The sequence below is a fragment of the Photorhabdus antumapuensis genome, assembly GCF_020387775.1.
Lineage (GTDB): Bacteria > Pseudomonadota > Gammaproteobacteria > Enterobacterales > Enterobacteriaceae > Photorhabdus > Photorhabdus antumapuensis.
In genome coordinates this window covers 1-57671 of sequence record NZ_JAHZMK010000023.1, presented here as the reverse complement: position 1 = coordinate 57671, position 57671 = coordinate 1, and the positions used below count along the sequence as shown (strand labels likewise).

General features: G+C 41.6%; 63 protein-coding genes and 1 pseudogene (1 of these 64 running past the window's edge). 31 read left to right on the top strand and 33 right to left on the bottom strand.

Annotated elements, in window-relative coordinates; all coding sequences use genetic code 11:
* The 10 genes in view from KZ793_RS09615 to KZ793_RS09570 are tightly spaced (at most 48 nt apart) and all read right to left on the bottom strand, a layout consistent with a single transcriptional unit that may run on beyond the window.
* Positions 1–516: the 5' portion of an LOG family protein gene (locus KZ793_RS09615; protein ID WP_225815131.1), read on the bottom strand. 45 nt of this gene lie to the left of the window's left edge; 516 of the gene's 561 nt are visible here — the first part of the coding sequence; its start codon is at positions 514–516; its stop codon lies beyond the left edge, outside the window.
* A 48-nt stretch (positions 517–564) separates the two neighbouring features.
* Complete coding sequence (locus tag KZ793_RS09610) at positions 565–1017, bottom strand: DMT family transporter (protein ID WP_225815130.1); 453 nt, start codon at positions 1015–1017, stop codon at positions 565–567.
* A 31-nt stretch (positions 1018–1048) separates the two neighbouring features.
* Positions 1049–1474 (bottom strand): ParB N-terminal domain-containing protein, encoded by a 426-nt coding sequence (locus KZ793_RS09605; protein WP_225815129.1) that lies wholly within the window; start codon positions 1472–1474, stop codon positions 1049–1051.
* Complete coding sequence (gene pyrE / locus KZ793_RS09600) at positions 1471–2127, bottom strand: orotate phosphoribosyltransferase (protein WP_225815128.1); 657 nt, start codon at positions 2125–2127, stop codon at positions 1471–1473. The genes KZ793_RS09605 and pyrE overlap by 4 nt, the downstream gene beginning before the upstream one ends.
* Entirely contained in the window at positions 2117–3163 is a 1047-nt protein-coding gene (locus tag KZ793_RS09595; RefSeq protein WP_225815127.1) for a quinone-dependent dihydroorotate dehydrogenase, read from the bottom strand. Before KZ793_RS09595 ends, pyrE begins: the two co-directional genes overlap by 11 nt.
* 2 nt (positions 3164–3165) lie before the next feature.
* Positions 3166–4176, bottom strand: coding sequence for a cysteine synthase family protein (locus tag KZ793_RS09590; RefSeq protein ID WP_225815126.1), 1011 nt, complete (start codon positions 4174–4176; stop codon positions 3166–3168).
* Between the two features lie 8 nt (positions 4177–4184).
* Entirely contained in the window at positions 4185–5390 is a 1206-nt protein-coding gene (locus tag KZ793_RS09585; RefSeq protein ID WP_225815125.1) for a M24 family metallopeptidase, read from the bottom strand.
* Entirely contained in the window at positions 5380–5757 is a 378-nt protein-coding gene (locus tag KZ793_RS09580; RefSeq protein WP_225815124.1) for an NUDIX hydrolase, read from the bottom strand. Before KZ793_RS09580 ends, KZ793_RS09585 begins: the two co-directional genes overlap by 11 nt.
* A complete protein-coding gene (locus tag KZ793_RS09575; protein WP_225815123.1) occupies positions 5720–7177 on the bottom strand; it encodes a 4-hydroxyphenylacetate 3-hydroxylase family protein in 1458 nt (485 codons plus the stop codon). Before KZ793_RS09575 ends, KZ793_RS09580 begins: the two co-directional genes overlap by 38 nt.
* 22 nt (positions 7178–7199) lie before the next feature.
* The gene (locus tag KZ793_RS09570) at positions 7200–7910 is read right to left on the bottom strand and encodes a ferredoxin reductase domain-containing protein (protein ID WP_225815122.1); all 711 of its coding nucleotides are present in this window, start codon (positions 7908–7910) and stop codon (positions 7200–7202) included.
* Positions 7911–7996: 86 nt separating this feature from the next.
* On the opposite strand from KZ793_RS09570, the pseudogene KZ793_RS09565 reads away from it, so the two are divergent.
* From KZ793_RS09565 to KZ793_RS09555, 3 genes and pseudogenes are all read left to right on the top strand, one after another.
* Positions 7997–8147: pseudogene (locus tag KZ793_RS09565) on the top strand (Y-family DNA polymerase); the annotation flags it as partial.
* Positions 8148–8362: 215 nt separating this feature from the next.
* Positions 8363–8833: a UvrD-helicase domain-containing protein gene (locus KZ793_RS09560; RefSeq protein ID WP_225815121.1), complete on the top strand. Its 471-nt coding sequence runs from the start codon at positions 8363–8365 to the stop codon at positions 8831–8833.
* Between the two features lie 247 nt (positions 8834–9080).
* Positions 9081–10472: an amidohydrolase family protein gene (locus KZ793_RS09555; RefSeq protein ID WP_225815120.1), complete on the top strand. Its 1392-nt coding sequence runs from the start codon at positions 9081–9083 to the stop codon at positions 10470–10472.
* On the opposite strand, the gene mobB is transcribed toward KZ793_RS09555, so the two are convergent.
* Entirely contained in the window at positions 10462–10992 is a 531-nt protein-coding gene (gene mobB / locus KZ793_RS09550; protein ID WP_225815119.1) for a molybdopterin-guanine dinucleotide biosynthesis protein MobB, read from the bottom strand. The genes KZ793_RS09555 and mobB overlap by 11 nt on opposite strands.
* Positions 10989–11579 carry a molybdenum cofactor guanylyltransferase MobA gene (gene mobA, locus KZ793_RS09545; protein WP_225815155.1) on the bottom strand — a complete coding sequence of 197 codons (591 nt, stop codon included), beginning with the start codon at positions 11577–11579 and terminating at the stop codon, positions 10989–10991. The genes mobB and mobA overlap by 4 nt, the downstream gene beginning before the upstream one ends.
* A gap of 450 nt (positions 11580–12029) precedes the next feature.
* On the opposite strand from mobA, the gene KZ793_RS09540 reads away from it, so the two are divergent.
* From KZ793_RS09540 to polA, 3 genes are all read left to right on the top strand, one after another.
* On the top strand, positions 12030–13022 hold the full coding sequence (locus tag KZ793_RS09540; RefSeq protein ID WP_225815118.1) for a serine/threonine protein kinase: 993 nt from the start codon (positions 12030–12032) through the stop codon (positions 13020–13022).
* 20 nt (positions 13023–13042) lie between these two features.
* Positions 13043–13666 (top strand): thiol:disulfide interchange protein DsbA, encoded by a 624-nt coding sequence (gene dsbA, locus KZ793_RS09535; RefSeq protein WP_225815117.1) that lies wholly within the window; start codon positions 13043–13045, stop codon positions 13664–13666.
* A gap of 406 nt (positions 13667–14072) precedes the next feature.
* Positions 14073–16862, top strand: coding sequence for a DNA polymerase I (polA, locus tag KZ793_RS09530; protein WP_225815116.1), 2790 nt, complete (start codon positions 14073–14075; stop codon positions 16860–16862).
* Between the two features lie 90 nt (positions 16863–16952).
* On the opposite strand, the gene KZ793_RS09525 is transcribed toward polA, so the two are convergent.
* Positions 16953–17558, bottom strand: coding sequence for an RCC1 domain-containing protein (locus KZ793_RS09525; RefSeq protein WP_225815115.1), 606 nt, complete (start codon positions 17556–17558; stop codon positions 16953–16955).
* Positions 17559–17718: 160 nt separating this feature from the next.
* Positions 17719–19014 carry an RCC1 domain-containing protein gene (locus KZ793_RS09520; protein WP_225815114.1) on the bottom strand — a complete coding sequence of 432 codons (1296 nt, stop codon included), beginning with the start codon at positions 19012–19014 and terminating at the stop codon, positions 17719–17721.
* A gap of 906 nt (positions 19015–19920) precedes the next feature.
* On the opposite strand from KZ793_RS09520, the gene KZ793_RS23065 reads away from it, so the two are divergent.
* The gene (locus KZ793_RS23065; RefSeq protein ID WP_445375908.1) at positions 19921–19977 is read left to right on the top strand and encodes a hypothetical protein; all 57 of its coding nucleotides are present in this window, start codon (positions 19921–19923) and stop codon (positions 19975–19977) included.
* A 70-nt stretch (positions 19978–20047) separates the two neighbouring features.
* Here KZ793_RS23065 and yihA read toward each other — a convergent pair whose 3' ends face one another.
* Complete coding sequence (gene yihA, locus KZ793_RS09515; RefSeq protein WP_225815113.1) at positions 20048–20680, bottom strand: ribosome biogenesis GTP-binding protein YihA/YsxC; 633 nt, start codon at positions 20678–20680, stop codon at positions 20048–20050.
* 307 nt (positions 20681–20987) lie between these two features.
* Between yihA and ppiA the strand changes: the two genes are divergently transcribed.
* Positions 20988–21557: a peptidylprolyl isomerase A gene (gene ppiA / locus KZ793_RS09510; protein WP_118985277.1), complete on the top strand. Its 570-nt coding sequence runs from the start codon at positions 20988–20990 to the stop codon at positions 21555–21557.
* Positions 21558–21656: 99 nt separating this feature from the next.
* Here ppiA and KZ793_RS09505 read toward each other — a convergent pair whose 3' ends face one another.
* On the bottom strand, positions 21657–22007 hold the full coding sequence (locus KZ793_RS09505; RefSeq protein WP_225815112.1) for a YcgJ family protein: 351 nt from the start codon (positions 22005–22007) through the stop codon (positions 21657–21659).
* A 243-nt stretch (positions 22008–22250) separates the two neighbouring features.
* Between KZ793_RS09505 and KZ793_RS09500 the strand changes: the two genes are divergently transcribed.
* Together KZ793_RS09500 and argD are read left to right on the top strand one after the other, a co-directional pair.
* Entirely contained in the window at positions 22251–22826 is a 576-nt protein-coding gene (locus KZ793_RS09500; RefSeq protein ID WP_225815111.1) for an aminodeoxychorismate synthase component II, read from the top strand.
* A gap of 122 nt (positions 22827–22948) precedes the next feature.
* On the top strand, positions 22949–24160 hold the full coding sequence (gene argD, locus KZ793_RS09495) for a bifunctional acetylornithine/succinyldiaminopimelate transaminase (RefSeq protein ID WP_225815110.1): 1212 nt from the start codon (positions 22949–22951) through the stop codon (positions 24158–24160).
* Positions 24161–24209: 49 nt separating this feature from the next.
* On the opposite strand, the gene crp is transcribed toward argD, so the two are convergent.
* Complete coding sequence (gene crp / locus KZ793_RS09490; protein ID WP_010848517.1) at positions 24210–24842, bottom strand: cAMP-activated global transcriptional regulator CRP; 633 nt, start codon at positions 24840–24842, stop codon at positions 24210–24212.
* Positions 24843–25163: 321 nt separating this feature from the next.
* Here crp and KZ793_RS09485 point away from each other — a divergent pair, with 321 nt between their 5' ends.
* Positions 25164–25571, top strand: a complete 408-nt coding sequence (locus KZ793_RS09485) for an OsmC family protein (protein WP_225815109.1) — start codon at positions 25164–25166, stop codon at positions 25569–25571.
* Between the two features lie 124 nt (positions 25572–25695).
* On the opposite strand, the gene KZ793_RS09480 is transcribed toward KZ793_RS09485, so the two are convergent.
* The 3 genes from KZ793_RS09480 to KZ793_RS09470 are packed head-to-tail and all read right to left on the bottom strand — an operon-like array spanning position 25696 to position 27779.
* Positions 25696–26565 (bottom strand): phosphoribulokinase, encoded by an 870-nt coding sequence (locus KZ793_RS09480; protein ID WP_225815108.1) that lies wholly within the window; start codon positions 26563–26565, stop codon positions 25696–25698.
* Positions 26566–26583: 18 nt separating this feature from the next.
* On the bottom strand, positions 26584–26802 hold the full coding sequence (locus KZ793_RS09475) for a YheU family protein (RefSeq protein WP_225815107.1): 219 nt from the start codon (positions 26800–26802) through the stop codon (positions 26584–26586).
* Positions 26799–27779: a hydrolase gene (locus KZ793_RS09470; protein ID WP_225815106.1), complete on the bottom strand. Its 981-nt coding sequence runs from the start codon at positions 27777–27779 to the stop codon at positions 26799–26801. Before KZ793_RS09470 ends, KZ793_RS09475 begins: the two co-directional genes overlap by 4 nt.
* A 104-nt stretch (positions 27780–27883) precedes the next feature.
* Here KZ793_RS09470 and KZ793_RS09465 point away from each other — a divergent pair, with 104 nt between their 5' ends.
* On the top strand, positions 27884–28492 hold the full coding sequence (locus KZ793_RS09465) for a LysE family translocator (RefSeq protein ID WP_225815105.1): 609 nt from the start codon (positions 27884–27886) through the stop codon (positions 28490–28492).
* Between the two features lie 68 nt (positions 28493–28560).
* On the opposite strand, the gene murP is transcribed toward KZ793_RS09465, so the two are convergent.
* Positions 28561–30012, bottom strand: coding sequence for a PTS N-acetylmuramic acid transporter subunit IIBC (murP, locus tag KZ793_RS09460; protein WP_225815104.1), 1452 nt, complete (start codon positions 30010–30012; stop codon positions 28561–28563).
* A gap of 30 nt (positions 30013–30042) precedes the next feature.
* Positions 30043–30948: an N-acetylmuramic acid 6-phosphate etherase gene (gene murQ, locus KZ793_RS09455; protein ID WP_225815103.1), complete on the bottom strand. Its 906-nt coding sequence runs from the start codon at positions 30946–30948 to the stop codon at positions 30043–30045.
* 201 nt (positions 30949–31149) lie between these two features.
* Here murQ and KZ793_RS09450 point away from each other — a divergent pair, with 201 nt between their 5' ends.
* Positions 31150–31365 carry a hypothetical protein gene (locus tag KZ793_RS09450; RefSeq protein WP_225815102.1) on the top strand — a complete coding sequence of 72 codons (216 nt, stop codon included), beginning with the start codon at positions 31150–31152 and terminating at the stop codon, positions 31363–31365.
* Positions 31366–31401: 36 nt separating this feature from the next.
* Here KZ793_RS09450 and KZ793_RS09445 read toward each other — a convergent pair whose 3' ends face one another.
* A complete protein-coding gene (locus tag KZ793_RS09445; RefSeq protein WP_225815101.1) occupies positions 31402–31881 on the bottom strand; it encodes an Hcp family type VI secretion system effector in 480 nt (159 codons plus the stop codon).
* Between the two features lie 249 nt (positions 31882–32130).
* Here KZ793_RS09445 and KZ793_RS09440 point away from each other — a divergent pair, with 249 nt between their 5' ends.
* From KZ793_RS09440 to KZ793_RS09425, 4 genes are all read left to right on the top strand, one after another.
* Entirely contained in the window at positions 32131–32337 is a 207-nt protein-coding gene (locus KZ793_RS09440) for a hypothetical protein (protein ID WP_225815100.1), read from the top strand.
* A gap of 31 nt (positions 32338–32368) precedes the next feature.
* Positions 32369–33238: a hypothetical protein gene (locus KZ793_RS09435; protein ID WP_225815099.1), complete on the top strand. Its 870-nt coding sequence runs from the start codon at positions 32369–32371 to the stop codon at positions 33236–33238.
* Positions 33228–33629 (top strand): DUF1240 domain-containing protein, encoded by a 402-nt coding sequence (locus KZ793_RS09430; RefSeq protein ID WP_225815098.1) that lies wholly within the window; start codon positions 33228–33230, stop codon positions 33627–33629. Before KZ793_RS09435 ends, KZ793_RS09430 begins: the two co-directional genes overlap by 11 nt.
* 430 nt (positions 33630–34059) lie before the next feature.
* Entirely contained in the window at positions 34060–34950 is an 891-nt protein-coding gene (locus tag KZ793_RS09425; RefSeq protein ID WP_225815097.1) for a LysR family transcriptional regulator, read from the top strand.
* 673 nt (positions 34951–35623) lie between these two features.
* Here the strand turns inward: KZ793_RS09425 and KZ793_RS09420 are convergent.
* From KZ793_RS09420 to KZ793_RS09385, 8 genes are all read right to left on the bottom strand, one after another.
* A complete protein-coding gene (locus KZ793_RS09420) occupies positions 35624–37015 on the bottom strand; it encodes an FKBP-type peptidyl-prolyl cis-trans isomerase N-terminal domain-containing protein (protein ID WP_225815096.1) in 1392 nt (463 codons plus the stop codon).
* The gene (locus KZ793_RS09415; protein ID WP_225815095.1) at positions 37012–37551 is read right to left on the bottom strand and encodes a hypothetical protein; all 540 of its coding nucleotides are present in this window, start codon (positions 37549–37551) and stop codon (positions 37012–37014) included. The genes KZ793_RS09420 and KZ793_RS09415 overlap by 4 nt, the downstream gene beginning before the upstream one ends.
* Positions 37552–37583: 32 nt before the next feature.
* The gene (locus tag KZ793_RS09410; protein ID WP_225815094.1) at positions 37584–38423 is read right to left on the bottom strand and encodes an MrpH family fimbial adhesin; all 840 of its coding nucleotides are present in this window, start codon (positions 38421–38423) and stop codon (positions 37584–37586) included.
* Positions 38424–38435: 12 nt separating this feature from the next.
* A complete protein-coding gene (locus KZ793_RS09405) occupies positions 38436–39020 on the bottom strand; it encodes a fimbrial protein (protein WP_225815093.1) in 585 nt (194 codons plus the stop codon).
* A gap of 42 nt (positions 39021–39062) precedes the next feature.
* On the bottom strand, positions 39063–39809 hold the full coding sequence (locus tag KZ793_RS09400; RefSeq protein ID WP_225815154.1) for a fimbria/pilus periplasmic chaperone: 747 nt from the start codon (positions 39807–39809) through the stop codon (positions 39063–39065).
* Between the two features lie 98 nt (positions 39810–39907).
* Complete coding sequence (locus KZ793_RS09395; protein WP_225815092.1) at positions 39908–42514, bottom strand: outer membrane usher protein; 2607 nt, start codon at positions 42512–42514, stop codon at positions 39908–39910.
* Positions 42514–43080 (bottom strand): fimbrial protein, encoded by a 567-nt coding sequence (locus KZ793_RS09390; protein WP_225815091.1) that lies wholly within the window; start codon positions 43078–43080, stop codon positions 42514–42516. The genes KZ793_RS09395 and KZ793_RS09390 overlap by 1 nt, the downstream gene beginning before the upstream one ends.
* A gap of 139 nt (positions 43081–43219) precedes the next feature.
* Positions 43220–43789, bottom strand: coding sequence for a fimbrial protein (locus KZ793_RS09385; protein ID WP_225815090.1), 570 nt, complete (start codon positions 43787–43789; stop codon positions 43220–43222).
* Between the two features lie 692 nt (positions 43790–44481).
* Here KZ793_RS09385 and KZ793_RS09380 point away from each other — a divergent pair.
* Both KZ793_RS09380 and KZ793_RS22855 read left to right on the top strand, forming a co-directional pair.
* Positions 44482–45054, top strand: coding sequence for a tyrosine-type DNA invertase (locus tag KZ793_RS09380; protein WP_118987702.1), 573 nt, complete (start codon positions 44482–44484; stop codon positions 45052–45054).
* A complete protein-coding gene (locus KZ793_RS22855) occupies positions 45024–45155 on the top strand; it encodes a hypothetical protein (protein ID WP_397443593.1) in 132 nt (43 codons plus the stop codon). Before KZ793_RS09380 ends, KZ793_RS22855 begins: the two co-directional genes overlap by 31 nt.
* Positions 45156–45515: 360 nt before the next feature.
* On the opposite strand, the gene KZ793_RS09375 is transcribed toward KZ793_RS22855, so the two are convergent.
* Complete coding sequence (locus KZ793_RS09375) at positions 45516–47441, bottom strand: ABC transporter ATP-binding protein (RefSeq protein ID WP_225815089.1); 1926 nt, start codon at positions 47439–47441, stop codon at positions 45516–45518.
* 121 nt (positions 47442–47562) lie between these two features.
* Between KZ793_RS09375 and kefG the strand changes: the two genes are divergently transcribed.
* From kefG to slyD, 4 genes are all read left to right on the top strand, one after another.
* The gene (kefG, locus tag KZ793_RS09370; RefSeq protein WP_225815088.1) at positions 47563–48114 is read left to right on the top strand and encodes a glutathione-regulated potassium-efflux system ancillary protein KefG; all 552 of its coding nucleotides are present in this window, start codon (positions 47563–47565) and stop codon (positions 48112–48114) included.
* Positions 48115–48117: 3 nt separating this feature from the next.
* On the top strand, positions 48118–49962 hold the full coding sequence (gene kefB / locus KZ793_RS09365; RefSeq protein WP_225815087.1) for a glutathione-regulated potassium-efflux system protein KefB: 1845 nt from the start codon (positions 48118–48120) through the stop codon (positions 49960–49962).
* Positions 49946–50149, top strand: coding sequence for a YheV family putative zinc ribbon protein (locus KZ793_RS09360; RefSeq protein ID WP_036813523.1), 204 nt, complete (start codon positions 49946–49948; stop codon positions 50147–50149). The genes kefB and KZ793_RS09360 overlap by 17 nt, the downstream gene beginning before the upstream one ends.
* An 88-nt stretch (positions 50150–50237) precedes the next feature.
* Positions 50238–50813: a peptidylprolyl isomerase gene (gene slyD / locus KZ793_RS09355; protein ID WP_225815086.1), complete on the top strand. Its 576-nt coding sequence runs from the start codon at positions 50238–50240 to the stop codon at positions 50811–50813.
* A 104-nt stretch (positions 50814–50917) separates the two neighbouring features.
* On the opposite strand, the gene KZ793_RS09350 is transcribed toward slyD, so the two are convergent.
* Positions 50918–51136: a protein SlyX gene (locus KZ793_RS09350; protein ID WP_225815085.1), complete on the bottom strand. Its 219-nt coding sequence runs from the start codon at positions 51134–51136 to the stop codon at positions 50918–50920.
* A gap of 313 nt (positions 51137–51449) precedes the next feature.
* Between KZ793_RS09350 and fkpA the strand changes: the two genes are divergently transcribed.
* The 8 genes from fkpA to fusA all read left to right on the top strand — a co-directional run bounded on the left by fkpA (position 51450) and on the right by fusA (position 57561).
* Positions 51450–52214: an FKBP-type peptidyl-prolyl cis-trans isomerase gene (gene fkpA / locus KZ793_RS09345; RefSeq protein ID WP_118987709.1), complete on the top strand. Its 765-nt coding sequence runs from the start codon at positions 51450–51452 to the stop codon at positions 52212–52214.
* A 285-nt stretch (positions 52215–52499) separates the two neighbouring features.
* Entirely contained in the window at positions 52500–53222 is a 723-nt protein-coding gene (locus KZ793_RS09340) for a helix-turn-helix transcriptional regulator (protein WP_036779966.1), read from the top strand.
* Entirely contained in the window at positions 53222–53617 is a 396-nt protein-coding gene (tusD, locus tag KZ793_RS09335) for a sulfurtransferase complex subunit TusD (RefSeq protein WP_225815084.1), read from the top strand. The genes KZ793_RS09340 and tusD overlap by 1 nt, the downstream gene beginning before the upstream one ends.
* A 9-nt stretch (positions 53618–53626) precedes the next feature.
* The gene (gene tusC / locus KZ793_RS09330) at positions 53627–53986 is read left to right on the top strand and encodes a sulfurtransferase complex subunit TusC (protein ID WP_225815083.1); all 360 of its coding nucleotides are present in this window, start codon (positions 53627–53629) and stop codon (positions 53984–53986) included.
* 20 nt (positions 53987–54006) lie between these two features.
* Positions 54007–54294 (top strand): sulfurtransferase complex subunit TusB, encoded by a 288-nt coding sequence (gene tusB, locus KZ793_RS09325; RefSeq protein ID WP_118987713.1) that lies wholly within the window; start codon positions 54007–54009, stop codon positions 54292–54294.
* A gap of 135 nt (positions 54295–54429) precedes the next feature.
* Positions 54430–54804 carry a 30S ribosomal protein S12 gene (gene rpsL / locus KZ793_RS09320; protein WP_118987714.1) on the top strand — a complete coding sequence of 125 codons (375 nt, stop codon included), beginning with the start codon at positions 54430–54432 and terminating at the stop codon, positions 54802–54804.
* 97 nt (positions 54805–54901) lie between these two features.
* Positions 54902–55372, top strand: a complete 471-nt coding sequence (gene rpsG / locus KZ793_RS09315; RefSeq protein ID WP_011144816.1) for a 30S ribosomal protein S7 — start codon at positions 54902–54904, stop codon at positions 55370–55372.
* Positions 55373–55452: 80 nt separating this feature from the next.
* A complete protein-coding gene (fusA, locus tag KZ793_RS09310; RefSeq protein ID WP_225815082.1) occupies positions 55453–57561 on the top strand; it encodes an elongation factor G in 2109 nt (702 codons plus the stop codon).
* The last annotated feature ends 110 nt before the right edge of the window (positions 57562–57671 follow it).

Below are 57671 nucleotides of genomic sequence, written 5' to 3'. Positions count from 1 at the left end.
TAAGAGAACATTAGGATCTTCAGATACAACAAGCATATCTAAATATTCCTTTTTCATGAAATTTTTTTCAACCATTTCCCTAAAAAAGGCAATCAGAGAGTCGTAATACCCATTTACATTTAAGATTGCACAAGGCTTATCATGAAAACCTAACTGCCCCCAAGTCCATACTTCAAATATTTCCTCTAGAGTCCCAGTTCCACCTGGCAGTGCTATAAAAAAATCAGCGTAATCTGAAATGATCTTTTTCCTTTCATGCATATCACTCACAATTTTTATTTCGCTTAAACCAGTATGAGCCAACTCATGCTCAACTAATTTTTTTGGCATCACACCAATAATATTCATTCCTTTATTTATCGAGGCATCTGCTATTGTACCCATTATACCAACATGCCCCCCACCATAAACGATATCAATATTTTTACGATACAATACCTCAACTAGCTCTTTAGCATAGTTTGTATAAATTTCATCATTACCATTAGATGAACCACAAAAAATCCCAACACGCATACAAACCTCTACAAAAAACAGTAAAATTGAGGGGATTATGATGCATGATTAATTACCACCAAAACTAACCATGACTACCCCTATCAGTACGAACACCACACCAAAGACACGTAAGGTTAAAATTTCACGAATAGGCATACCTAACAGTCCAAACTTATCCAGAATCATGGCCATAGTTACCTGGCCTAATATAACTAAAGATATCATGGCTGTTACTCCTAGTCTTGGAGCTAAAAAGGTAGTTCCAAACACAAACAAGGCACCAAGAAATCCACCGAGTAAAAAAAGTGGATTAACATTACGAATTTGATAGAGAAGAGATAATTTCTCACCACTAAACAAACAAATAAAAAAGAGGAAGAATGAGCCTAAAACAAAAGATACTAGTGAGGCCAGTAGTGCCCCTCCACCTAAAAATGATTTCAATTGATTATTTATAGCAGACTGAGTTGCTATTGCCACACCAATAAAGATTGCTAAAATATAAAGTAAAAAGCTCATTCCATCCCTTTTTCAATTATTAAATTTACATTCAATCCCATAACATATCCAGTGGTATGCTAATCTCAGGTAATGCAGGATAAAAAATATGTTTGGTTGTTTTATAGGGTAGCACCCTGCCTTCTTTAATACATTTTCCAATTGATTTCAAACAAAAGGATTCACCGCTTTTCCAATTTAAAACACTTACTCTAGTATCAGTATAACATAGTTTAGCTACTGGTAAATATTTTAGACCTAGGTTTTTTGCAACATTATACCTATGATTCCCATCCATAATCCAACCTGAATTGTATTCAGTAGGAATTACTGTATTCCATATACCGTTTTCAACAATACCATCAGATAAATACTTAACGGCAGCACTGTCCACTTCTTCAGATTGTCTTAAAGAAGATACTTTTTCAAAGGATACTTCATACTCCTTTCCTGAATCCCCTAATTTAAATATCTTCATAGATCAATCGCCCCATATTTACTTAAGTAATCTTCGACTTTGTTAATATTACCTTTATATTTTGATGAAGAAGACATACAGTCAATGATATTTCTTATTGTAGTTATAGGCAATATATTAACACCAGTTCGCTCCGCAGCATCCCGTAACGCAGAACCATTACCGACCAATCCTTTTTCTTCACGATCGAGTGCGACAATATAAGACATGATGTTTCCATTTAAATTGGAAACCAAATTAACACTATCATCAATAGTCATACCAGAAGTAATAACATCATCAACAATAATAATATTACCACCGTCTAAATTTGCACCTACTATGATTCCTCCATCACCATATTTCTTTACTTCCTTTCTGTTGAATGAGTAATCTACCTCTATATCGAAATCCCTCTGCAAGGATAATGATATTGCTACGCATAATGGTATGCCTTTATATGCAGGACCAAAAATAACACTAGGAGAAATGTTATTTTCAACGATATGCTTCGCATAAAACCATGCTGTTTTGTTCAATAACTTAGAGTTACACAACTTGCCAAAATTAAAAAAATATGGACTAATTCGACCAGATTTCAATTCAAAATTACCGAATTGAACAACATCACTTTCTATTAAAAACTGTGCAAAATCATTTTGATTACTTAGCATAATAAGAACCTCTAGCTTCTTCTAAGGTAGAAAACCCGTCTTTAATCATAAAAGATTCAATTTCTTGGTTGAATTTATCTATTATTGAAGGACCTTCATATATTAAAGCGCTGTAAATCTGGCACAAACTCGCCCCCATACATATTCGCAAATATGCTTCATATCCACTATCAATCCCACCTGAAGATACTATCACCTTTTTCTTACCGACTATTTCGTAGGTTCTTTTAAGCATCTCTCTAGATTTTAATTTTAATGGTTCACCTGATAAGCCTCCATTTATCAAATGCTCAGGAACTTTATCTAACATAGTTCTATCTGTAGTTGTATTGCTTACTATCAATCCATCCACCTGAGATGTAGAAAGGTATCTAAGCAATTTACATTCTTGAACAATATCCATATCAGGTGATAACTTAATAAGAATCTTGCATTTTTTATTTCTTATGCTTCTTATAACATCAATTTCCTTTATAAATGGTTCTAAAACGTCTATATTTTGAAGGTCTCTTAACCCAGGTGTATTTGGCGATGATAAGTTTATAGTTATGTAATCAGCATAATCAATTAACTTTTCAACTCCTATAATGAAGTCCTGCATATCATTAGTAGTATTTTTATTCTTACCTAAATTTACGCCAATAAAATCATCACGACTCCTACCTACCAACCTTTTTTTAACATATCCAATACCTTTAGAATTGAAACCATATCTATTTACGATAGCGCGGTTTTCTTTTAATCTAAACAACCTAGGTTTACTATTACCTGGTTGAGGTACCGGTGTAACTGAACCTATTTCAACAAAACTGAACCCCAATTTAGACAAACTACTGTAGGCTTGTGCATCTTTATCAAATCCAGCCGCAAGCCCAAGAGGATGTGGGAAATAACGATCAAAAACCCTTAATCTCAGAGATTTTATCTTTGCTTTCTTTTTTCTAATTGGTACAAACCTAAGTAAAAATATTGATAGGTGATGCGCCTTTTCAGGCGCAATATTCAAAAGTAGCTTATGTACTATTCTTTCAATCATAATTACTCGTTTACTTTTCTTATGGATAAAACACTTTTGTTTACTTCTTGTTTCAGTTCATCAAGTGTCAGCAACTGAACTTCTTTTTCTAATAACCACTCAGCATCGTAAAACTGATCAAGATAGTTAACTCCTGTATCAGGTGCTATAGCTACTACTGAATTAATATTCTGAAGCTGTAAGGCTACTAAGGCACTGAAAATAACTACACCAGAAGAACCACCTAATAACAAGCCTAGGTCTTTAGCTATCATATGGCATATTGAAATAGCATTTTGATCACTAACATTAAGTAGATAGTCAAAAGCATCAATATGAGTGTTATCAGAACGCCAGCTAAGGCCCAAACCGTTCAATAGATAAGGATGAAATTGAGAACCAAATATTGCGGAACCTGCAACATCACAAGCCAAGCTTTTCATATTGCTATTAACTTTTTTTATACCTTTACTTATTCCGGTAAAGTGTCCCCCTGTGCTTACTGTACCCACGATCATATCAGCAGGTATATCAAGGAACTCATTGGCGGTAACTGACTCATGATAGTGAGGGTTATCTGGATTATCGTATTGATTCGTCCAAAACGCATCAGGGTTATCTTTAAGTAATTCCTTAACTCTTGCTATCCTAGCTGTTTGAAAGCCGCCAGATGCGTCTGGAGTTGTTACCGTTTCAACATCAACACCAAAAGCTTTAAACCAATTCAAAGAATTCTTACTTACTTTTGGATCGACCACTACAATTAGCTTAAATTTTAAACTCGCGCTGAGCATTGCTAGCGATTTACCCAAGTTTCCTGAAGTTGACTCAATTACTGTTCCACCTGGTTTTAATTTACCACTTTCAAGAGCCTTTTCTATTAAGCCTAGTGCTGTACGATCTTTGATACTAAAATTCGGATTGAATTGTTCAAGTTTGAGATATAGTTTTTTATTATCCGGAATAAGTGGGTGTGATAAGGAAAAAACTGGAGTATCACCAATCAATTGACTAACTTTTTCTACTAGTTTCATAAATGACTCTACAGTATTTTTAATTCAGGGACGGGGAAAGCTGTTAAAAATTCGTTTCCATTTTCACCAACAATTAGGGGGTCTTCAATGTGCAGCGCGCCAAAACCAAACTCGTAATATGGTGTTTCTACAGATAAGACCATGCCTTCTTCAATAATAGTGTTGTCATGTGGTGATAAGATTGGATGTTCATAAGGTTCTAATCCTATACCATGTCCAACATGATGACGCCTGTATTCTCTAAATCCAGATTTGTGAACCGTTTCCATAACATGTTCAAAAACTTGTTTCCCTGTTACTCCTGGCCTAATAAAAGAGTACGCAGCTAACATGCCATTCCTGAGTGCTTCATAACGACGAAGTATTTCTGGGCTTACCTTCTCAATAGCATATACGCGAGCGATATCCGACCAATACCCTTCGTACACTGCATCTGAATCGAACCATAATATATCACCAGACCTTAAAGTAAGATTTTCCTTTTGTTTTCGTTGACCTCCTACTGCATGTCTTCCGGCCTTTATCATGGTTAGAGATGGTAGTGCCTCTTGACTTACTAGTGATTGATTAAACCATTTTGCTACGTCAAGTTCTGAAGTTCCATCGGTTACATTACTTACTGCATGATGTATTGCAGATTCATTTATCCGTGCTGATAGAGACAAGAGTTCAATTTCATTTTTTGTTTTAAAATGCCTAACTTTACGAAAGCCCGATGAAATTTTTTCCCAAAATACTCCTGGAAATTCACTCTTAATATTTACAAAAATATCACTTTGCAATCCATCTTCGTCGTAGCCAATTTTATTTATATTTTTTCCATTAGCTAATTTCTTGATTAAAATAGCTAACGCTTCCGTTGCTGATATGATGGTTTTAGGAACAGTGCTATACTCCATCAAAACTATCTCATCTTGAGTCAGGCCACTTTTACCATCATACTCCCTATAGAAAAGCCCATACGGTTGCACATGCCCAATATTTGAAAAAGAATCAAGCACCTGGTCAATCTCACCAATTGAATGTACGATATTAACTTTTTCGGGTTCGTCTTTATGTAAAACTACATATGATTGTCCAAAATATGGATTCAACGTCTTTACCACCGGAGTAAAACCTCCGAAGTAACGGCAATTTTCTTTAGTAGAACCAATTATCATGTCCAAATCATTATTCTTAAATAATGAACTTAACTTTTCATAATTAAATGACATTTTTTATAATCCTTAAAGATTCAATGACCGCAGGGGCCATATATTCAGTTTCATCAAAACCAAACCATTTCACATCATTCACTTCATTACTAGGATGGACGAATCCTAGTTTGTCAGTTGTAAAGATAAGAAGGCTAACAATATCTTTATAATCATGACTAGGTCCGACTAATTCAGAGACAAATTTAATTTCTTGATAATTCAAATCCACCATTAACTCTTCTTTTATTTCTCTAATTAAAGCAGTTTCTGGCGATTCACCTTCATCAATCTTTCCTCCGGGAAAATACCAAGTTTCATTCTCTCTAACTCTGACTAGTAATATTTTATTATCTTGAGCGTAAGCTAGGCATGCACAACGAATCATTATATATCCCTTTTATTTTATTAAGATGCATGAATATATTTTCTTTCGGATAATTCAAATAGTGCATAGCAGCAATACGAATAGGATCACCGGCGTGATATTTTTCATAAACCATTTGCCGTTGTCCGAAACCGTCACCACTAACGTCCCATGCAAGATTTAGTAGAAAACATCTTTCACTAGCCTCCATAGATTTAGTTTTTAACGATTCACTGATGATATTTGCATTTTCATTACTAAAATCACCATGATGAGGAACTGCTAACATAGAACCCGCTGAAAGTGATTGGATGATATTCACCATACTTTGATACCATTTAGGAAAATGATATCTTACGGCCTGAATAGCATGGATACTTGGATTAGCAATATCATCTTCAATGCTAGAATCGTGTTCTGCTAAAAGTATCCCCCCACGCACTAACTCTAAACAGGAAGTCATTTCTCCTAACTGTTCACGTACATTCAAGAATCCAGTCAGTCCCATTTTCTCAGCTAATTCAATAGCTATACCAGTTAGCATTTCTGCCTTAGATAAGCCTCTAACAATACCTTGATGACCGTTGTGGTTACGAATTTTAGTTTTATCATAGAAGCTATTGGATTTATCTACATCTCGATACACGAACACTTCATTCCAAGGAATGAAAACATTCTCAAAAATCATATAAGCATCAGATTCATCGAATAGATTTGATATGGGATGATCAAAAGTATTATAATCTTTATGTTGTAGCGGCTTCCGACATATAAGCTTAACCCCAGGCGCGCTGACGGGTACTGCAAAAGCTAACGCGAAATCTTCATCCCCTTTTACCAGCCCTGGCATGTTAAAGATCAATAACTCGTCAGCGATAGGTGCTAAAGTCACAATCATTTTCGCACCTGAAACAATGATTCCTTGGTCATTCTCTTTTATTACTTTTACACCACAGAAATTATTGTTTTGTAATCCTAATTGTATTCCACGATCCATCTGTGGATTAATAGCTCCATGACCAATAAAAAGATTATTATTGCGACACTTATCATAATAATTAATAGCATTATCTGAAAAATTCGTATGTGGGCAAGAACCCAATACTGCAGCGTTTTTAGCCATAGCAGCTAATGCACAGTTCATAAAATCCGGCGTCCTTCCTAACATACCGAAAGATAGATCAGCTACACGTTTATAGCTAATTCTTTTTTTTATAAGATCATTGACATCTTTAGGTATTAAAGTACTTATATGGTATTTTTTATCATCTTCTGAATATGTAAAAACATCAGGTTCTTTTTCTTGAAGATCGTAATATTCAGAAATGCTATCTATAGCACCTTTAAATGTAGGTTCTTCGAGAATATCTGTAACCAACTTAGAATCAATGTAAACCTGTCTTTTATTTTTCAAACGACTTAAATAGTTTTCTTTAATCATAAAACGCCTCTATCTATTAATATTATAAACAATTAATTTTATTATCTGAAAAAATCCTGCTTTCGCCAACCCCATTTGATAAAAGAATATTATTAAATTCAGTAAAAAAAGACTTCCCACTTCCTATATAGAAATTAGAATTCATCAAATATTCTTCTCCAATAACATCAATAATAGATTTAAGAAATAAATCATCCCTTTCGTTATATATTAAATTAAATTTTAATAGATTTATATTATTTGGTAATGAAGATAAAAAATCATTCGAAAAAGTGTCATCATCCTTTTCAGTTATTATTATTAGTAAATGATTTTTAGAATAAGTGTTTTTTTTAAGTCCATTAACAATCCCATTTATATAAGCAACCCCATAATCGCATGAAATTAATACACTTCCAAATTCAGAATCACGAAAATATGCATCACCAAAAGGACCGGAAAGGAAAATTTCTTTCTTCGCCTTTAGTTTTTCTATTATTTTATATGATGGGGATTGTTTTTCGGTAAAGCTAATTAGAATTGATAATTCAGAGGAATCGTCTTCTTTTGGGGAGTGAGATACTACAGAAAAGAACCTTTCTGGACCATCTTTACAAGACAGTGATATGTATTGTCCAGGGATATGATTTAACGTATTTACAGATATTTTAGCAATACAACAATAAGGGCTAATATCTGTAATTACGGCGTTTGATATTTTATGTTTAACATTACTTATTTTAATAAAGCACATTTCTTAACACCTTAAAAAAATCATGGTAACATTCTCGTTTAAATTGATTTACAAGTCAACAGCATAGAAATTTTTGGTGATGCATCCAAATACGGAAATTGATATTTGAAGAGCTAAAATTAACCGCTTCTGCAGGAATAGCCCCTGTTAAATTCCTGGCCAAGATCGCATCAGACATCAATAAACCTACCTGACGGGCAATTTGTAATTGTCCCTGAGCAAGTTGAACAATTTATTTTAAGTAATCAAGAAAAACTAATTGCATATTTATCACCATAACCGCCCAGTAATGTATTAAGTTCTTCTTCTATCGTCTCTTGAGTCCAGGTCATAAATCGTCGCCAGTGATATTTTGATGTGGTTTAATGATTTTGGACATCGTTATAGAGGCGATATTCTCACTTCGACAATTCAACAGGTGACATAATGAAAAGAAGTTTCAGCAATTCAAAATGAAATTTAATTTCAATGGGTTTGATGTTGCACGATTGCTAAATATCACTTCAATTCAATTGCAATTTCTCATAATCGAAACACTCAATAATTACTACAGATCAGCAGACTACACATTACAGATTCAGCATGTTCCAACTGAGAATGCGAGTAGCGGTAAAAAACACTCTGAAAATCTGAGAAAAGGTGCCTTAGAAAAAGCGAGGCTGATTTTTGAGTTACAGGCAGATCCCAAAAGCCAGTTCCCTGTCCCACCGGATTTCTATATAAAGTATTTTCAGTTGGTAGCACCGCCACTTGATACATGGTTCGATATCATTCTTTTTGATGAAGCACAGGATGCTAACCTTGTGACTAAAGCGTTGCTGGATAAGTGCCAGCGCAAACGGATTTTTGTTGGTGACACCCATCAGATGATAAACCGTTGGCGTGGTGCTAATGACGCTCTGGATGCGTCTGTATCGGCGTAATAGATGTTTAAAGATTTGTCAGAGATTTACCTTGATGGATATTGGAGAGGCTCTATCAACTCTTTAGTAAAAACTGACGAAAGATCACAATATGCTTGCTTTCCACACAACGATTCTGTGGGAGTAGGCTATGATAATACAGTGATGTTGTTGAAAATCTGCTTATATATAGTTTTAAATTCTGGAAAATATCTTTCAGAGAGTCAGATTTAGTGAGTTTTTTTGAGGATTCAAATAGGACTTAAATGTGGACAAACCTCAACAGCAAAGCCGAAGAGCCTTTCTCAGCCAAACAGGTAAATTCACTACCGCCTGTGCGGCGATTTCCTTGACCGGAGGGATCGTACAGGCTGTACCATCAACCGCCGCAGCTAATACATCATTGATGCAGACCACCCTTATTGATAGCCATTACTACCTGAAAGATGTGCTATTGGAGGAGGGATTTGAATATGATGGCTGTACCGTGATTGGCACACGTACCGCATTATATACATTGGAAATCAAAGATGGTCGGATCGCTGCTATCCATGCTGCTGGTGTGCTACTTAATACGCATTTGCCATGCTATCAAGCGCAGGAACAGTTGTTGTTGCCCGCTTTCCGTGATATGCACATCCATCTAGATAAGACTTTCTACGGTGGTCCGTGGCAGGCACCGTTACCCCGTCAGGGTAAAACTATTATGGATATGATCGCACAGGAACAAACATTGATCCCCAAATTGCTGCCTACCTCGCAGCAACGAGCAGAGGGTTTGATCGCTTTGCTGCAATCCAAAGGAAGCACGGTAGCGCGTAGCCACTGTAATATTGATCCAGTTAGTGGTTTGAAAAGTCTGGAGCATTTGCAGTATGCGTTAGAGAATTACCGTGATGATTTCAGTTGCGAAATCGTTGCTTTTCCTCAGCACGGTTTGCTGCACTCCAAAGTGGAGGGGCTAATGCGTGAAGCGATGCAAATGGGAGTGCAGTACGTTGGTGGGTTGGACCCTACTAGCGTGGATGCTGCGATGGAAAAATCACTGGATACTATGTTCCAGATTGCACTCGATAATAACGCCGGTGTGGATATTCATCTGCATGAGATAAGCCCTGCGGGTGTTGCTGCTATCAACTACATGATTGATATGGTGGAGAAAACATCCGCTTTGCGTGGCAAGGTCACTATCAGCCACGCCTTCGCCTTGACCACATTGGATGAGGGGAAACTAACAGAGACCGCTTCCCGTTTGGCAGAGCAGCAAATCACGATTGCTTCTACAGTACCGATCGGTAGCTTGATGATGCCGTTGCCGCAACTCAGAGCTAAAGGGGTATTTATTATGACCGGTACTGATAGTGTGATTGATCACTGGTCGCCGTTTGGCACGGGGGATATGTTGGAAAAGGCAAATTTGTACGCGCAATTGTACCGTGGCTCAGATGAATTTCATCTTTCCCGTGCTGTGGCTATTGCTACTGGCGGTGTATTGCCGCTTAATGACCAGGGGCAGCGTATTTGGCCGCAGGTAGGTGATAAAGCTGAATTTGTCTTGGTGGTCGCTAGTTGTTCTGCTGAGGCTGTGGCACGTTTGCCTGCCCGTCAGGCAACATTCCATCAAGGGCGTTTGGTGGCCGGTGCTATAGTCAGGTCTTGATCCAAAGTTCCATGTTCAGCCATTCGACAATAAAATCAGCCACCTGTTCAGGTTGATTAATATTCAATTGTGGCAAAACAGTTTCTAATTTTTCATCACTGACAACCGCAATCACATGTTGATCAAGAAGATCGCTTAATCGGTGGTTAAGAGTGTTGCGGTATAGGGCGATCTTGTTGATTGGCTCATCTTTAAAACCTTCCACTAGAATCAGATCCAGTGAATTTGGATCAAAACGGCTGGCAAGATAGTTCAAATCTACTTTCATTGCATCTGGCGTTTCTGTCATTAATGCCCAGCGTTGTTGGTTGGCAACCAGAGTTTGTTCTGCACCGGCTTTGCGCAGTTCATAACTGTCTTTGCCCGGTTTATCCACATCCATATCGTGATGGGTGTGTTTTATCAAACCAACCCGGATTTGCTGTTGACGTAATAATGGGATCACTTGTTTGAGAAGTGTGGTTTTTCCTGTTCCGCTATAGGCTGTAATACCCAGTAGCGGAAGCGGTTTTGCCCTCATTTTTTGATCTCCTGTATATGCTCCCAATGTTGGCAATCTTCCGGTGTGTTCAGATTAGTAAAGACGATGGGATTATCATCAAACTGAACGGCTATCGCTCTGATCTTATGCATAAACAGTATTAATTTGCGATCACCATTAGCCAAATAATTTTCTAATTGAGAAGTCAGACTGCGGTGTAGTAAAGCGATGGTAGGGTGAGCCCGGTTGCCATCATTTACATAGGCTGCCAATGCTTGCTGTTTTCCCTGCCATAAGCGAATAACTAAATCAGTAGGGAGATCGGGGACATCACAAGGAACAAATACAACCCAATCGTGACTAGCTGATTTTAGGGCTGTCAGCATGCCTGAAAGGGGGCCAGAGAAGTCTGGTGTTAAATCTGGAATAATTTGATAACCACTTTGTTGGTAAATGTCCAGATTGCGGTTCGCGTTGATAATTAATTCATCTACTTGTGGAAATAGCTTATCCGCAATATGTTGGTACAGTGGTTTTTTATTTAAAAAAATTAACCCTTTATCATTGCCGCCCATACGGGTGGCACGACCTCCGGCAAGGATCGCACCGCTTATTTTTGGTTGCATCATGTTCAAGTTACCAACTGAGGTAGTTATTACCGCTAATATAACTTCTTTCAGCTTGGTTATTTGGGTTTAACTCAGCATTATTTAAAATAAGCTCACCGGATAACTTGCTGATAAAAGGGTCATCTTTACGCTTATTGACAGAGCAATCCTTTCTCTATGCGGTCATCCCTGTTAATTTGTATATACCCGTTATCTTTCAAGTTGCCTCTTTGTTGGCTGCACTCACTCACCCCGGTCACATAGTTCGCTATGCTCCCGGGGATTCGCTCCCTTGCCGTCGCGATGCATCTTGAAATCCGTAGGGTATAGGCTTTATTTGTAAGGGGTTCGGTATGAAATGCCATTTATCTGCATTGACTAATGGCTGAAAAAGGATCACCAAGTGGATTTTCAAACTGCGCTATTGCATGCTGTGGCGTTATTATAGATTAACCAAGAGAATAGAATGTGCTAGCAAACCAGTCTGCTTTTAATTTCCGGGAATTAACACCGGATTTGATTATGGATGCATTGGTGCAGACCGGGTTGTATATAGATTCCGGGCTGACAGAGTTAAACAGTTATGAGAATCGTGTTTATCAGTTTATAGACGAAGAGCGTAAGCGTTATGTCGTGAAATTTTACCGGCCACTACGTTGGGATCAGCAGCAGATTCAGGAAGAGCATGATTTTGCCTTGGCGCTAAAACAAGCTGATTTACCTGTTGCGGCACCTTTGGTATTTAATGAGCAAACTTTACTGACTTTTAAAGATTTCTTTTTTGCCGTTTTTCCAAGCATCGGGGGGCGTCAGTATGAATCCGATAATCTCTTTCAATTAGAAGATGTAGGGCGTTTGCTAGGGAGAATTCATCAGATTGGCCGCCAGCAAACATTCACTTCTCGCCCAACTATCGGGTTAAATGAGTATCTGCATCAACCACGACAGTATTTGGCTGCATGTGAGTTGGTTCCTGCGGGACAGAGAAGGCAATTTTTGGCGGTATTGGATGATTTGATAAATGTCGTAGCATCAAATTGGCGCGATGATTGGCAGATATTGAGGCTTCATGGTGACTGCCATCCGGGTAATATTTTGTGGCGTGACGAAGCTTGGTTTGTTGACCTTGATGATGCGCGTAATGGTCCGGCAATTCAGGATTTATGGATGTTGCTTCATGGCTCCCGTCAAGAACAGTTATTACAATTGGATACTTTGTTGGAAGCCTATAGTGAGTTTACGGATTTTGATCCGGGAGAATTGTCATTAATAGAACCATTGCGTGCTATGCGGATGGTCTATTATTTGGCATGGGTTGCCCGACGTTGGCAGGATCCTGCTTTCCCCAAAGCATTTCCTTGGATGACAGATACCGATTTTTGGTTAAAACAGACGTCGCTTTTTTCTGAACAGATTAAGCTGTTACAGGGACCACCTTTGCAGCTTAACCCGATGTATTAATGTTTATCATGGAGATAGTTATGAAGAAGTTTTGGTTAGCTTTAGTCGGAATGGTGATGGCATTTAGCGCATCTGCTGCCAATTTTACCGAAGGAAAACAGTATGTTGAATTGAAATCGCCGGTGGCGGATCAACCACCGGCGTTAGAATTCTTCTCTTTCTATTGCCCCCATTGTTATCAGTTTGAAGAGATTTTTAAAGTTCCTCAGACGGTGAAACAGCATTTACCGGAAGGGACAAAACTTGTCCGTTATCATGTGGATTTTCTAGGACCACTGGGTAAAGAATTGACTACTGCTTGGGCTGCGGCAATGGCAATGGGTGTTGAAGACAAAGTGACCCCGGTACTGTTTGAGGGTATTCAGGAAACACTGGCTATTAAGACTCCGAATGATATTCGCAGTGCCTTTATCAAAGCCGGAGTGACTGCTGAGGATTATGATGCTGCCATGAGTAGTTTTGTGGTGAAATCCTTAGTTGTTAAGCAGCAAAAAGCCGCTCAGGATTTGCAACTGCGGGGTGTACCGGCAATGTTTGTTAATGGCAGGTATATGGTGAAAAATGATGGCATTGATGCCACTTCTGCTGATAACTACGCTAAATCCTATTCAGACGTTGTTAACTTCTTGTTAAACCAGAAGTAATGTTGATGGTGCTGAAATAGAATGACGTAAGCATGTGCCGGAGTGAGAATCTTTGGCACAATCTGTGTCAGAAAGACTTGCGTGTCGGAAAGACTTTTTTGTAAGACAAACTCTGGTTATATCCACAACTCTGTGATCTATAAGGCAATATGACAGTTTAATGACGAAGATTATAAGTCATTGATTTTTTACCTGAGGTTGATAAGTTTTTTTTATCAACGATCAACACCTAAATAAAAATTGTAATATCTATACACAAAGTTATCCACAGAATTTATAGTAGGGTGTGAATATCTGAATCGGGTTTCAGTAAAGAAAATTCACATAAAATTCGTTTCCTACTTCTTGCTGTGGCATCCTATTTCCTTATCACACCCGTAACAGATATAGATAATGAAGAAGATTTATGGCTCAGATAGCAGACAATCCCCTGATTTTGGTTGATGGCTCCTCATACCTTTATCGTGCTTATCATGCTTTCCCTCCGCTGACGAATAGCGCGGGTGAACCGACTGGAGCCATGTATGGCGTATTGAATATGCTACGCAGCTTGGTAATGCAGTACAAACCAAGCCATGTAGCGGTGGTATTTGATGCTAAAGGCAAAACTTTTCGTGATGAATTGTTCGCTGAGTATAAGTCTCATCGTCCTCCTATGCCGGATGATCTGCGTACTCAGATAGAGCCGCTACATCAGATGGTCGAAACTATGGGGTTACCGTTGCTGGTGGTGCCAGGAGTAGAAGCTGATGATGTTATCGGGACTTTGGCGTTGCAGGCAGAAAAAGAGGGGCGTGCGGTACTTATCAGCACTGGTGATAAAGATATGGCGCAACTGGTAACGCCAAATATCACGCTTATCAATACCATGAATAACACCATTTTAGGGCCGGAAGAAGTCGTTGAAAAGTATGGTGTGCCGCCAGATCTGATTATCGATTTTCTGGCATTGATGGGAGACTCTTCTGACAACATTCCTGGCGTACCTGGCGTGGGAGAAAAAACCGCACTGGGATTACTGCAAGGGATTGGTGGCATGGATGATATCTTTGCCAATCTGGATAAAATTGCCGGGCTCAGTTTCCGTGGTGCGAAAACGCTGGCGGATAAGATGGCGCAGCATAAAGATGTCGCTTATCTCTCCTATAAACTGGCAACCATTAAAACCGATGTTGAGTTGGATAAAACCTGTGTTGCTCTGTCAGTCAAAGAGCCTGATACGGAGAAACTGCATCAGTTGTTTTCTCGTTATGAGTTCAAACGCTGGTTGAGTGATGTGGCAAACGGCGATTGGCTGGCAGAGAAAGGCAAAAAACCGGTATCCACTGGTAATGATGAATCATCTCCGACGGAAGATAAATCTGTTTCGGCTACACTCTCTTCTGATAATTATCAGACTATTCTTGATCAAAAAAGCGTTGATGAGTGGATTGAGAAGTTGAAAAAAGCGCTGGTTTTTGCTTTTGATACCGAAACTGACAGCCTTGATACTTTGACTGCTAATTTGGTGGGTATGTCATTCGCAATTTCTGCCGGAGATGCAGCCTATCTACCTCTAGGCCATGACTATCTGGGCGCGCCGGAACAGCTTGACAGAGAAGTTGTGCTGGCTGCATTAAAGCCGCTACTTGAAGATAGTAATCTGCTGAAAATTGGTCAGAATATTAAATTTGATCGTGGCGTGTTGGCTCGTTACGGCATTGAGCTGCAAGGCATTGCTTACGATACCATGCTGGAATCCTATGTACTCAATAGCGTTGCAGGCATGGGGCGACATGATATGGATAGCTTGGCTGAACGCCATCTGAATCATAAGACCACGACGTTTGAAGAGATTGCTGGTAAAGGTAAAAATCAGCTCACCTTTAATCAAGTTCCGGTGGAACAAGCTGCAATGTACGCCGCAGAGGATGCAGATGTCACTTTGCTGCTACATCAAACTATGTGGCCGCAGTTGGAAAAAACACCAGCGCTGAAAAAAGTATTCCTGAATACAGAAATGCCATTGGTTATGGTGCTTTCCCGTATGGAGCGTACAGGCGTATTAATTGATGCAAATATTCTGGCTGAGCATTCAAAAGAAATCACCGCCCGTCTGGATGAGTTGGAAAAAGAAGCTCATGAACTGGCTGGTGAGGCTTTCAATCTGGCTTCGCCAAAACAGTTGCAGACGATATTGTTTGAAAAATTGCAATTGCCGGTAGTAAAGAAAACGCCGGGTGGTGCGCCATCCACTAATGAAGAGGTATTGGAAGAGTTGGCGGATACCCATGCGTTGCCGAAAGTGATCTTAGAGCATCGTGGGTTGGCAAAATTGAAATCCACTTACACCGATAAACTACCACAGATGGTCCATCCGCTGACCAAACGGGTGCATACTTCTTATCATCAGGCGGTAACGGCAACAGGACGTCTCTCTTCACGTGATCCTAATCTGCAAAATATTCCTGTCCGTAATGAAGAGGGCCGCCGCATTCGTCAGGCATTTGTGGCCCCTGAAAGTTACCGGATTATGGCCGCTGACTACTCTCAGATTGAGTTGCGGATTATGGCTCATTTGTCTCAGGATCAAGGATTGTTGAAGGCTTTTGCCGAAGGGCAAGATATTCACCGGGCAACGGCGGCGGAAGTCTTTGGTTTGCCACTGGAACAGGTAACCAGTGAGCAGCGCCGTAGTGCTAAGGCGATTAACTTTGGTTTGATCTATGGTATGAGTGCATTTGGTCTTTCCCGTCAGTTAGGTATTCCTCGCGGTGAAGCTCAGCGTTATATGGATCTCTATTTTGAGCGCTATCCGGGGGTATTGGCATATATGGAGCGTACTCGTAAACAAGCGGAAGAGCAGGATTACGTTGAAACTCTGGACGGTCGTCGTCTTTATCTGCCAGATATCAAATCTCGCAATGCCATGCGCCGTAAGGCAGCAGAACGTGAAGCTATTAACGCGCCAATGCAGGGAACTGCTGCGGATATCATCAAAAAAGCAATGATTGCGGTGGATGACTGGATTGTCAGTGAAGCGCCGAAAGTTTGTATGATTATGCAGGTTCACGATGAGCTGGTATTCGAAGTCCATGAGTCACAACTTGAATATGCAGAACAGAAAATTCGTGAATTGATGGAGAAGAGTATGGTGCTTGATGTTCTGTTGAAAGTGGATGTGGGTATTGGTGACAATTGGGATCAGGCGCACTGATATTTTGAATTAACAGTGACGGCTGAGCTATGTATTTGGCTCAGCCTTTTTTGAACTGTTCACAATAAACAGCAATGTTTAATCGCTCTGCTAATCATAGTCACCATGTGCTCTAGTATCCCCACCTCCCCAAGCTACTCTCTTGCCATTTTCCCGTATGGCTATAAATGCCAATTGTGTTGCACTCAGGCTAATAATGTCTCTCAATTTGGCAATTTCGGGTGGCATTCTTCCGCCTAAATAAAGATCCCCCCAGGAAACCACACTGCGGTCTTCCCGCAGAGCTGCGAATGCTCCACGTGTTGAACTCAGGTTGACAATATCTTGTAGTTGGGCAATTTCGGGTGGGAGCTGACCACCATAATTCTCATCTCCCCAGGCAACCACGCGATGGTTTGCCCGTAGAGCTGCGAATGCGCGGTTAGTTGCACTCAAGCTGGTGATATCTCGCAATGCAATAATCTCAGGCGGGATTAGGCTGCCATGGTTGTCACCGTCCCACCAGTAAAAGGGGCTTTCCCAAGCGGTTACACTGCCATTTTGTAATAACATGGCGGTTACTCGTTCATTGGTAACAATATAGTTATTATTATGATCACTATTACTATCATTACTATATCTTGCAGATTTACAGTATTGTTTTATAAAACTATCATCAGTATTTATATCTGTTGAGAAATCATTAGGTTGATTCATATTACTCTCCTGATAAGGTCGTATCGGATTTACCTTTGCCCATAGGGAGTTTGTTGTCGTGAAACTTATTACCCTTACGGGCTAAGTTGGGGTGTCGCTTTCGTTTAGGGATATTAATGATTTGCTTATTTGCGATGAAAAAATAATGTCTAATAGCCAGCTAATTATATTCGCCATGTTCTAAAAGATCTCCACCACCCCAGCCGACTCTCCGGCCACCCGCCCGCAAAGCTGAAAAAGAAATTGCAGTTGAATTCAGACTGACAATATCTTTTAATTTTGCGATCTCGGGGGGAACATAACCACCATTTTGTCCGTGTCCCCAGGCGACTACACTACGGTTTGCTCGCAGCGCTGCGAATGCCCCCTCTGTTGAACTTAGGCTGATGATATCTTTTAGTTGGGAAATCTCGTATGGAATTTGAACTCGATTATCCTTACCCGAATCTTCCCAGCAAACTATGCTGCGATTCGCCCGCAAAGCTGTAAATGCATCTGCTGTTGTACTCAAGCTGACAATATCCTGTAGTTGGGCAATATCGGGTGGGATACGGACATTATGATCCGGAGGTCCCCAGGCAACCACGCTACGGTTCGCCCGTAGCGCCGCGACTGCTTGATTTGTTGAACTCAGACTGACAATATCGTTCAGTTTAGCAATTTCGGGTGGAATTATACTTCCCCAGGCAACTACGCTACGGTCCGCCCGTAGCACCGCGAATGCATGATTCATTACATTCAGGCTGACGATATCTTTTAGTTGGGCAATTTCGGGTGGAGCTATTATACCGTTGGCCCAAGCAACCATGCTACGGTCTGCCCGTAAGGCTGTGAATCCCCGTACCATTGAACCTAGGCTAACAATATCCTGTAGTTGGGCAATTTCGGATGGGAGATTACCACCATAACTCAGATCTCCCCAGGCAACTACGCTACGGTCCGCCCGTAGCGCTGCGAAAGCAAAATTTGTTGAACTCAGGCTGACGATATCTTTTAGTTGGGCAATTTCGGGTGGAACGATTATATTGCTCCAAGCAACTATGCTACGGTCTGCCCGTAGCGCTGCGAAATAAGAAGGTGTTGAACTTAGGCTAACGATATCTTTTAGTTGGATAATTTCGGGTGAAATTGGGTCGATATATCCCCAAACAACCACACTACGGTCCGCCCGTAGCGCTGCGAAAGCATAAAGTGTTGAACTCAGGCTGACGATATCCCGTAGTTGAGAAATTTCAGGTGGAACATAGCCGCCAAACATTGTATTCCCCCAGGCGATGACACTGCCATTTTTCAATAGCATGGCAGTTGCTGAGAGAGTAGATGCAATCACTCTGTTATTGCTGTCGAATGAATATTTTTTCCAATAAGCTTCCCAATTATCTTCAAGTGTATATCCTCCCCAAGAAGAACTATTATCATTACTTGTGTTCGGTGATGAATTATCATGTTGGTTCATATTGCTCTCCTGATAAGGTTGTATTGGATTTACCTTTGCCCGCAGGGAGTCTGTATAGTGAAACTTACCCTTTGTGGGCTAAGTTATATTGCTACTTTAATTAAGTAATATTAATTGGTGAATGTGGAAAAGTGTAATAAGAAAAAGCTATCAGATGATTGTATGGCTGATATATTTTTGCAAAACAAAGCTCTCATGAGCTGTGATATTATGTTTGGTATTTGTTTAAGTATTTGAAATAAAACAAATTGTATCCAGTTTATTCGTGTTTCCCTAGTCTTCTAACTGGGGAGATACAACGATTGTTTCTAAATTAGATTTTTTTGTTTTAACGTTATTTTAGTTTATTCATTTAAATAATACTTATATAAATCATCTTTCCTCCCTACGCATAAGTTTCGAATTCATCGTTAATAATGACTTTTTTGCATGGCAACTAAGGATCAGATAAATCATATAAATTTCTTCTTTTGAGTCATCCTCACATGTTTTTACCCTGATATTATCTCGGAATATCTGTGGTTCTATGTGATCCAATTTCAATCCTGGTTTTGGCTCTTATGGTTTCTCCTTCTTCGACCGATATCTTGTAGCTGGGCAATTGCAGAATGAAAGGGGTAGATAAGTGTAATGTGAAACGGTTCCTGGGTGGTTTTAAGTTCATGTGTTGCTGTAAGGTCAACATAGCTAATGTAATATTTTTTGTACGCATTAGTACTGATTTGTTGTCTATGTAATGCATATTAGATCCAGATCGCATAAATATGTAATTAAACTACATTTGGTGGTGTCAAAATGAACAAAATCGCCGGCTGAATCGAGATAATTGCTGAAAATAAATTACAAAAGGGCTTTTTCTAATAAATAAAATAGGGTAGAGTTATTGGCGTAGGGTACAGAGGTAAGATGTTCTATCTTTCAGACCTTTTACTTCACGTAATCGGATTTATAGCTGAATATTAGCTGCCCCAGTCAGTTTTGACTGGGGCATTTTTTCATCTGAATTTAATTGGTGGGAATGAAAAAGGCGGTATTAACTATGGTTTTCAACTTGAACGGCTTTCGAACTGAACCATATGTCCAGTTTCTGTTGTAATTTATCGATCCCGATTTTTTTCAGGGCGGAGAAATATTCCACTTGAATATCTCCATTGAGAGCTGCTAACTCTTCACGTACTTTATTCAACTGGCTTTTACGGGCGCCGGATGTCAGTTTATCGGCTTTAGTCAGCAATGCTATAACGGGTACATGCATTGCCACCGCCCATTGGATCATTTGCTGATCAAGATCTTTCAGTGGATGACGGATATCCATCAGCACTACCAGCCCAAGCAGGCATTCACGTTTTTGCAAATATTCACCCAGTGCTTTTTGCCATTTACGTTTTATCTCTTCCGGTACTTCGGCATAGCCATAGCCGGGTAAGTCAACCAGACGAATACCTTCTTCTACTTCGAATAAATTGATGAGTTGTGTGCGGCCTGGTGTTTTACTGGTACGGGCGAGACTTTTCTGTTTCGTCAGGGCATTTAGCGCGCTGGATTTACCCGCGTTTGAACGGCCGGCAAACGCGACTTCAATGCCCATCTCTTGAGGCAGATGGCGAATATCAGGTGCGCTCGTGATAAAACGGGTCATATGATAGTTGTGGTTTTTGATGGTCAAAATGATTATCTCCCTGAGAAATGCACTGAATATATGCCAAAGGAGATTATACCGATAGCCACTGTTGGTTGACAGGATTAAAAATAATGACATATTTCTGATGGGTTGAACCGAACTTGTTATTTTGTTACCGATGACGATCCTGTTTGTGAAATAAAATCTAACCTGTTATTGAAAGGATAAATTTTTCTTCAAAGCACCCGTCGATTGATAGCGTAAATGTAGGTAAATATTGAGCACGATGTTGAAGAGATTATTAGAATTGATTCAGTTTGTGTTGTTGACCTTAATAATATAGGAACCCAGAATGTTTAAACGTATTTTAGTAGCCCTTGTAACTGCATGCTCTCTGAGCGCAATGGCGCCTCTGGCTTTGGCGGCGGGAGAAACTCATGTGAAGCTGACAACAACGGAGGGTAATATTGAACTGGAATTAAATAACCAGAAAGCTCCAATTACAACGAAAAACTTTATTGAATACGTCAATGAGGGTTATTACAACAATACAATCTTCCATCGGGTAATCCCTGGATTTATGGTGCAGGGTGGTGGTTTTACCAAAGATTTGCAGCAAAAAGCGACTAAAGCCGCTATTAAAAATGAGGCGGATAATGGACTGCGTAATTTACGTGGAACTATCTCTATGGCACGTACCGCTGATAAAGACAGCGCCACCAGTCAATTTTTTATTAATGTAGCGGATAATGCTTTCCTTGATCACGGTCAGCGTGACTTTGGCTATGCAGTATTTGGTAAAGTCGTAAAAGGTATGGATGTTGTGGATAAAATTTCTCAAGTTAAAACGGAAAACGTTGGCCCATATCAGAATGTACCGGTTAAACCAGTCGTTATTCTGTCTGCGGAGATTATTCCTTAATTTTTTCCTATTACTTTGGCTGTGGCAGTTTCTGGTCTTCCGGTTAACTTTCATCAGATTAACAAACTGGCCTGCATTAAATGGAGGCCAGTTTCACAGTTATTCATACATCTTTTGGGTAAATTTTTTATTTACTTCGGTTCGTGGATAATATCTGTCTTTGTAGCATTTCTTCTCTTTACTCTCACAGTGTACGCCGTTACTTAAAGTGTAAGATGAAAAGTCGACATCTTTTCCATCACCAAACTCTTTTTTCAGGTGTTCTACCGCTTTTTTGCCTAAATATCTTTCGGTTAATTTTAGCGATAGCCCTTGTTGATCAGAGCAATATTTTCCTTTTTTATCACAAACAACCCCTTTTTCTGGAAAGAAAATGTTGGCAGCTTTGTTAACAGCCAGAGTGGGGAAGGACAGCAAAAAAAGAGATGCTATAATCAGTTTTGTCTTCATAACAATTACCTTTACTTATTGAATATCAAAATAGGGCACATGTTTTGTAGGGTATGAGAGTAAGTTGATTGAGGAAAAAACAGCCATTGATTTTGTTGTACTATGCTACAAATATTGATGTGCTATGATAGCCGCCCCGTTGTCGCGAGGCCGTTTTACCTGGAGCCAGTTGTGCAGGATAAACAAATTGCAGGAGTGGCAGGGCAACAAATACAGCGATAAAAATGAGTAGGATAGACTCCTATGTTACTAATAATAGATAACTATGATTCTTTTACATATAACTTATATCAATATTTTTGTGAATTGGGTACAGATGTTTTAGTTAAGCGTAATGATGAATTGCAACTTGAAGATATTGAGAGATTGATGCCTACCCATTTGGTTATTTCCCCAGGCCCTTGTACCCCAAATGAAGCAGGCATTTCTCTGTCTGCGATTTCTCATTTTTCGGATAAGTTGCCGATTCTTGGTGTTTGTCTTGGACATCAGGCAATTGGGCAAGCGTTTGGTGCCCGCGTGGTAAAAGCCAGGGAAGTGATGCACGGAAAAACTTCTGCTATTCATCATAATCAGCAAGGTGTGTTCAAAGGGCTTAACCGGCCATTGACCGCGACTCGTTACCATTCATTGGTGATTGCCGCAGAGACGTTACCAGCCTCATTTGAAGTCACCGCATGGAGCCAGCATAATGGCAACGTCGATGAAATTATGGGCATTCGTCATCGCACTCTACCACTGGAAGGTGTGCAGTTCCATCCTGAAAGTATTCTCAGTGAGCAAGGTCACCAGTTACTAAGCAACTTTCTGAGATATTAACAGATACCGATAATTTCTTCATTTATCCATCTTTTTCATTTGCCCATCTTTGATTTTTTATGCATATTTGGTGATTATGTTTTCACTTCTGAATGGCGTGTATATAAAAAACGGGTGGGAAAATGAAGGAGCATACCGCAGTAGATAGAAATACATACGATCAAGTTATGTTGCCAATTTATTCACCAGCGCAGTTTATACCGGTGAGAGGGCAAGGTAGTCGTGTATGGGATCAGCATGGGAAAGAATATATTGATTTTGCGGGAGGGATTGCTGTTGTGGCTTTGGGTCATTGTCACCCCGCGTTGGTAGATGTTTTGAAGCAGCAAGGGGAGAAACTTTGGCATATCAGTAATATTTTCACCAATGAACCCGCTTTGATTCTGGCGCAGAAACTGATTGATGCGACTTTTGCTGAGCGGGTATTTTTTGCTAACTCAGGAGCGGAAGCGAATGAAGCAGCATTTAAACTAGCTCGCCACTATGCAATTACTCGTCACAGTCCTTATAAAACCAAAATTATCGCATTTCATCAGGGTTTTCATGGTCGAACCCTATTTACTGTCTCTGTGGGTGGTCAGCTAAAATATGCTGATGGTTTTGGGCCAAAACCTGCGGATATTATTCATGTACCTTTTAATGACTTAGATGCAGTGAAGGCCGTCATAGATGACCATACTTGTGCTGTTGTATTAGAACCGGTTCAGGGAGAAGGGGGAGTTATGCCGGCAGCACCGGCATTTATTCATGGGTTGCGTGAGCTTTGCGATAAGCATCAGGTGTTGTTGGTGTTTGATGAAGTGCAAAGTGGGATGGGACGTACTGGTAAGCTATTTTCTTATATGCATTATGACGTTACGCCGGACATTATTACCACGGCAAAAGCATTGGGAAATGGTTTCCCTATCAGCGCCATGTTGACGACAGAGAATATTGCTTCAGTGATGACGCCGGGAACTCATGGTACAACTTATGGCGGTAATCCATTGGCTTGTGCAGTTGCAAATGTTGCTTTTGATATTATTAATACACCAGCGGTTCTGGCGGGAGTTGAAAAACGCCATAATTTAATGGTGAATTTTCTGAATGATATCAATCAGAAATATTCGATATTTGGTGAAGTCCGAGGAAACGGTCTGCTGATTGGTGCGGAACTCAAAGCGCCATATCAGGGAAAAGCTAAAGATATTCTGCAACTGGCGGCTGAAAATGGCTTAATGTTGTTGAGTGCGGGTGGTGACGTATTGCGTTTCACGCCTTCGTTGATTATTAGTGAAGAAGAGATTGCTCAAGGAATGGAACGGTTGGAACTGGCAATTAACCAGTTGGTGTAATTAAGTATAAGAGAAATCAGCGCAATATAATGCGCTGATTAATCAGGAATTAACGGGTACCGTAAACAACAATTGTTTTGCCGTGTGCGGAGATCAAGTTTTGATCTTCTAGCATTTTCAGAATACGACCAACCGTTTCGCGGGAACAGCCAACAATCTGACCAATTTCCTGACGTGTGATTTTGATTTGCATCCCGTCAGGGTGGGTCATTGCATCTGGTTGTTTCGCCAGATTCAATAAAGTTTGGGCAATCCGGCCGGTAACATCCAGGAAAGCTAGATTACCGACTTTCTCAGAAGTTGTTTGCAAACGGTTTGCCATTTGGGCAGATAAACGCATCAAAATATCCGGGTTTACCTGAATCAGTTGACGGAATTTTTTATAGGAGATTTCAGCCACTTCACAGGCGCTTTTGGCCCGAACCCAGGCTGTACGCTCTTGCCCCTCTTCAAATAATCCAAGTTCACCAATGAAATCTCCCTGATTTAAATAGGAGAGGATCATCTCTTTGCCTTCTTCATCTTTAATCAAAACCGCAACAGAGCCTTTTACGATGTAGTAAAGCGTCTCTGCTTTTTCGCCTTGATGAATAAGCGTACTTTTAGATGGATATTTATGAATATGGCAGTGTGACAAAAACCATTCAAGAGTGGGGTCTGTTTGTGGCTTGCCGAGAACCATTCGCTTCATCCTCTGTTGTTATCGCTGCCTAAATAACACGAGAATCTAAAAGCTTCTCGTCAGGCTGGCTTATAAAGACACTAGCTTAACATATTAGTTTGTTGAAAAACCGACAGGTGAGGGTTTTATATAGGTTATCTGAAATTTGAACCTTAGGGTATTGATCTTAACCTATATATACCTGGCCCGCTTCTGTTTTTAACACAGGAAAAGGCTTCTGTCTTGTCTTGTGTTGTTTCAGCATAATAAACCGCTCATTAGATTGCCAGTTTAATACTGAAAGAGTAGGCTTGGATGCAAAGAGCGACTTAAGAGGTATTTATGCAAGCGCGGGTAAAATGGGTTGAAGGATTGTCTCTTTTGGGGGAGTCATCTTCCGGTCATCAGATCATGATGGATGGTAATGCCGGCGATAAGGCACCGAGCCCAATGGAAATGGTATTAATGGCAGCCGGTGGTTGCAGTACGATTGATGTAGTTTCTATTTTGCAGAAAGGCAGGTATGACATAAGAGATTGTGAAGTAAAGTTAACTTCCCGCCGTCGTGAAGAGACGCCACGCTTGTTTACTCATATTAATCTGCATTTTATTGTTACGGGTAAGGATTTAATAGATAAAGCGGTTGAACGTGCAGTCATGCTTTCCGCAGAAAAATATTGCTCTGTTGCGTTGATGTTGGGGAAATCAGTTGAAATTACCCACAGTTTTGAAGTTAAAGATATAGATTAAGATATTATTTCTTGATTAAAAAATAACATCAGGTAACTAATATTTCAGTTACCTGCTTTTTTAACTGAATAATATAAGATGCAAATTTAGCTACCAGATTTTCTAAATTTACCTCAGGCGCTGATTAACAAATCTTTTCCCCTTCCAGTAATCGCTGTACCAATGGCGTCATAATTAATTCCATTGCTAGTCCCATTTTTCCACCGGGGACCACGATGGTATTAATGCTTGAAACGAATGAGCCTTGTAACATTGCTAACAAGTATGGGAAATCAATTTGAGTCAGATCACGGAAGCGGATGACAATAAAACTTTCATCCAGTGATGGAATGGCTTTGGCTGAGAATGGATTGGATGTATCAACGGTAGGGACACGTTGGAAGTTGATATGTGTTCGCGAGAATTGTGGCGTAATGTAGTTAATATAATCATCCATAGAACGCACGACGGAATCCATCACAGCTTCCTGCGAGTGTCCTCGTTCTCCGGTATCGCGGACAAGTTTCTGTATCCATTCAAGGTTGACAATCGGCACGACTCCTACTAGCAGATCAACATGACTGGCAACATTATGTTGTGGTGTGACAACGCCACCGTGCAGACCTTCATAAAACAGCACATCGGTCTGCTTGGGTAAAGATTCCCACGGTGTAAATGTACCGGGGAGCTGGTTGTAAGGAACGGCATCGTCATAGGTATGAAGGTACTTCCGACGGCGGCCTTCACCGGTTTCACCATAATCAATCATGGTTTTTTCCAGCATGCCAAAATCATTGGCTTCTGGCCCAAAATAACTGATATGCCTTCCTTGCTCTTTGGCTTTACGGATTGCGGCATCCATTTCAGGGCGGGTGTAACGGTGGAAACTATCTCCTTCTATCTGCGCTGCACTGATGTTAAGTTGCTGGAAAATCTTACGGAAAGCTAAACTAGTGGTGGTTGTTCCGGCACCGCTGGAGCCGGTAATGGCAATAATCGGATGTTTGGCAGACATTCAGTAAACTCCATAATGTTAAGAATGGAACATTTTTTTTGGCACAATATTGATACTCTCATGCAGTTCAGACCACACCAGCATAACATCTCCCCGTTCCAATTGATGGCGTATGTCTGCGACTTTCTGCTCAAGCGATTTTTCATCTTCGCCATAGTCAGTGCCTTCCCGGAGGACAAAGCTCTCTATCAAATTTAGCAGAGTTTCTGGTTCCAGTTGTTGCCACGGAATAATCATTGTGGTTGCTCCAGATAAGATGACAGCCAATTTGGGATGCGTTGTTCCAGCCACATTTGTGGCTTCTTCAATGAACCACTGACAAAGCCGACATGTCCACCATATTCTGTCATTTGGTATTCAATATTTTTGGGTAACATTTTGAGATCAGGGACAACTTCCGGTGCCATAAAGGGATCGTCTTTAGCATGGATAATCAGTAGTGGCACGGTAATATCAGGCAGACGCGGCAGAGCACTACATTGGCGGTAATAGTCCGCTGCATTTTTAAAACCGTGGATTTTTGCGGTCACAATTTCGTCAAATTCCCGAATGTGTTTCAATCTTTTTACCTGAGACAAATTAATGGGGAGTGAACCGGGGTAGCGTAACAATTTGCGGGTGGCATTACGTTTCAGGCTATTAAGTAAATAGCGTTCATAAACCTGAGAAAATCCTTTTTCTATCCGCAGGGAACAGGCTTCCAGCATCAGAGGAGCGGAAACAATAACGGCAGCGTTGATCCGGGCATCTGTTTTTTCTTCTGCCAGATAGCAGGCCAGCATATTACCGCCGACTGAATAACCTACGGCTGAGGTGGGCGCATCACCGTAGGTCTGTTTTAACCAGTTCAGAAAATAACGGGCATCGCTTGTTTCGCCAGAATGGTAGAGACGTTTCTGGCGATTCGGTTCACCACTGCATCCACGGAAATGCATGACAACACCAAGCCAGCCTTTTTCCTGGCAGATATGCAGCAAACCGTGAGCATAAGGGCTGTGGAAACTGCCTTCCAGACCATGAAACAGGATCAATCGTGGCTTGTGTGTTGCGGTGGTGGGATCTTCACTCCACGCCAGGTCAACAAAATCGTTATCTGGTAAATCAAGTCGTTGCCAATATGGTTGCAGTTCAGGATTCCTCCGCACCAGACGCGGAAGGAGTGTCTGCAAATGCGGATTACTGGCTCCGGTTAGAGGACGAAAGATATCAGTCATAATGGTTTCGAGTTAAATTGATTAGTTATCTTGTATGGTGAATAACATACTGATATTTTCTGTGAAAGGGAAACGCCATTATTCAGGATGAAAGGTAACTCTTCATGACAGCAAGCCTGATTTTTTCATTAATAACTTTTTTGTTTATTTCTGCCATTACGCCGGGTCCAAACAACATGTTGCTGACTTCATCAGGCGCTAACTTCGGCTTTATCCGCTCTTTGGGGTTGCTCTTTGGCGTTGTTCTGGGCATGCAGACGATTTTATATCTGGCTGCTTTCGGAATAGCGGCATTGCTGTTGGTCTATCCTGCTATTCACATGGTTATGAAAATCGCAGGTAGCTTCTATTTGCTGTGGTTGGCATGGAAAACAGCAACAGCCAGTTACCGACGTCTGGATACCAAAGATAGCGCTGTTATCAAGCCGGTGCGGTGGTATCAAGGTTGGTTATTGCAGTTTTTGAATCCGAAAGCTTGGCTGATAGGGGTGGGCGCGGTTGGCAGTTACAGTATTGCTGGTGATCACTACCTCTATTCCATCATTGTGATCAGTATCGCGGTGATGTTTATTAATTTCTTGTGTGGCATGGTGTGGGCGGGTTTTGGTTCATTGATTGGAACGTTACTTCGTAGTCGCAATGCCTGGTTTCTGTTCAATATTACGATGGGCATATTGACGGCAACCTGTGTGCCATTGATTTGGTTTGGGTAATTCATCCGTAAATGGCATTCTGGTTATAAAGAATATTTATTCATGCTTTTTGGCTTTGGACATCGGTGTTAAAGCGTCTCTCTTTTTTTACTCCCGAAGATCAGGGTTAGTACAAAACCGCTGATATAAGCAATTATCAGCCCCGTTGCGTAAACTGCCATGCCGATAAAAATCCCGCTGTTGGAGGTCATCAACGGCAGTGCGACCAATCCGGATGGGCCGAAAACCGTATTCAATCCAACGGGCAAACCTAAATAAGCCACCAAACCGATAAAGAAACCACCAGCGGCACCGCCCAAACAGGCGGTGATAAAGGGTTTAATCCGTGGAAGTGTGACGCCGTAAATCAAAGGTTCACCGATGCCAAGAAAGCCTGGAATAATGGCACCTTTTATCTGCGTGCGTAGCAGAGAGTCTTTTTTCGCTTTGACATACAGCGCCAGCGCTGCACCAACTTGTCCTCCGCCCGCCATTGCAAGAATTGGGAACAGAGAATTAAAGCCTTGTGCGTCCATGAGAGCGAAATAGACCGGAACAAACCCTTGGTGAACACCAAACATAACCGCGAGTAAAAATAGCCCCGCCAATATTGCTGTACCAAAAGGATTACCATTAAGGTGAAGGAATAACCATGACATACCGCTAAACAGATAACTCCCTAGTGGCATGATGAGGATAAAGGTAATGGCCCCCATGATTAGCAGGGTAATAGCCGAGGTGAGGATCATATCCAGATTGTCTGGAATGATCTTACGGATTTGTCGTTCTACCCATGCTCCCAGAATAGCGGCGATAAGAACGCCGATAATATTGCCGCGTGGATCAATGCTATAACCAAAGAAAGTAGAGATACCGGAATAAAAACCGCTGGTGGCGTCTGGGTTATAACTGAGTACAAACAGCGAGGCGATAATGGCCCCGTTTATTCCCGAGCCACCAAAGGCTTTTTGCGCGTTATAACCAATCAGAATACTCAGAAAACTGAACATGCCTTTACTGAAAACTTTCATATAGCCGGTGATTTCAACCAAAACAGTATTAGGGTGCTCAACACCCTGAATGGCTATCTGTTCGAGTAAAGTAGCAAAGCCGAGAAGTAGACCAACGGCAATAAAACCGGGGATCAATGGCGTAAAAATAGTGGCGAATTTGGTCAGGAACTTATGTACAGCACTCACCTGCTTCTCTTTAAGCTGCTTTTTATTATCAGAAGCAATATTAGTCAAATTAGTGTCGCTTGGTTTCAATTGTTCTGTATGGGTAGACGAATTTAGCCATTCATTCATTATTTCAGCCGCTGTTTGGGCTTTTCCCGGCCCAAGCACAATCTGAAATTGATCGTCGCTTTCAATAATACCTAACACGTTGGGGATCTGTTTTAACGCCACTTTATCCACCTGCGTATTATCGCGTAGTGTTAGTCGCAGGCGGGTCATACAGTTGCCACATTGCGCCACGTTATCTGCATTGCCGATAGCTTTAAGGATCTGGGCAATGACTGTATGATTAATTTTAGCCATCTTCTTACTCCTTACTCAGCAGGGAAGTCGTTACCGAATGGCTGAGATCGTCGGTCGAATAAAACCGTGATGTTTTTCCAGTAAAGCTTTTGCTTGCTGAGCGCTTACTCCAGCCAGAATCATCACAATGGCGGTTTTACAATGCCCATCACATTCCGCCAGGGCCTGTTCAGCTTGTTCACGATTACATTCGGTAGCGGCCATAACGATATTTTTCTGCCTTTCAACCAGTTTGGCATTCGTCGCTTCTACGTCCACCATCAGGTTGCCATAAACTTTACCTGTACGGATCATGGCGCCGGTGGTCAGCATATTCAGAATTAGTTTTTGTGCTGTACCGGCTTTCATACGTGATGAACCTGTGACAATTTCTGGCCCAACTATCGGTGCAATAGCAATATCGGCGGCTTGTGTCATCGGGCTTTCCGGGTTGCAGCTAATACAGGCAACGGTTGCACCGATGGATTTGGCATACGCCATTGCACCCAAGACATAAGGTGTACGGCCGCTGGCGGCAATGCCAACCAATACATCTTTTGAGTTAAAGTTTAGCGCTTGAAGATCATTTGCGCCCAGTTGTTGGTTATCTTCTGCATTTTCAACGGCCTTCAAGATGGCCTGATGCCCGCCGGCAATTAATCCAACCACTTGTTCCGGTTTGGTACCATAAGTGGGAGGACACTCACTGGCATCCAGAATCCCTAATCGGCCCGATGTACCAGCGCCGATATAAATTAAACGACCTCCCTGACGAAATGCTTCGGTAATTTTATCTACCGTTTCAGCGATTTTCGGTAAAGTTTGCTTTACCGCCAATGAGACTTTTTTATCTTCATCATTAATGACTTGTAACATTTCAAGGGTTGGCAAAGTATCAATGTTGGCACTGGCTGGATTACGGCTTTCAGTTATCATGCTGTTGAGATTGGTTTTCATATTGTGTTCCTGATGGAATATTCTTGAAATGGTAAATAGTTATTTACTCTTCTTTGTCATAAAGAGCAAATTTGGTCAGTGTTTCGATAAAAGCGATAGCTTTTTGGATATATCTTATAGGTTGTAGTGCAAAAAGGGCTATAAATCGGGAAAGATGATATAATTTCTGCATTTATTGAAATGATGAATTAGGATATTAATATGAATGAAAAGAGAAGGGTTTTTAGTTATGCATGGTTCAAGGATCTTTTTTATATATGGATTAAAGATCTTTTGTCGGACATAATTCCCTTTATGGTGATTATAGCTTGGTCGGCTATGGCCGCAGGTTGTTTTCCAGATATGTGGGGTCGATTGACATTATTGGGTATTTTTGTTGTTACCATTTTTGTTTTTTTGCGTATTAGTAAGAGTTAAGCATATATATTTATATATGCTTAACTTGGTTTATTTTTAATAAACTCTCTCATCCCATATACTATAGGCAGATGTGCCGGCGGTTATGTGATTCCAGGATATGGATCTGTATTTGAGAAAAACTTTTTCGTATGGCATCATTTCATTATTGTTTATTGAATTCGGGTAGACGCAAGAAATGTCAACAATACTCGCTTCTATTAATTTGACCTCATAGAAAAGTTCTAACTGCCCAGCGAGATTTGTTCTGTAAAAGAAGAAAATCGCATTCAGTAGTTCGTTTGAAGATATTGCGGCTCCTAACAGCGGGGATGATTTATCTATTGGCTTGATAAATTGTATCGGGTGATGAGCGACATTTTTTTCGCGAGTTATCGTGTGATTTAGGTTCAATACCTGTATTTGATCTTCGTGCCCATTTTGATATCGGTTTCCTATAGAGTCTAGCATTGAACAACCGGCAGAAATTAAACCTTGTTTCTTACCTTCTAAAGATAAATAAATTATATGTGACATAAGTAATTACCATACAAATTCTTTAATTGAATTACCTAAGACTGTATATCTAGGCGGTGAAAGTACGACCTTAACACTAAAATATAAAGAAATTAATAGTTCAATGTTGAATTTCTTTCTCAAAGGATAGAAATAGTGATATAAGAAAAACGGGGTTTGAAATTTTTTGCTATTATATAGTCGACATGGCTATTTTTTATGTAATATAGTGATACATTCGAACTTTTAATTGTTAATAGGGTTAGCCGTATGAACGATAGAGATAGGCAAGAGTTATTACAACAACTCACTGACGTATTAGTGAATAGTCCGTTAATCCCAGAAGAAAAATTGGCAATGATGATGATGCAGTGTTTTCATCTATTGCTGTCAACTCAAGCCTGTGCGATTGACATGAAGGTTTCTGATGGCCATGTTCTTTCACTCAAATTGGAAACTCCGGCGGTTAAACACTAATGTGATGTACGGATATGAAAAGGGTTTCACAATGACATATAAAAAATACAACCCCTCTTGGCAGGGTTATATGGGGGATTTTCTGAGAGGTCATGTTGGGGCTAACCAATTAAAACCTCAGCATGAATTCTTTGATGCCATTGGTCTCGATAAGCAGTTAAGAGAGAATACAACCTATATTGCGCTGTTATCGTTAGATGAAGCGAAAGATGTTCTGGAAGATATTGATTCTCCAAAAACCAAAAGTCCATTTATAAAGAAAATATTTGAGATTACCGATCCGATATTGCCATATTCGGGTAACATACATGATTCTTTTGATCTTTTTAATGTTATAGGGGAATTTAAAAAATTAGGGATTAAAGTGACAGAGTATGTTAGTAAAGACGGAAATAGATATATTAAAATATCAGGTTATGCGGGAGTTAGGAAAATCATCACTGCTTCAAGATATAAAGCTTCTAATATGAAGGTGATATCTATGGGGATTGGGCAGCAAGGAATAAACAGTGGCATAGTTAAAGGAATGAAGTTCAGTATATTCTTTTCTGCGGCTTATCGAACGGTTGAGCTTATATTTAAGGATGAATACACTCTGGCTGATTTTTTAGGTAATATTGCGGTAGATTTGGCTAAGACAGTAATAACAGCCTGTGTTGCTTGGGCTTTTGGGGCTGTAATGATAGCTACATCTATTGCTGGTGCCAGTGTAGTTGGTGTGGCTTTTGTTGTATTTATTGTAGGTTTTGGAATGACATATGCACTTGATATTATAGATAAAAGATTTAAAATTAGCGAGAATGTAATTAATTTAATCAGAGCAGAAGTGGAAAGGAAACCAAGATCTACAGAAGCTAATTTCAACCAATTTCTTCATAACTGGGGGAATTATGGGAAATAAAAGAAAGGTTATACATATCATCTGCGCTCTTTTTATTTTCATTCTAACGTCATTCACTTTCTCTTTGACGGGAGGGAATTTAAATTCTTTAATTAAAATGGATGAAAAAATAATATTCTCAGGTGGTGTTTTTATGATATTTTTTTCTTCTCCTTTGGTTTTTTATTATGTTATTTTTGTTATTTTTGTTAATATAACTGGCCGTTATCCTAAACATCATGATGGTTTTAATAAATATTTGGGGACGATAGCTATTGTTTCATTTTTTTTAGGTTTCCCTACGTCTTTATATGTGAATTATAAATTAAAAAGTGATGGCTATTTGGTATGTCCAAGAATATCTTGGATGTCGCCGAATACCTATGTAAAAGATATTAAACTATGTGATTAATATTGGTCTTATTAGCAGGAGGAGGAGAAAAATAAATCTAGTATATTCGTCCTCATTTTTGATTTAAAGATTAATAGTTATATTTTAAGAATGATGCTTGCCAGCTATATTTCTCTATCCTATATAGTAGAAAATACATGTCATTGGGTGTATAGGAATTACTGTAGGGAAAACACCTAAAAATCGGAAAATTGATTATCTTCTAACGCATTTAATTTAAGTAAATTATTTACTCATTTATCTTAGGGAGTAGAAAGGAATTATGGTAAAAGTAAATTATTGTCAACATTTTTATAATAAATTAATTGATCATCTTATAATTGTTGTTTAATCTCTATTTAATTAATTTCAGTTAAGTCTTAAAAGATTTAGTTTATTATTGAAATAATAACGTAAGAAAGTATGAAAGATAAACCCGAATGGTGGAGATATGGATATACGTAATCTTAAAGCTTTTATCGTGTTAGCTGAAACACTTAATTATCATAAGGCTTCTCAAATACTACATATTTCTCAACCTGCATTGACTAAGAAAGTTAATGCACTGGAAGCGGAATTTGGGGCTCTTTTGTTTTCCAGAGGACCAGGTGGTACCAGGTTGACTGATTTTGGACAAAAAACCTTTGAGAATGCTCAGAAATTACTGGGTCATTTTGAGCAATTTCAGATTCAGGTTAATCATGATTTGCAAGATGATACGCCACATTACCTTTATGTTAGCTCTTGTTTTCCTATTTATGATTCTGGAAAAATGGAAGAGCGGATTTTTCTAGGTAGGAAGGAAAAAGCTGTGCTTGTGCTCATTACGGGTCTGACATTTGAGCAGCAAATGAATCTATTAAACTCTGGTTTATTACATATCGCCATTGTTCCTCTACCATTAACTTCATCACTTATGCCCAGAAAGATTTTTACTGAAAAACTCGTTTATCTTTTTAAAAAAGGCAGTGATTGGTTCCGGAATTTTACAGAATTAAGCGCTGAAATGGCATCGTTGTATCAGCTTATTGACATGGATGAGAATGATATACCAATTGATTTTACTGATGGCATTAACGCATTTTCTATTTATGATAATAGTATGAATTTAATGTTGAAAACGAATGATATTATGGTAATGATTGAATTGATAATTAAACGTAATGGTTTTTCTTTAGTCCCGGAAAAAGTTATTCGTTCAATTCCATCACAATGTTTGGATTTATTAGAAGTGTTAAAAACCGATATGGAGATTGATTTTGGTATCTTATGCAGCCCAGTTATTGAGTATGGATTGATAAATGAAGCAGAATTATTCTCTTCATTTATTGATAATATGTAAATGAGGAATCATAGTATAGTGTTTTTTAATGTAAAATAAATTCTTGCTAACTTAATGTTATTGTATGAACTGGGAAAATAAATCAGATATCATAGCTGTTTATTTAAATATTACTATTAATGGTAATATTTAACAGGCTATAATCAATAATATTTTATCAATTCTTTAATGGTATAATTGATGTTAAAGGATTGGAAGCTTTAATATATGTAAAAATATCGTAATGTAGAAGAGGGGAATGTTGTTATACCTAATAGATTTCGAGTTGCATCGCGACGGCAAGGGAGCGAATCCCCGGGAGCATAGATAACTATGTGACCGGGGTGAGTGAGTGCAGCCAACAAAGAGGCAGCTTGAAAGATAACGGGTATATTGATTATCTAAGCTCGGGTTAAACAAGAATAATCTTGTTGTGTCTGATAACTGTCTGTCCCAATAGGACTATTTTATTTACCATTCTTTGCTATAAAGAGCGAACATTGGGTAGTGCTCAGACAAAAGCGTTAGCTTTTGAACGCACTTTAGTGCGGCCCGTAGGACGAGCGAAGCGAGTCATCCTCACGTACTACGTGTACGTTCCGGTTTTTTCGCGCTGTCCGCGTTCACTGCTCATTGATAAGAACGGCCTGCAACAATTACGTCTATTGGGAGAAGATGTCAAAATGGTTTATTTTTACTGAGGTTTAATCCCCTTCAGGTGATAGACCAAGACAGTAAACGGGGCTACTCCTTTCGGCATTGGCAAGTTGCCATACACGACCTTAGCTAAAGCATAGGCATCAACTTCTGCACCTTCACCCAACAATGGAAGCGCCTCACGCACTACGGCTGGTATATTATCGTCAGCGGTAAGTGTCAGTGTCGGAATAGCGCTTAAAGTGGCACCATCAACAATCTGCTCAGACAAAGCTAGCGAAACCGGTGCATCTTGGTCCTTAATAGGGTGACCTTTCTTTACCACAAAGTACACCAATCCATTGATTTTCTTTGCTGGTTTGCGTCCGGCAGTTTTCTTCGCAATCAGAGCTTCGCCCACCTTAACCTTGGCATTTACCTGTTTTTGTAATTGCTCAGCAAAGGTCAGGTAATACTTATCCATATCACTGCGTTTAAGCTGTATGCGATTGCGTAATCCATCAGTCAATCCGGCAATCACTCGAGCAGGATCCAGAGACAATCCACTTTCCGTATAACTCGCCAGTGTCTCTTTTAGCCCCGAGGCCATTGCTTGGCCCACTACATAGTCACGCTTACGATTATCGCTATCGAGCGGTACACTCACGGACTTATTGGTTTTTACCGCTCGATCATTAGCCTGCACTAGTTGATAACGAGTAGAAACCAACGCCGTCTCTAACTGCACTCGAACAATGTCAGCTTCTCTGAACTGTTTACGCACTGCCTCTAACTGCGTTTGTGCTTCTTTGAACTGATGCTGTGCAGCCGTCAGCAGGGTCTGATTATCACTTAACTGTTTTTGTAACGTATCCTTCTGCTTCTGCACTTCTACCCTGACTGATTGGTGGTCAGATAGCTGCTTACGGCTCTTTTCCAGTTCAGTCTGGGAAGATTTCAACTCTGCGATACTATCGGTAAGTTGTCTTTTAAGTGAGGTAATTTGTTGAGCTTGGCGCAAAGCATCCTCAGTCGCACGGTTAGCCTCAGTCTGAGATTGGGCGGCTAACTTTGTTGTCAACATCGTAAGCTTAAGGTTCAGCTTTCCCATCTGAACCTTAAGCTTACGATTCTCCGCACGCAATGCTTTACGGGCTGCTGCTTCGCTACCACCGGATGAGGCCCCCATACCAACAAGAATTGATGTTCCAACTGCATGTTTTGATGCACTTCTGTTTGAAGATGCTGCACCAGATTTGGACTGTTGCGCCATTAGCGTACTCAGACCATAATCAGAATCACTGGCGCTTTCCATCAAGCTATCCACCAAGAACGCGCCGCTGGGAGGTGTATAGTTTCCACTTTCTGCCGCACTCACAATATCAACCGTTCCCAAAAAACCAATTAACAACCAAGCACAGCGATGAAGATGCATTCGTACACAGCTCATTGTGCATCTACCTGATTAATTAATGCCAATGATAAGTCGTTCTTTATACGATAACACAAACTGGTAAGGGCATACTGATACTTAGGGCGTACTAAATCATTGATATCCTCACTGATCCCGTTAGCCACCGCCAAATATTGACTACCAGTACGGGCAATGCGATCAAACTCGGCCTTGTAGCGTGTGTATTTAGCGCCGCTGAACTGCTTCAATGCCTCCAACTCGCGAGTACATTGTGCCAATTTACCGGAATTGCTGTCAGCAGAGGGTTGTATATTTCCGGCAAAACGACAATCACCGCTTCCAGATACAGGGGGTAATGAAGAATGATCCAATGTGTTAGATGTTGCCGATACTTTTATTTTACTTGATGTTGGCACTCTCTTCGGTGTGAGCTCTTGAGCACATCCTGTTAAAAGAAATGCGATTGCTAATAGTAGGTAAAAATAACAACCATAAGATACAATGCAGTGCCCTGTTATTTTCCGAACCTGCAACATCACACATATATGTTTAAGAACAAACAAGTTATTCACCTTATTACTCCCCAGCATCATTAGTATCAAAACTAATTAAAAGCCATAATCACAATAACATCTCCTGAATAGGCACCTGCACCAACTTTACCCAATGATTGAAGTCTGGATGAAAAAGAAAATGAATAGAGATTATTTCCACTTACCGTTATTGGAACACCATTCCAAGCATTTGAACCATTGATATCCACATCGGAGTAAAGTGTTTTTTCAGGATTTAAATAAATAAACTTTTCACCCGTTGAGGATTTTGTATATAAAGTCAGGTTAGCTGGCAATGTGCACTGCACATTTCCTGTTATTGTTTTCTTATTCCCGTTGAGATTTTCTTGCCCCAAATTGCCATGATCAATTACAGATGGCAAAGAAAGACTGCAAGATTGCTTGACTGATGGCACCTTGCCACAAACACTACCAGGCCACTGCTGTGCATCTGAATCACCTATAGTAGGTTGGTGTCGAATATAAAACAATCCTACACAATCTGCTTCAGGGGATCGCAAAAGGAAATCTGATCGATATGGCAACGGAAATTTTTTTTTGTACTCCTCGGCTACCCTCTTCTTAGTCTCATATCGAGAGATTTCAAGACAATGATCCTCCATCTTACAGCTACCATACATCCCCGGGTTTACAGGGGCACTGTGATATTTCACATCTGGACCAACATAACAAAGCATAGAGTTGTAACATGGGTTTCGGTCGGTATCATTTTCCGTCCAGTCAACTATTTGTAGAACTACACGTGTGTCTCGACCACCAGCATTGACTTGGTACATGTCAATTGGCATAACAAAGGCCCCTGCGTTTACCTCTATAAATGGAACACTTGCCAATGTCATGAAAAAAACAAGATAGAAAAAGCCCCTCATATTTCCTCCATTTCACTCATAGTCCAACATAAACGTCGAAATAGCCGAGAATCTACCAAATACTATTGAGTGATTTTTGATAGCAGAAGGCTCCCCTTGCACATAGGCTTTAAAATCCAGCGTGGTATTGCCATTATTTAAACTGTATTTTTTAATGGTCTTGTTTATCGAAATAGATTCTCCTGCCAGAGACTCTATTCCAACCACTGCCCCTGATGCTTGACTTCCCGGCTGAAAAGCCAAAAGTCCAGGAAGCTCTTTATCTTCTTTACCTAGAAATTTTATATTCACCTCCTGAGCCCTTGTCATATCACAGTTTATGAGGTGAATTGAAAACGCTTTACCCGGACTACGTTCATTTTGATAAAGATGTTTTCCGAATACCGTACCGAAGTCCACAGTGATGGCATCATCTCCAGGCTGGATATCACAAGCTTCTCTAAACACATTCACTTTTATACGAACAATGGATTCATATTTATCCTTCGCATTACACACTGAGCTTATCGAAAGCAAGAGCAACAACGCTTTTAACAGGTTACGCCGACACAAGGACGGCATCAGTCCATCTCGATCTGGCTTTAGGATGGTGTTCATACATGCCTCCTTTACTGAGTTATCCCAATTTCAGCAAACATCTCAACCGGGTTTACTACTTTTCACGGTACAAGTGCCACCACTACAACCAAACACTAATTTTGGCCGACCACCGAAATCATTGATGAAAATCAGTACAGGATTGTTACCCATTGCTGACGCACTGCCACTCAACACAGCACTGCCTTCTGGTGGGATCATCATCGGATTAAAACCGGATACCGCTGCCCCATTTAGGCTGGACGATGCTGATGCGATGGTCACGTAGTATGGCGTCGGATTGTTCACTACATAGCGATCCCCTTGTCGAGTCATCGTCAACTTCTCCTGATAAGGATTTTCGTAGTCCGTGCGGCCAACAGTAATAGCCTTTGGCCGATAAAACAGTTTGATACGTGTTTGCAGCGCAATCTGCAATGTGTTGGGTTTGTTGGACTTTGGTGGAATTTCCCGGAGGTTGAAATAGAACAGCGTCTCTTTATCCTGAGACAACATGTTGATGCCCTGAGTGACTTGCAACTTCACTTGGCTTTTGGCTCCCGGCTCTACTCTCTGAAGTGGCGGTAGTGCAGTCAGTGGAGTGTTAATCTTGTTGCCATGTTCGTCCTCAATCCAAGCCTGCGCAAGATAGGGCAACTCTTTATTCTGGTTACTGATACTAAGGCTCATTGATCTATCTTCCCCATTAAACACCGCGCGGGTGCGATCGAGGGCAATAGCTGCATTAGCTTGCTGAACAGCCAGAATACCGGCCAACATGACAGCAGAAGCCGCCGCGTTTTTTTTCATTGTCATACTCATGCGGTTGTTCTTATCTTTAGGCAACATTTCCATTCATCCACCCCACACTTTTATTAATCTGCATTACCCGTCCAGTTTGTCTTAACTCACCTGCCACTTTCGCCGCCGATCCTCGCTACGTTACCTGTGTTGGCTGATGTAACAACTGTCTCTACAGCGTCACTACCATCATTCCCTTTAACATGCCGACAAGGTAACAACAGATTATTCATCAAGTTGGCTAGAAGAGATTGCGGTAATGTGATGAGACACTGTATACGACCATCCCAATGCACACTCATGTTCTCGCCTGGATTAATGCCGGTTAACCACACACTTCCTTCATCATTCACGATGCCAGTTTGCATTTCACGTTCGTTCATCACGATAGCGCCGAATGGAGGAGCCGTACCGTCTGTCAACTTAATAATGGCCATCGCCTTCTCGCCGGCGATCATCCCAAACTTGCGATAACCAATCGCGCCTTCCGTTAGCGTGCCTTGTACCACCGAGCGAGTTGCATCCACGTTATCCGCCAGTTGATTCACGTCCACATTAACGCTGCTGCGGTAGTAACTGTTGATATCACTCACCACCGCTTTACCAAAAATGTTGGTATGGGTCACACTGCCATAACCGCGTATTGGTACACCACCAATCCCATCAGCGTCGATCATCATGCGTGTTCCCCCTATCATGTTGATACGGTGTAGCGCAGCGCCATCTGCCGTTGCCGTCATTCCCCCCTGAAGTGACAGCCCCATAGCGCTATATTCACTTCCACGGAAATTGGCATTCGCTGTCAACTTAGCTATATCCCCCTCATGGGTGAAGTAACCACTGCCAATACTACGCCCACCCTGACCGTTACCGACATTAATCCGATATGCATTGTTGTCATCGATACGGTCATAGTAGCCCACAGTATTACTACTATTACGGCTAAGCTGACCGTCATAGGTTATTGTGCTATTTTCACCCCACGGTACAGCCATACTCAGATACAAACCGTCATCATTAGTGCCGTTGTACTGAGTCCGATATGCCGTTAGGCTCAGGCTGATGTTTTTAAAGCGTCCAATGTCGAAATAACGTGATAGTGACAGGTTATAAGTATCGTTGTTCGGACGGTCCCAATAGGTCTGATGGCCGTAGTTCAGATAAACACTCAGCCCCAATTCCTTAAACTGCTTGTTAAACGTGATGGTATAGAACTCTTTACCTCTGCCATTATTGACACCGTAATAACGCGCCTCTAAATACTGTGACATGCTCATGAAGTTACGTTCTGAGAAACGGTAACCTGCAAATGTTATCTGGCTGTCGTATTCGTCAAAGCGTTTAGAATAGCTAACCCGATACGAGCCTCCGTGTTTGGTGTCATCATGCAGAAGCTGAGCTCGCGACTGCGTTATATCAAATGACAATGCACCAAACGCCAGCAAGTCACGGCCGATACCGATAGCCAGAGCGTTATAGCCCCTAGCCAGCAAAGCGCCTCCGTACAGCGACCAACCGTTGTTCACCCCCCAAGAGAATTCTCCGGTTGCAAAGCCCGGCCCTTTACTGCGATGCTTAATATCTGATGGCTTACCGGTGGCAATTTTGTAACGAACCATACCCGGACGTGTCAGATAGGGGACATTAGCGGTATTCACCTGAAAGGTCTGTACGCTGCCATCCTGCTCCTGTACCTTCACATCCAGCTTGCCATTCACCGCAGTATTCAGATCCTGAATACTGAAAGGGCCTGCTGCCACCTGAGTTTCATAAATCACACGCCCCTGCTGACTGATAGTCACCTTGGCATTGGTCTTCGCCATCCCAGTCACTTCCGGCGCATAACCACGCAGGTTCGGTGGCAGCATGTTGTCGTCCGATGTCAGACTGGCTCCGATGTAACGGAAACTGTCAAATATCCCGGAGTTGAGGTAGTCTTCCCCCAACGTCAGTTTGGCACGCAGAGCGGCTATCACGCGGTAGACGTAGTAGCGGCTCCACTCCCAGCTTTGTTGGGCACTGCCTAACTGCCCCGTAGTATGGCTGTACTGCGCCTGCCAATCGGCCCGCAGACGCCAAGGTCCCAAGTTGGCCCCAACTGTTCCGTTACCACTCAAAGATTGCGCTTGGCTGCCTGCACCTGACTGATTCGTCACTTGTGCATTGACGCTGTAGTCAAACAACATACCGGAGATCCCATTATCCCAACGTGACGGCGGATCCCAGTTTTCCAAGGTATATTCTAAGTAAGCCTGTGGCATGCTGATGTATAGTGCCCCAGCCCCCAAGTCACCTCGAACTTCCATACCTTTCAGAGAAGCTATTTCTAGGCATTGGCCGTTATGCCACCAAGTAAGCTGACGGATTGCATCCGCTTTAAGCCCCAGTTGATCAACTATCTTCGGCGTCAGGCATGCTTCACTGCCTTTTGGATCATGATCAGGAGCAATGAACTGCACTGTCTGCTCGGGCAATTCGTTTTTATTCAAGCGTAATACCATCTGGTAGCTACCTTGCATAATGTAGCCAGCCTGGGAAAACTGACTTACGTCAATACGCGCCCGATCCTTGACATCAAGAACATCTGTGTTGAATTCCACCCTATCAGCAGCCTTTACCATCTGCACGCCACCAAGAGCCAACAAGATACACAGCGCCACCGAGCTCTCCCCCGCTCCACAAAGTAACGATGGCGGTATGACTGCTCCTTTCATCAGAAATAATCCAGTTTGAAACGTATCATGGTGCGGAAGATCCCCGCGCGTAACACTTGGTGAGCTGTTACCAGACGTAACGTATAATCCAGTCGCATTGAGCTTATTTGCAGATCCTCTACAGGCATTGGTTTGCCCGGCACTACTACCGCTCCTGTACTGTCCGATATCTGTAATCCCACACCATTCGTCTCACCATTCACGCTGAACAAGTCGTCACGAGCAGCCACACCATCAAAAGTCACTCGAAAGTGTGAGCTGCTCAGGTGATTCAGTAATACGGGAGTCAACAGACAATTAATCAACTGTATGCTTAAAAGCCGTACCGGCCCGTGACCACTGCGGATAATTTGTCCGACCAAAATAGATGATATGTCGATGGTCTGATCTTGATTGCCCAGAGCAATTGTACACGGCGTACCAATGATGGAGCCTTGCATGTTGACGCGGCCGTGCTCTTGGTTGATAGCGGTTGCCATAAATGACAATATCAGACTGGTTAGTACCAACAACGTCAGCAGGGAAGGCAACATCTTAGAACAGGTTGGACGGCTAAGAAGTGTCATCTCGCTCTCCAGAATTCGGTTTACCAGCAAATTCATTTCCCTAATCTGTAGGGACCCCCCTCTTTCCCCTGTCTAGGTAACAGCGGGAAAGAGAAACAGATAGATCTTCCAAAGCACAGAAAGGCTTCTTTCAACACCTTTATTGGTAAGCCAGAGTGAAGTTAGCTACGGCGGTGAAATCACCAGGAACGATAGTTGCAGAAGCCCCGTCACCCTGTAAGAAAGCAGCGAAGTGCATGGTAGAATCGGAGCCATCGGTGATGATTGTGGGTGAACTCTGTTGTCCTAGTTTGATAAGTTTGGCGTTATCGTTGGTGATACCAATAGCTGCACCAGAGGCCGAACCAACAATTGCCAGTAGGTCCTTATTCACAGAAGATGGTGTTCCAGAGAAAGTCGCCGTTACAATCTTCTTTTCTAAGCCGTTAGCATCACAGTCTAGTAAACGGATATTAAAAGGAATCGGGGTGGACTTACCACCGCCTGCCAGTGCTTTGTTGGAAACCTGCCCCAGCTTCACAGTCTGATGGTCATCATCTGGGTGGATGGAACAAGGCGCATCGATAATAGAACCTTCAAAAGTCACTTTTCCTTGGCCTTGGTTGGTATTTTTAGTACTGGGGGAAGGCGCAGGGTCTTTAGCATTGACAGAACCTGCTGTTAGGGTTACACCCAATCCGAGAGCCATAACCAATGTATTCAATTTCATGTGAATTAATTCCTTAACTTAAGGATAAGATACCCATAACCATACAAAAGTAGCAGTGTAGGACTTCAACTCCTACACCAGATATCCAATGCAAAAAGGGTCTTAAAATCTCATATCAACATTTTTTAAAACCAAACAAAATGCACCAAACTGTTTTGTTTAGTTATAAATACTAAAATGGATAATATTTAAGAATTAATATCCAAAAAAAACATTAATTTAAATTTATAAACTTTCTAATTAATTGATATCTGATTAAGTTCAAACAAACCAACTGATTTTTTACAAAATAATATTGATAAAATATTAAAAGTAATAAAAAAATATCAAAAAAACCATATATTACAAATGGTTAAGTGTTGTCAGTCTGGAGAGGTATAAAAGTTGACTTAGGTGATAGTTTTGTGTAAAACTATTCACAGTTTGGTGCATTCTGTTTAGTTTTTTGTTGTAAAATAGTTTCTTAATTTTTAATAAAAATTCTACATCCTGATATTTTCTATCAAAAAATCACTGTTCAATGATATATATAATTTTATATTTATATATAAAAAATATTTATTTCTTTCTTATGATAAATAAATGGAATTTTAGATCAGTAATTCCATAAAATCTCTATTAATTGATATAGTTATTTAGATTAATATTCTCTATCGGTAACTATTTGCTCAAATCTCACAGGAACTATTTTCATGAAGAAGCGTAAGTTCTTAACCAGACATGAAATTGATGCGATTTTAGAAAAAGCACGTCAGGGGCGTCATGCAGAGCGGGATTATTGCATGCTACTCATGTGTTTCATTCATGGGTTTAGAGTCAGTGAGCTATGTAATCTGACACTATCCGATCTTGATCTTAGCTCGGAAATTATTCATGTAAGACGATTAAAAGGGGGACTGTCAACAACACATCCATTGGTGCCTGAAGAACTTAATGCGTTAAATCAATGGATTAATATCCGTAAGAGCTGGAGAGAATCAGACACATCGTGGGTTTTTTTATCACAAAAATCAGGTGCGATTTCACGCTATCAGGTTTATAGTTTGTTAAAACATTACGGCAGACAAGCATTAGTCGACATTTCACCTCATCCACATATGTTAAGACATGCCTGCGGCTATGCTCTTGCTGATTTGGGAAGAGATACACGCCTTATTCAGGATTATCTCGGTCACCGCAATATATCCCATACTGTTATTTACACAGCAAGCAATGTAAAACGGTTCTCCAATATATGGGAAATTCCTTCAAAAGGATTCAGTTAATACCTTCTTTCTATAAAATGTGTTGTGATATGAGAAATTATTTCTCTTACAACAAAAAAATATCATCTGATTATAAAAAATCCTCATTAATGTTGAGTTAATGAGGGTTTTTCATTAGTCAATGATAATGATGAATATCATAGAATACTGATTTTTATTTATTATAATTGTTTTTTTAATTTATTAGAGATTAATACATTACGTTATTAAATAAAAATATGAATTTAACGTATATAGATTAACCTATCTTGATCCTCTTTGAATAGTGAGAACCTGCTAATTAGACAACTATATTAGAATTGAAAAGGCACATAAATATGTATGTGAATTTTAACTGATATCCAAGGATTAATTGAAATCATCTTGAATTTTTTACTCAACGACATACTCACTTATCGAAAAATAAAGCGGATTATTTTTTTCCGCTTTATTTTTTATTGAATGATAATTTATAAAATCATTTATCCTTCAAACTCTTGTGTCATTTTTTCAAGTTGTTCCTGAATTTCCATCCATGCTAATTCAATTTCTTCCAGTTTTGATTTGGTCTGATTTTGTTTTTGTAGATATTCAGTTAATTCGGTTTTACGGCTGATATCATAAATAGCGCTGTCTGAAAGTTGATTTTCTAGTGCAACCAATTCGCCACCCAGTTTTTCCATCTGTTTTTCCAGATCAGCAAGCTGTTTGCGCAATGGCTGCGTTTGGTTACGGAAGTCAGCTTGACGCCGTTTTTGATCTTTTCTTTCCTGAGCACTTTGGCTGGATGTCTCTTTTTCCTTATCGTTGTTTTCACGTATTTGCTGATTTTGTTGACGTTGTTGATCCGTCAGCCATTGTTGATAATCTTCTAAATCGCCATTGAACGATTCTACCCGGCCATCATGAACCAGATACAACTCATCTGTTGTTGAACGTAATAGATGCCGGTCATGGGAAACCACAACCAATGCACCGTCAAAGTCGATCAAAGCTTCTGTCAGTGCTTGACGCATATCCAGGTCGAGGTGGTTCGTTGGTTCATCAAGTAACAGAAGGTTAGGGCGCTGCCAGACCATCAATGCCAAAACCAAACGTGCTTTTTCTCCCCCGGAAAAACGCCCACTTGGGTCAGTCACTTGATCGCCTTTGAAACCAAAGCCTCCCAGATAATCCCTAAGTTGCTGCTCTGTTTCCTGTGGCGCCATGCGGACGAGATGCTGTAATGGTGATTCATCAGCACGCAAATATTCCAGTTGATGCTGAGCGAAATACCCCAGTTTGATCCCTTTAGCTAATTCGATTTCTCCACTCTGAGATTGCAGTTCACCTGCCAACAGTTTAATCAACGTGGATTTACCCGCACCGTTACGGCCAAGCAGGCCAATACGAGAGCCGGGAACCAGATTCAGTTTGATGGAATTTAAAACCGTCCGTTCGCCATAGCCTGCGCTGACTTTTTCCATTTTCAGGAGTGGGTTTGGCAGACTCTCCGGTTTACGGAAACTGAAATGAAATGGGTTATCAACATGGGCAGGGGCGATTGATTCCATCCGCTCCAGCATTTTGATACGGCTCTGAGCTTGCTTGGCTTTGCTGGCCTTGGCACGGAAACGGTCAATATAACTTTGCAGATGGGCAACTTTCTCTTGCTGACTTTTATAAAGGGCCTGTTGTTGCGCCAGTTTGGTGGCGCGCTGGCGTTCGAAAGATGAGTAGTTGCCGCTGTACTCAAACAGAGATTGTTGCTCTATATGGAGGATTTTATCGGCAATCGGGTCGAGAAAATCCCGATCATGGGAGATAAGGATTAATGTTCCAGGGTAGCTTTTCAGCCATTTTTCCAACCAGATAACCGCATCCAGATCAAGATGGTTAGTGGGTTCGTCAAGCAACAGCAAATCAGAACGGCAGAGTAGTGCCTGAGCCAGATTGAGGCGCATGCGCCATCCACCGGAAAATGCACGTACAGGTTGATCAAGTTGCTCTTGAGAGAAACCTAAACCGTGCAGTAGACTTGATGCTCTTGAACGGATCGTCCAAGCTTGAATCGTGTCTAATTGACCATGCAGATGAGCAATTAGATTACCGTCATTTTTTTCATTGGCTATCCGCAGTTGTTGTTCCAGTTGACGGAATTCACGATCACCATCAATGACATATTCCAGAGCAGGGATTTCCAGTGCCGGCGTTTCCTGATTCACCCAGGAAAGTGCCCAGTTACTGGGAAAAGTGAATGCTCCTGCTTCAGCCTGAAGCTCATTTTTTAATAATGCAAGTAGAGTAGATTTACCACAGCCATTTTTCCCTACCAGACCCACTTTCTGTCCGGGATTGATAATGGCGCTGGCATTGTCTAGCAGAACACGAGTTCCGCGACGAATTTGTAATGAAGAGAAAACAATCATAAGTATCGTTTGTATAGAATATGTTAAATTAGCAATAACAGATAATAAGCGTTTTATTTTATAACTTTGTATGCATGGTAACGGAAAATACGTGTCCTGACACGTTCTTGAGGAGGGAACGATGTTACAGCCGCCCAAAGTCCTGCTGCTGTATGCCCATCCTGAGTCACAGGATTCAGTAGCAAATCGTGTTTTGTTACAACCTGTACAGGGTTTAGAGCATGTTACGGTTCACGACTTATATGGAGCTTATCCAGATTTTTTTATTGATGTTCATCATGAGCAACAGCTACTTCGAGAGCATCAGGTGATTGTCTTTCAACACCCACTGTATACCTACAGTTGTCCCGCTTTATTAAAGGAGTGGATGGATCGTGTGCTGACACGGGGGTTTGCCAGTGGTATTACCGGGTTGGCATTACAGGGAAAATATTGGCGTTCAGTGATTACTACTGGGGAGCCGGAAGGCGCTTTCCAGGCTGATGGGTATAATCTCTATTCAATGGAAGAGATCCTTCGTCCTTTTGAACTCACCGCAGCGATGTGCCGTATGCATTGGTTATCACCAATTATTATTTATTGGGCACGCCGTCGAAAACCTGAACTTCTTGCCATCCATGCTAATGCTTATCGTGAATGGCTCAAATCGCCATTATCATTAGGAGGGCTATAAGTTATGGAGCATTCAGCGCAATTGAGCGCCGGTGTATTGTTTTTATTTGCTGCTGTTGTAGCAGTGCCAATCGCACAGAAATGCAGGATTGGGGCAGTATTAGGCTATTTGTTGGCAGGGATTGTCCTTGGCCCGTGGGGGTTGAGCTTTATCAGGGATGTTGATGATATTCTTCATTTCTCGGAGTTGGGGATTGTTTTCCTGATGTTCATCATCGGTCTTGAGCTTAACCCTTCTAAACTCTGGCTACTCAGACGATCTATTTTTGGTGTTGGTGCGGCTCAGGTTATTTTCACGGCGAGTGTGCTGGCTGTGTTGTTATATCTGACGGATTTTTCATGGCAAGCGGCGGTTATTGGTGGTATCGGTATGGCGATGTCCTCAACGGCAATGGCCCTGCAACTCATGAAAGAGAAGGGCATGAACCGCAATGAAGGCGGGCAGCTTGGTTTCTCGGTTTTGCTATTTCAAGATATGGCGGTGATCCCGGCTTTGGCATTGATTCCGCTGTTGTCAGGTGGAACAGCATCCGGTGACTGGTATCGAATAGCGTTAAAAATTGCTGCTTTTGCTGGCATGTTGCTCGGTGGCCGTTATCTGTTACGTCCGCTGTTTCGTTTGGTCGTCAGAGCTGGAGTACGTGAGTTATTTACTGCGGCGGCGTTACTGGTGGTACTCAGCTCAGCGCTATTTATGGAAGAACTCGGTTTTTCCATGGCACTGGGAACCTTTATCGCCGGGGTATTACTGGCAGATAGCGAATACCGCCATGAACTGGAAATATCCATAGAACCGTTCAAAGGATTGTTGTTGGGGTTGTTTTTTATTTCGGTTGGTATGTCTCTGAATTTAGGGGTATTACTGATACATCTGTCCGAAGTACTACTTGGTGTGCTGGCTTTGGTGATTGTGAAAGGCATTGTTCTGTATCTTATCGCAATGAGTGCTGGTTTACGGGGTTCATCCTGCTTGCAATTTTCCGGCGTACTCAGCCAGGGGGGAGAATTCGCCTTTGTTCTGTTTTCTGCCGCACTGAGCCAGAATGTGCTCAATAGTGGGCAGATGGCTTTGTTGCTGGTCGTAGTGACGATATCGATGATGACAACGCCGCTTGTCATGCAATTGATAGATGCTATTCTGGCACGCCGTTATAATGCCCAAGATGAGACGGATGAACAGCCCTTTGTGGAAAATGATGATCCGCAGGTGATTTTAGTGGGTTTCGGCCGGTTCGGACAGGTAATCGGTCGTCTTCTAATGGTGAATAAAATCCGTATAACAGTGTTAGAGCGCGATGTCAGTGCTGTGAGTACTATGCGGCGTTATGGTTATAAAGTTTATTATGGTGATGCGGCTGAATTGGAGCTGCTACGTTCGGCAGGCGCGGATAAAGCCAAAGCGATAGTCATCACCTGTAATGAGCCGGAAGATACCATGATGATCGTTCATTTATGCCAGAAACATTTCCCGAATCTGCATATTATGGCGCGAGCCAGAGGACGCCTGGAAGCGCATGAACTGCTACAAAATGGAATAGAAAATTTCACCCGTGAAACTTTCTCCAGTGCCCTGGAACTGGGGCGTAAAACCTTAGTCGAATTGGGAATGCATCCGCATAAAGCTAATCGAGCAAAACAACATTTTCAGCGGTTAGATATGCGGATGCTGAGAGAACTTATGCCGCAATTACAGGGTGATGTGGCTCACATATCTCGTATAAAAGAGGCGCGTCGGGAACTGGAAGAGCTGTTCGAACGGGAAATGCTGAATGAACGTCGCCAACCGGATGGTTGGAATGAGCATGAATACATGAATAATAGCGGAGCAAATCATGTCAGTAAGCCGTAAGAGATTTATTGCCGGTGCTGTCTGCCCAGAATGTCACTCTCAGGACACGCTGGCAATGTGGCAAGAAGATCAGGTGGATGTGGTGGAATGTGTCCATTGTGGTCACCAACAACGCCAGACTGATGAGAAAGTGACCTCTCATGTCAGAAAGCAGGAGCAGGTTATTGGTATTTTTACCCCACAATAATTATGTGAATATTAGCGCGAGTGAGTACAGAGCCTGAAAATTCCGCTACAATCGGTAAAAATTTTTAGACCCACGGGTAGGAGATGTCATGAAAGTAGCAAAAGACTTGGTAGTCAGCTTGGCTTATCAAGTAAGAACAGAAGATGGGGTTTTAGTTGATGAGTCACCGGCGAGTGCGCCGTTGGACTATTTGCATGGCCGTGGCTCATTGATCAGCGGTTTGGAAAAGGCGCTAGAAGGCCGTGAGGCGGGTGAAAGTTTTGATGTCAGCGTACAGGCTGATGATGCCTATGGTCAGTATGATGATAATCTGGTTCAGCGTGTGCCAAAAGATGTCTTTGTTGGTGTTGATGAACTGGAAGTTGGCATGCGTTTCCTGGCTGATACCGATATGGGGCCAGTGCCCGTAGAAATTACAGCAGTTGAAGATGAGCATGTTGTGGTTGATGGTAACCATATGCTGGCTGGTCAGAATCTGAAATTCAATGTTGAAGTTATTGCCATCCGTGAAGCGACCGAAGAAGAACTGGCTCATGGTCATGTTCATGGTGCTCATGGTCACGAACATGGTGAGGGGTGCTGCGGTGGTCACGGCGATGACGATGGCCATCATCACCATAATGAAGGACACGATGGATGCTGCGGTGGCGGCGGTTGCCACTGATAAGCTAAAGCGGATAGTAGACTTTTAATATTTAAAAAAACGGGGCAAGTTTGGAATAGTTGGTTTCAACGCTTGCCCTAATTTATTGTGATTTAATGCCTTTCCTAGTAATGAGGCGGAGGGGTTTCCTCAGATTGTGAAGCGATCATTGAGGGTTGAGTGGCTTTCAATCGTTCTGTCATCAACCGCAAATGCTCTCTTAATTTAGTTATCTCCATTTGCTGCTCAGTCACTACCTGATTTAATTCTTCGATAGTTATTTCTTGAAAGGCAATTCGACTTTCTAAATGTTCAAGCCGTTGTTCAAATTCTGACAGATCCATGATTTCCTCCCGTTTCAGGCCCTGTATTGCCCGTGTTAGATGCCTCATATTAATTAAGAGTAGCCTACTATGCCCAGAATATTCTGTGAAATGCGGTTATTATGAAACTTCTTGTCATTCATGTTGTCTTAACACGTTTGGGGCACTAAAACAGCAAACCTTATGTTCAGCAAACAATTGTGTTTGGTAAACATTGTGTTTGGTAAACATTGTGTTTGGTAAACATTGTGTTGTGCTCCTGTAGACAGTTATAGTGACTTGATTGCATAACTTTTGCTGACGGTAAAATCCCCCAAAGCTATTGGAGAAACAGATGAAATCATTGTTTAAAGTTACCCTGCTTGCTACCACATTAGCGATGGCTTTCAGTGCCCCTCAGGTGTTGGCGGCTAAAGCAGATAGTCAGAGTAGCACAGAATTGAACAGCGCATTTAAAACAGAAGATCAGCAAAATGCTTATGCTCTGGGCGCATCTTTAGGGCGTTATATGCAAAACACCCTGAAAGAACAGAAATCTCTGGGTATCCCATTGAATAAAGATCAATTGTTATCGGGTGTGCAGGATGCTTTCAATAATAAGAGCAAACTGACTGACAGCGAAATTGAAAACACGCTGCGTGCATTTGAAGGTAAAGTGAAGTCTGCCGCTGAAGCTAAGATGGAAAAAGAGGCCCGCGAGAATGAAGCTAAAGGCGCTAAATATCGTGAAGAATTTGCTAAGGAAAAGGGTGTCGTTAAGAGTAAAACCAGCCTTTTATATAAAATAGAGAAGGAAGGCAGCGGTAAGAAGCCTGTGGCAAGCGACACGGTAGTTGTGAACTACCGGGGGACATTGATTGACGGTAAAGAGTTCGATAGTTCCTATAAGCGTAATGAACCCCTTTCTATTCGCCTGGATAGCGTTATCCCAGGTTGGACGGAAGGTTTACAGAATGTGAAAAAAGGTGGAAAAATTAAACTGGTTATTCCACCAGAGCTGGCTTATGGTAAAGCGGATCTGCCGGGGATTCCTGCAAATTCGACATTAGTATTTGATATTGAGTTGCTGGATGTTAAAGCGGATACCAAAGCTAAGTAAGCTGTGCGCTAAATATCTTTGATGAATACGGATAAAACCGTTGGTAGAGATTCTGTCAACGGTTTTTTGTTACTGAAAGCTGTGATAGAGACCAAATGTCTGAGTAGCAATGGCTTGACGATAATGTCATGTGGTTTTAACGTCAATATTTCATGTGGATGCAAAGATCTTTGATTGAGATCTCTGTTAAGCTGCAACAATTGAATTTTCACAAGAAATTTTTATAGATTTATCACGTTGTGTTTTTAGCAAGACGTTGTCTGCGATTGAAGGATGGTGTATTTAATGTCTAACCCGTTATTATCTGGTGATATCAGTGATGTCGATTTACTGGAAAACCAACCGTTTACTGAAACGGACCACGAAATTTTAAAGTCTTATGAAGCCGCAGTTGATGGCTTAGCTATGCTAATTGGTGGGCATTGCGAGATTGTCCTTCATTCATTGGAAGATCTTAAATGTTCAGCTGTCAGAATAGCTAACGGAGAACATACAGGTCGTAAAATAGGTTCACCTATCACTGATCTTGCGCTGCGTATGTTACATGACATTACAGACGAAGATTGTAGTGCATCCAAAGCCTATTTCACCCGAGCAAAAAGCGGTTCATTGATGAAGTCAGTCACGATTGCGATCCGCAACCGGAATCGCCGAGTGATCGGCCTCTTGTGCATTAATATGAATCTTGATGTCCCTTTCTCTGAAATTATTCAGACATTTATTCCAGAGGAAACACATGATGTCGCTCCAAATGTAAATTTTGCCTCATCCGTGGATGATTTGGTGGCGCAAACGCTGGAATATACTATCGAAGAAGTCAATATTGATCGCAGTGTATCCAATAATGCCAAGAACAGACAGGTGGTTCTGAATCTCTATGAGAAAGGCATTTTTGATATTAAAGATGCAATCAATCAGGTTGCCGAGCGTTTAAATATTTCTAAACATACTGTTTACCTCTATATTCGCCAGTTTAAAAATGGTGAATGTTTAGGGCCAGAGCGGTAATGTCTTCGTTGTCTTATTGTCTGCTGGTTACGGGGCCTGCATATGGCACCCAACAAGCCAGCAGTGCTTACCAGTTCGCGCAAGCCTTGATTACGATGGGGCATAAACTGAATACCGTATTTTTTTATCGGGAAGGGGTTTATAACGGCAGTCAGTTGATTGCACCAGCCAGTGATGAGTTTAACTTGGTTAGCGCATGGCAAATGATGGCAACGGAGCACCGGTTTAGCATGCACATTTGTATTGCCGCAGCCCTTCGCCGTGGGGTTCTTGATACTCAGCAGGCGAGTGAATTGAATCTACCGGTAGCAAACCTAGCTGAACGGTTTGAGTTAAGCGGATTGGGAACACTGGCTGAAGCCATGTTGACTTGCGACCGTGTGGTGCAATTCTGAGAGGCAAAAATGAAAAAAATTGCTTTTGTCTTCACTAAAACACCTCATGGTGATGCAGGGGGTAGAGAAGGTCTGGATGCATTGTTAGCAACTTCGGCATTAACAGAAAAGATAGGTGTATTTTTTATTTCTGACGGTGTACTCCAACTACTACCCGATCAGCAGCCTGACAGAATTCTTGCCAGAAACTATATCGCTACTTTTAAGGTGTTGCCTTTGTACGATATTGAAGAATGTTATTTGTGCCGGGAAGACCTTGTTATGCGTGGGTTAAGCTCAGTCAATCGTTTTGTTCTGGATGCGGAAGTGATATCCGCAGAAACGATCAGGGAGAAACTGGTTGACTATGATGTTGTGCTGACATTCTGAGCTATTGGAAGGACAATGATATGCTATATACTGTTAGCCGATCGCCTTATCAATGTGATTTCAATGTGATATCCAAGCTGCTTGCTAGTGGTGATGATATCTTGTTTATCCAGGATGGTGTACTGGCAGGTATTGAGGGTAATTGCTATCTGCCGGTGTTGATCAGCCGTGGTGCTACATTGTATGCGCTGAAAGAAGATATTGAGGCGCGGGGATTGGACAATCAGGTTTCAGACAAAGTGCAAGTGATCGACTATACTGACTTTGTTAACCTGACGGTAAAACACCATCAACAATTCGCCTGGTAGTTGAGAAAAAGCTGTATATTTCTTGACACCCTGGCGAGTCAGCCATAAAATTCCGCGTCCTCGTGTTTTGCCGTTGGGCAGACAAGAGATTTAATCCGTGTTTACGAAGCAAAAAAACCAGGAGTTTTTTTAATAATGTCAACTATTAACCAGCTGGTGCGCAAACCCCGTAGCACGAAGGTTGCAAAAAGCAACGTTCCTGCTCTGGAAGCTTGCCCGCAGAAGCGCGGCGTATGTACTCGTGTATATACCACCACCCCTAAAAAACCAAACTCTGCACTGCGTAAAGTATGTCGTGTGCGTTTGACTAACGGTTACGAAGTTTCTTCTTACATCGGTGGTGAAGGCCACAACTTGCAGGAACACTCCGTAATTCTGATCCGTGGCGGTCGTGTTAAAGACTTGCCAGGTGTGCGTTACCACACTGTTCGCGGTGCACTGGACTGTTCTGGTGTTAAAGACCGTAAACAAGGTCGTTCTAAGTACGGTGTGAAGAAGCCAAAAGCTTAATGGTTCTCCGTTAAGTAAGGCCAAACATTATTTACTTTAATGTCAAAATAAACTCGTAGAGTTTTGGACAACCCTGAATTCGAAACGGAGTATTTCCATGCCACGTCGTCGTGTAATTGGTCAGCGTAAAATTCTGCCAGATCCAAAGTTTGGATCTGAATTACTGGCCAAATTTGTCAATATCCTGATGGTAGATGGTAAAAAATCTACTGCGGAAGCAATTGTATATAGTGCGCTTGAGACCCTGGCTCAGCGTTCTGGTAAAGAACACTTGGAAGCATTTGAACTCGCATTGGATAATGTGCGTCCAACTGTGGAAGTTAAGTCCCGCCGTGTTGGTGGTTCTACTTATCAGGTTCCAGTTGAAGTTCGTCCGGTTCGTCGCAATGCGTTAGCAATGCGCTGGATCGTTGAAGCTGCTCGTAAACGCGGTGATAAATCTATGGCTCTGCGCCTGGCGAACGAATTATCTGATGCAGCCGAGAATAAAGGCACTGCTGTTAAGAAACGTGAAGATGTTCACCGTATGGCAGAAGCTAACAAGGCGTTCGCACACTATCGTTGGTAATCCTATCGTAGTGATGATGCCCTGGGTGGCTGTTTTGCCACCCAGATTTACATTGAACGTCCTAGGAATAGAGGAATCAAATGGCTCGTACAACACCCATTGCACGCTACCGTAACATCGGTATCAGTGCACACATCGACGCCGGTAAAACCACCACTACCGAACGTATTCTGTTCTACACTGGTGTAAACCATAAGATCGGTGAAGTTCATGATGGCGCTGCTACTATGGACTGGATGGAACAGGAGCAGGAGCGTGGTATTACCATCACCTCCGCAGCAACGACTGCTTTCTGGTCAGGTATGGCTAAGCAGTTTGACGCGCACCGTATCAACATCATCGACACCCCAGGCCACGTTGACTTCACCATCGAAGTAGAACGTTCCATGCGTGTTCTTGACGGCGCCGTAATGGTTTATTGTGCGGTTGGTGGTGTTCAGCCACAGTCCGAAACCGTATGGCGTCAGGCAAATAAATATAAAGTTCCACGTATCGCGTTCGTTAACAAAATGGACCGTATGGGAGCGAATTTCTTACGTGTTGTTGAGCAGATCAAAACTCGCTTGGCGGCAAACCCAGTACCTCTGCAATTAGCCATTGGTGCGGAAGATGTGTTCACCGGTGTTGTTGACCTGGTGAAAATGAAAGCCATCAACTGGAACGATGAAGATCAGGGAACCACCTTCACTTACGAAGAGATCCCAGCTGATATGCAGGATCTGGCGGAAGAATGGCGTAGCAATTTGATTGAAGCCGCTGCGGAAGCATCAGAAGAGCTGATGGAAAAATACCTTGGCGGTGAAGAGCTGACCGAAGAAGAGATCAAAGCGGGTCTGCGTCATCGTGTTATGACTAACGAAATCATCCTGGTTACTTGTGGTTCTGCCTTTAAGAACAAAGGTGTTCAGGCGATGCTGGATGCCGTTATTGAGTATCTGCCAGCGCCAACGGATGTTGAGTCCATTAAAGGTCTTCTACCAGATGGTAAAGATACTCCGGCAGAACGTCATTCTGACGATAACGAACCGTTCTCGGCACTGGCGTTTAAAATCGCTACTGACCCATTCGTTGGTAACCTGACCTTCTTCCGTGTCTACTCTGGCGTGGTTAATTCCGGTGATACCGTTCTTAACCCAGTGAAAGATAAAAAAGAGCGTTTTGGCCGTATCGTTCAGATGCATGCTAACAAGCGTGAAGAAATCAAAGAAGTTCGTGCAGGCGACATCGCAGCTGCGATCGGTCTGAAAGACGTGACTACTGGTGATACTCTGTGTGATATCAGTTCTCCAATCATTCTGGAGCGTATGGAATTCCCAGAGCCGGTAATCTCTGTTGCGATTGAGCCAAAAACTAAAGCCGACCAGGAAAAAATGGGTATCGCTTTAGGTCGTCTGGCTCAGGAAGACCCATCATTCCGCGTGTCTACCGATGAAGAATCCGGCCAGACTATTATCGCGGGCATGGGTGAGCTTCACCTAGACGTTCTGGTTGACCGTATGCGTCGTGAGTTCAAAGTTGAAGCGAACGTCGGTAAACCTCAAGTTGCTTACCGTGAAACCATCCGTACTACTGTTGAACAAGAAGGTAAATTTGTTCGTCAGTCTGGTGGTCGTGGTCAGTTTGGTCACGTATGGCTGCGTATTGAGCCAATGGAAGCAGGTGGCCCAGGCTACCAATTCGCTAACGAAATCGTTGGCGGTGTTATTCCTAAAGAATATATCCCTGCTGTAGATAAGGGTATTCAGGAACAAATGAAGAATGGTGTTCTGGCCGGTTACCCGATTGTTGACGTTAAAGTAGCAGTGTTCGATGGTTCTTACCACGAAGTTGACTCCTCTGAAATGGCGTTCAAAATCGCAGGTTCTATGGGCTTCAAAGAAGGCTTCATGAAAGCGAAACCAGTTCTGCTGGAACCTATCATGAAAGTTGAAGTTGAAACTCCAGAAGACTACATGGGTGACGTTATCGGTGACCTAAACCGTCGCCGTGGTATGATTGACGGTATGGAAGATATGACTACCGGTAAAATCGTACGTGCTCAGGTACCATTATCTGAAATGTTTGGTTATGCTACTGACCTGCGTTCTCAGACCCAAGGTCGTGCTTCTTACTCCATGGAGTTCCTGAAGTACAATGAAGCGCCGAGCAACGTCGCTCAGGCTATTATCGAATCTCGTAAAGCTAAATAAGTTTTTCGGGTTTAATATCTAGATTCAGCTCCCTCTCCAATATGATGAGGGAGCGATATTAAGGAATAGAGTCGTGTCTAAAGAAAAATTTGAACGTACAAAACCGCACG

Coding starts and splice junctions, on each gene's coding strand:
- KZ793_RS09610 (WP_225815130.1), bottom strand. CDS start 1,017: ATGAGCTTTTTACTTTATATTTTAGCAATCTTTATTGGTGTGGCAATA.
- KZ793_RS09605 (WP_225815129.1), bottom strand. CDS start 1,474: ATGAAGATATTTAAATTAGGGGATTCAGGAAAGGAGTATGAAGTATCC.
- pyrE (WP_225815128.1), bottom strand. CDS start 2,127: ATGCTAAGTAATCAAAATGATTTTGCACAGTTTTTAATAGAAAGTGAT.
- KZ793_RS09595 (WP_225815127.1), bottom strand. CDS start 3,163: ATGATTGAAAGAATAGTACATAAGCTACTTTTGAATATTGCGCCTGAA.
- KZ793_RS09590 (WP_225815126.1), bottom strand. CDS start 4,176: ATGAAACTAGTAGAAAAAGTTAGTCAATTGATTGGTGATACTCCAGTT.
- KZ793_RS09585 (WP_225815125.1), bottom strand. CDS start 5,390: ATGTCATTTAATTATGAAAAGTTAAGTTCATTATTTAAGAATAATGAT.
- KZ793_RS09580 (WP_225815124.1), bottom strand. CDS start 5,757: ATGATTCGTTGTGCATGCCTAGCTTACGCTCAAGATAATAAAATATTA.
- KZ793_RS09575 (WP_225815123.1), bottom strand. CDS start 7,177: ATGATTAAAGAAAACTATTTAAGTCGTTTGAAAAATAAAAGACAGGTT.
- KZ793_RS09570 (WP_225815122.1), bottom strand. CDS start 7,910: ATGTGCTTTATTAAAATAAGTAATGTTAAACATAAAATATCAAACGCC.
- KZ793_RS09560 (WP_225815121.1), top strand. CDS start 8,363: ATGAAATTTAATTTCAATGGGTTTGATGTTGCACGATTGCTAAATATC.
- mobB (WP_225815119.1), bottom strand. CDS start 10,992: ATGAGGGCAAAACCGCTTCCGCTACTGGGTATTACAGCCTATAGCGGA.
- mobA (WP_225815155.1), bottom strand. CDS start 11,579: ATGCAACCAAAAATAAGCGGTGCGATCCTTGCCGGAGGTCGTGCCACC.
- dsbA (WP_225815117.1), top strand. CDS start 13,043: ATGAAGAAGTTTTGGTTAGCTTTAGTCGGAATGGTGATGGCATTTAGC.
- polA (WP_225815116.1), top strand. CDS start 14,073: ATGGCTCAGATAGCAGACAATCCCCTGATTTTGGTTGATGGCTCCTCA.
- KZ793_RS09525 (WP_225815115.1), bottom strand. CDS start 17,558: ATGAATCAACCTAATGATTTCTCAACAGATATAAATACTGATGATAGT.
- KZ793_RS09520 (WP_225815114.1), bottom strand. CDS start 19,014: ATGAACCAACATGATAATTCATCACCGAACACAAGTAATGATAATAGT.
- ppiA (WP_118985277.1), top strand. CDS start 20,988: ATGTTTAAACGTATTTTAGTAGCCCTTGTAACTGCATGCTCTCTGAGC.
- KZ793_RS09505 (WP_225815112.1), bottom strand. CDS start 22,007: ATGAAGACAAAACTGATTATAGCATCTCTTTTTTTGCTGTCCTTCCCC.
- KZ793_RS09500 (WP_225815111.1), top strand. CDS start 22,251: ATGTTACTAATAATAGATAACTATGATTCTTTTACATATAACTTATAT.
- argD (WP_225815110.1), top strand. CDS start 22,949: ATGAAGGAGCATACCGCAGTAGATAGAAATACATACGATCAAGTTATG.
- crp (WP_010848517.1), bottom strand. CDS start 24,842: ATGGTTCTCGGCAAGCCACAAACAGACCCCACTCTTGAATGGTTTTTG.
- KZ793_RS09485 (WP_225815109.1), top strand. CDS start 25,164: ATGCAAGCGCGGGTAAAATGGGTTGAAGGATTGTCTCTTTTGGGGGAG.
- KZ793_RS09480 (WP_225815108.1), bottom strand. CDS start 26,565: ATGTCTGCCAAACATCCGATTATTGCCATTACCGGCTCCAGCGGTGCC.
- KZ793_RS09475 (WP_225815107.1), bottom strand. CDS start 26,802: ATGATTATTCCGTGGCAACAACTGGAACCAGAAACTCTGCTAAATTTG.
- KZ793_RS09470 (WP_225815106.1), bottom strand. CDS start 27,779: ATGACTGATATCTTTCGTCCTCTAACCGGAGCCAGTAATCCGCATTTG.
- KZ793_RS09465 (WP_225815105.1), top strand. CDS start 27,884: ATGACAGCAAGCCTGATTTTTTCATTAATAACTTTTTTGTTTATTTCT.
- murP (WP_225815104.1), bottom strand. CDS start 30,012: ATGGCTAAAATTAATCATACAGTCATTGCCCAGATCCTTAAAGCTATC.
- murQ (WP_225815103.1), bottom strand. CDS start 30,948: ATGAAAACCAATCTCAACAGCATGATAACTGAAAGCCGTAATCCAGCC.
- KZ793_RS09450 (WP_225815102.1), top strand. CDS start 31,150: ATGAATGAAAAGAGAAGGGTTTTTAGTTATGCATGGTTCAAGGATCTT.
- KZ793_RS09445 (WP_225815101.1), bottom strand. CDS start 31,881: ATGTCACATATAATTTATTTATCTTTAGAAGGTAAGAAACAAGGTTTA.
- KZ793_RS09440 (WP_225815100.1), top strand. CDS start 32,131: ATGAACGATAGAGATAGGCAAGAGTTATTACAACAACTCACTGACGTA.
- KZ793_RS09435 (WP_225815099.1), top strand. CDS start 32,369: ATGACATATAAAAAATACAACCCCTCTTGGCAGGGTTATATGGGGGAT.
- KZ793_RS09430 (WP_225815098.1), top strand. CDS start 33,228: ATGGGAAATAAAAGAAAGGTTATACATATCATCTGCGCTCTTTTTATT.
- KZ793_RS09425 (WP_225815097.1), top strand. CDS start 34,060: ATGGATATACGTAATCTTAAAGCTTTTATCGTGTTAGCTGAAACACTT.
- KZ793_RS09420 (WP_225815096.1), bottom strand. CDS start 37,015: ATGAGCTGTGTACGAATGCATCTTCATCGCTGTGCTTGGTTGTTAATT.
- KZ793_RS09410 (WP_225815094.1), bottom strand. CDS start 38,423: ATGAGGGGCTTTTTCTATCTTGTTTTTTTCATGACATTGGCAAGTGTT.
- KZ793_RS09405 (WP_225815093.1), bottom strand. CDS start 39,020: ATGAACACCATCCTAAAGCCAGATCGAGATGGACTGATGCCGTCCTTG.
- KZ793_RS09400 (WP_225815154.1), bottom strand. CDS start 39,809: ATGAAAAAAAACGCGGCGGCTTCTGCTGTCATGTTGGCCGGTATTCTG.
- KZ793_RS09395 (WP_225815092.1), bottom strand. CDS start 42,514: ATGAAAGGAGCAGTCATACCGCCATCGTTACTTTGTGGAGCGGGGGAG.
- KZ793_RS09390 (WP_225815091.1), bottom strand. CDS start 43,080: ATGACACTTCTTAGCCGTCCAACCTGTTCTAAGATGTTGCCTTCCCTG.
- KZ793_RS09385 (WP_225815090.1), bottom strand. CDS start 43,789: ATGAAATTGAATACATTGGTTATGGCTCTCGGATTGGGTGTAACCCTA.
- KZ793_RS09380 (WP_118987702.1), top strand. CDS start 44,482: ATGAAGAAGCGTAAGTTCTTAACCAGACATGAAATTGATGCGATTTTA.
- KZ793_RS22855 (WP_397443593.1), top strand. CDS start 45,024: ATGGGAAATTCCTTCAAAAGGATTCAGTTAATACCTTCTTTCTATAAA.
- KZ793_RS09375 (WP_225815089.1), bottom strand. CDS start 47,441: ATGATTGTTTTCTCTTCATTACAAATTCGTCGCGGAACTCGTGTTCTG.
- kefG (WP_225815088.1), top strand. CDS start 47,563: ATGTTACAGCCGCCCAAAGTCCTGCTGCTGTATGCCCATCCTGAGTCA.
- kefB (WP_225815087.1), top strand. CDS start 48,118: ATGGAGCATTCAGCGCAATTGAGCGCCGGTGTATTGTTTTTATTTGCT.
- KZ793_RS09360 (WP_036813523.1), top strand. CDS start 49,946: ATGTCAGTAAGCCGTAAGAGATTTATTGCCGGTGCTGTCTGCCCAGAA.
- slyD (WP_225815086.1), top strand. CDS start 50,238: ATGAAAGTAGCAAAAGACTTGGTAGTCAGCTTGGCTTATCAAGTAAGA.
- KZ793_RS09350 (WP_225815085.1), bottom strand. CDS start 51,136: ATGGATCTGTCAGAATTTGAACAACGGCTTGAACATTTAGAAAGTCGA.
- fkpA (WP_118987709.1), top strand. CDS start 51,450: ATGAAATCATTGTTTAAAGTTACCCTGCTTGCTACCACATTAGCGATG.
- KZ793_RS09340 (WP_036779966.1), top strand. CDS start 52,500: ATGTCTAACCCGTTATTATCTGGTGATATCAGTGATGTCGATTTACTG.
- tusD (WP_225815084.1), top strand. CDS start 53,222: ATGTCTTCGTTGTCTTATTGTCTGCTGGTTACGGGGCCTGCATATGGC.
- tusC (WP_225815083.1), top strand. CDS start 53,627: ATGAAAAAAATTGCTTTTGTCTTCACTAAAACACCTCATGGTGATGCA.
- tusB (WP_118987713.1), top strand. CDS start 54,007: ATGCTATATACTGTTAGCCGATCGCCTTATCAATGTGATTTCAATGTG.
- rpsL (WP_118987714.1), top strand. CDS start 54,430: ATGTCAACTATTAACCAGCTGGTGCGCAAACCCCGTAGCACGAAGGTT.
- rpsG (WP_011144816.1), top strand. CDS start 54,902: ATGCCACGTCGTCGTGTAATTGGTCAGCGTAAAATTCTGCCAGATCCA.
- fusA (WP_225815082.1), top strand. CDS start 55,453: ATGGCTCGTACAACACCCATTGCACGCTACCGTAACATCGGTATCAGT.